This window comes from Streptomyces sp. NPDC086080, assembly GCF_044540255.1.
GTDB lineage: Bacteria > Actinomycetota > Actinomycetes > Streptomycetales > Streptomycetaceae > Streptomyces.
The window spans coordinates 147521-194307 of sequence record NZ_JBITRU010000014.1; the positions used below are offsets into that span (position 1 = coordinate 147521).

42 protein-coding genes and 1 tRNA gene (1 of these 43 cut by a window edge) are annotated in these 46787 nt (G+C 72.2%); 24 read left to right on the forward strand and 19 right to left on the reverse strand.

Going from position 1 to position 46787, the window contains the following annotated elements; all coding sequences use genetic code 11:
• From ACIF9R_RS18715 to ACIF9R_RS18735, 5 genes are all read left to right on the forward strand, one after another.
• On the forward strand, positions 1 to 560 hold the 3' end of the coding sequence (locus tag ACIF9R_RS18715) for a hypothetical protein (RefSeq protein WP_399981045.1). 778 nt of this gene lie to the left of the window's left edge; the window shows 560 of its 1338 coding nt (coding positions 779-1338); the start codon falls outside the window, past its left edge; its stop codon occupies positions 558 to 560.
• Between the two features lie 22 nt (positions 561 to 582).
• Complete coding sequence (locus tag ACIF9R_RS18720) at positions 583 to 3321, forward strand: tetratricopeptide repeat protein (RefSeq protein ID WP_399981048.1); 2739 nt, start codon at positions 583 to 585, stop codon at positions 3319 to 3321.
• A gap of 3 nt (positions 3322 to 3324) precedes the next feature.
• The gene (locus ACIF9R_RS18725) at positions 3325 to 4908 is read left to right on the forward strand and encodes a PP2C family serine/threonine-protein phosphatase (RefSeq protein WP_399981051.1); all 1584 of its coding nucleotides are present in this window, start codon (positions 3325 to 3327) and stop codon (positions 4906 to 4908) included.
• Between the two features lie 130 nt (positions 4909 to 5038).
• A complete protein-coding gene (locus ACIF9R_RS18730; protein WP_399981054.1) occupies positions 5039 to 6385 on the forward strand; it encodes a VWA domain-containing protein in 1347 nt (448 codons plus the stop codon).
• 81 nt (positions 6386 to 6466) lie between these two features.
• Positions 6467 to 7888: an FHA domain-containing protein gene (locus ACIF9R_RS18735; RefSeq protein ID WP_399981056.1), complete on the forward strand. Its 1422-nt coding sequence runs from the start codon at positions 6467 to 6469 to the stop codon at positions 7886 to 7888.
• A 90-nt stretch (positions 7889 to 7978) separates the two neighbouring features.
• Here the strand turns inward: ACIF9R_RS18735 and ACIF9R_RS18740 are convergent, their stop codons facing one another.
• Positions 7979 to 8965: a methyltransferase domain-containing protein gene (locus tag ACIF9R_RS18740; protein ID WP_399981059.1), complete on the reverse strand. Its 987-nt coding sequence runs from the start codon at positions 8963 to 8965 to the stop codon at positions 7979 to 7981.
• 49 nt (positions 8966 to 9014) lie between these two features.
• Here ACIF9R_RS18740 and ACIF9R_RS18745 point away from each other — a divergent pair, with 49 nt between their 5' ends.
• The gene (locus ACIF9R_RS18745) at positions 9015 to 9428 is read left to right on the forward strand and encodes a globin (RefSeq protein WP_399981062.1); all 414 of its coding nucleotides are present in this window, start codon (positions 9015 to 9017) and stop codon (positions 9426 to 9428) included.
• Between the two features lie 43 nt (positions 9429 to 9471).
• Here ACIF9R_RS18745 and ACIF9R_RS18750 read toward each other — a convergent pair whose 3' ends face one another.
• From ACIF9R_RS18750 to ettA, 3 genes are read right to left on the reverse strand one after another with little or no spacing between them, the layout of a single operon-like run.
• Complete coding sequence (locus ACIF9R_RS18750) at positions 9472 to 10137, reverse strand: hypothetical protein (RefSeq protein ID WP_399981065.1); 666 nt, start codon at positions 10135 to 10137, stop codon at positions 9472 to 9474.
• Positions 10134 to 10574, reverse strand: coding sequence for an acyl-CoA thioesterase (locus ACIF9R_RS18755; RefSeq protein WP_399981068.1), 441 nt, complete (start codon positions 10572 to 10574; stop codon positions 10134 to 10136). Before ACIF9R_RS18755 ends, ACIF9R_RS18750 begins: the two co-directional genes overlap by 4 nt.
• A 4-nt stretch (positions 10575 to 10578) precedes the next feature.
• A complete protein-coding gene (gene ettA, locus ACIF9R_RS18760; protein WP_399981071.1) occupies positions 10579 to 12243 on the reverse strand; it encodes an energy-dependent translational throttle protein EttA in 1665 nt (554 codons plus the stop codon).
• Between the two features lie 255 nt (positions 12244 to 12498).
• Between ettA and ACIF9R_RS18765 the strand changes: the two genes are divergently transcribed.
• A complete protein-coding gene (locus tag ACIF9R_RS18765; RefSeq protein WP_399981073.1) occupies positions 12499 to 12708 on the forward strand; it encodes a hypothetical protein in 210 nt (69 codons plus the stop codon).
• 193 nt (positions 12709 to 12901) lie between these two features.
• Here ACIF9R_RS18765 and ACIF9R_RS18770 read toward each other — a convergent pair whose 3' ends face one another.
• The 4 genes from ACIF9R_RS18770 to ACIF9R_RS18785 all read right to left on the reverse strand — a co-directional run bounded on the left by ACIF9R_RS18770 (position 12902) and on the right by ACIF9R_RS18785 (position 18843).
• Positions 12902 to 14314, reverse strand: coding sequence for a Cys-Gln thioester bond-forming surface protein (locus ACIF9R_RS18770; RefSeq protein ID WP_399981075.1), 1413 nt, complete (start codon positions 14312 to 14314; stop codon positions 12902 to 12904).
• Between the two features lie 269 nt (positions 14315 to 14583).
• Positions 14584 to 15063: a single-stranded DNA-binding protein gene (locus ACIF9R_RS18775; protein ID WP_399981077.1), complete on the reverse strand. Its 480-nt coding sequence runs from the start codon at positions 15061 to 15063 to the stop codon at positions 14584 to 14586.
• Between the two features lie 288 nt (positions 15064 to 15351).
• Positions 15352 to 17229: a GTP-binding protein gene (locus ACIF9R_RS18780; RefSeq protein ID WP_399981079.1), complete on the reverse strand. Its 1878-nt coding sequence runs from the start codon at positions 17227 to 17229 to the stop codon at positions 15352 to 15354.
• A gap of 3 nt (positions 17230 to 17232) precedes the next feature.
• A complete protein-coding gene (locus tag ACIF9R_RS18785) occupies positions 17233 to 18843 on the reverse strand; it encodes a dynamin family protein (protein WP_399981082.1) in 1611 nt (536 codons plus the stop codon).
• A 320-nt stretch (positions 18844 to 19163) separates the two neighbouring features.
• Here ACIF9R_RS18785 and ACIF9R_RS18790 point away from each other — a divergent pair.
• A tRNA-Arg gene (locus tag ACIF9R_RS18790) sits at positions 19164 to 19236 on the forward strand.
• 423 nt (positions 19237 to 19659) lie between these two features.
• Here ACIF9R_RS18790 and ACIF9R_RS18795 read toward each other — a convergent pair.
• Together ACIF9R_RS18795 and ACIF9R_RS18800 are read right to left on the reverse strand one after the other, a co-directional pair.
• Positions 19660 to 20058, reverse strand: coding sequence for a DUF5994 family protein (locus ACIF9R_RS18795; RefSeq protein WP_399981084.1), 399 nt, complete (start codon positions 20056 to 20058; stop codon positions 19660 to 19662).
• A gap of 41 nt (positions 20059 to 20099) precedes the next feature.
• The gene (locus ACIF9R_RS18800) at positions 20100 to 20843 is read right to left on the reverse strand and encodes an acyl-CoA desaturase (protein ID WP_399981086.1); all 744 of its coding nucleotides are present in this window, start codon (positions 20841 to 20843) and stop codon (positions 20100 to 20102) included.
• Positions 20844 to 21345: 502 nt separating this feature from the next.
• Between ACIF9R_RS18800 and ACIF9R_RS18805 the strand changes: the two genes are divergently transcribed.
• The 9 genes from ACIF9R_RS18805 to ACIF9R_RS18845 all read left to right on the forward strand — a co-directional run bounded on the left by ACIF9R_RS18805 (position 21346) and on the right by ACIF9R_RS18845 (position 27630).
• Positions 21346 to 21693, forward strand: a complete 348-nt coding sequence (locus tag ACIF9R_RS18805; protein ID WP_399981089.1) for a hypothetical protein — start codon at positions 21346 to 21348, stop codon at positions 21691 to 21693.
• 158 nt (positions 21694 to 21851) lie between these two features.
• Complete coding sequence (locus ACIF9R_RS18810) at positions 21852 to 22433, forward strand: DUF5994 family protein (protein WP_399981091.1); 582 nt, start codon at positions 21852 to 21854, stop codon at positions 22431 to 22433.
• A gap of 10 nt (positions 22434 to 22443) precedes the next feature.
• The gene (locus ACIF9R_RS18815; protein ID WP_399981094.1) at positions 22444 to 22713 is read left to right on the forward strand and encodes a hypothetical protein; all 270 of its coding nucleotides are present in this window, start codon (positions 22444 to 22446) and stop codon (positions 22711 to 22713) included.
• 63 nt (positions 22714 to 22776) lie between these two features.
• Positions 22777 to 23088, forward strand: a complete 312-nt coding sequence (locus ACIF9R_RS18820) for an STAS domain-containing protein (protein ID WP_399981097.1) — start codon at positions 22777 to 22779, stop codon at positions 23086 to 23088.
• Positions 23089 to 23383: 295 nt separating this feature from the next.
• On the forward strand, positions 23384 to 24625 hold the full coding sequence (locus ACIF9R_RS18825) for a PP2C family protein-serine/threonine phosphatase (protein WP_399981100.1): 1242 nt from the start codon (positions 23384 to 23386) through the stop codon (positions 24623 to 24625).
• A 365-nt stretch (positions 24626 to 24990) separates the two neighbouring features.
• Positions 24991 to 25416, forward strand: a complete 426-nt coding sequence (locus ACIF9R_RS18830) for an STAS domain-containing protein (RefSeq protein ID WP_399981160.1) — start codon at positions 24991 to 24993, stop codon at positions 25414 to 25416.
• 212 nt (positions 25417 to 25628) lie between these two features.
• A complete protein-coding gene (locus tag ACIF9R_RS18835) occupies positions 25629 to 26084 on the forward strand; it encodes a hypothetical protein (RefSeq protein ID WP_399981102.1) in 456 nt (151 codons plus the stop codon).
• A gap of 91 nt (positions 26085 to 26175) precedes the next feature.
• On the forward strand, positions 26176 to 26835 hold the full coding sequence (locus tag ACIF9R_RS18840) for a GAF and ANTAR domain-containing protein (RefSeq protein ID WP_399981104.1): 660 nt from the start codon (positions 26176 to 26178) through the stop codon (positions 26833 to 26835).
• A gap of 78 nt (positions 26836 to 26913) precedes the next feature.
• Entirely contained in the window at positions 26914 to 27630 is a 717-nt protein-coding gene (locus ACIF9R_RS18845) for an ANTAR domain-containing protein (RefSeq protein WP_399981106.1), read from the forward strand.
• 264 nt (positions 27631 to 27894) lie between these two features.
• On the opposite strand, the gene ACIF9R_RS18850 is transcribed toward ACIF9R_RS18845, so the two are convergent.
• The 4 genes from ACIF9R_RS18850 to ACIF9R_RS18865 form a co-directional block, all read right to left on the reverse strand.
• Positions 27895 to 29082 (reverse strand): MAB_1171c family putative transporter, encoded by a 1188-nt coding sequence (locus ACIF9R_RS18850; protein WP_399981108.1) that lies wholly within the window; start codon positions 29080 to 29082, stop codon positions 27895 to 27897.
• The gene (locus ACIF9R_RS18855; protein WP_399981110.1) at positions 29069 to 29809 is read right to left on the reverse strand and encodes a TetR/AcrR family transcriptional regulator; all 741 of its coding nucleotides are present in this window, start codon (positions 29807 to 29809) and stop codon (positions 29069 to 29071) included. Before ACIF9R_RS18855 ends, ACIF9R_RS18850 begins: the two co-directional genes overlap by 14 nt.
• Before the next feature lie 587 nt (positions 29810 to 30396).
• The gene (locus ACIF9R_RS18860) at positions 30397 to 33891 is read right to left on the reverse strand and encodes an aminotransferase class I/II-fold pyridoxal phosphate-dependent enzyme (protein ID WP_399981162.1); all 3495 of its coding nucleotides are present in this window, start codon (positions 33889 to 33891) and stop codon (positions 30397 to 30399) included.
• A 71-nt stretch (positions 33892 to 33962) separates the two neighbouring features.
• Positions 33963 to 34904: an NAD-dependent epimerase/dehydratase family protein gene (locus ACIF9R_RS18865; protein WP_399981113.1), complete on the reverse strand. Its 942-nt coding sequence runs from the start codon at positions 34902 to 34904 to the stop codon at positions 33963 to 33965.
• A 200-nt stretch (positions 34905 to 35104) separates the two neighbouring features.
• On the opposite strand from ACIF9R_RS18865, the gene ACIF9R_RS18870 reads away from it, so the two are divergent.
• On the forward strand, positions 35105 to 36094 hold the full coding sequence (locus ACIF9R_RS18870; protein ID WP_399981115.1) for an alpha/beta fold hydrolase: 990 nt from the start codon (positions 35105 to 35107) through the stop codon (positions 36092 to 36094).
• A 70-nt stretch (positions 36095 to 36164) separates the two neighbouring features.
• Here ACIF9R_RS18870 and ACIF9R_RS18875 read toward each other — a convergent pair whose 3' ends face one another.
• The 3 genes from ACIF9R_RS18875 to ACIF9R_RS18885 form a co-directional block, all read right to left on the reverse strand.
• Positions 36165 to 36440 carry a hypothetical protein gene (locus ACIF9R_RS18875; protein WP_399981118.1) on the reverse strand — a complete coding sequence of 92 codons (276 nt, stop codon included), beginning with the start codon at positions 36438 to 36440 and terminating at the stop codon, positions 36165 to 36167.
• A gap of 122 nt (positions 36441 to 36562) precedes the next feature.
• Positions 36563 to 36832 carry a hypothetical protein gene (locus ACIF9R_RS18880; RefSeq protein ID WP_399981120.1) on the reverse strand — a complete coding sequence of 90 codons (270 nt, stop codon included), beginning with the start codon at positions 36830 to 36832 and terminating at the stop codon, positions 36563 to 36565.
• A gap of 613 nt (positions 36833 to 37445) precedes the next feature.
• On the reverse strand, positions 37446 to 37718 hold the full coding sequence (locus ACIF9R_RS18885; protein WP_399981123.1) for a hypothetical protein: 273 nt from the start codon (positions 37716 to 37718) through the stop codon (positions 37446 to 37448).
• Between the two features lie 314 nt (positions 37719 to 38032).
• Between ACIF9R_RS18885 and ACIF9R_RS18890 the strand changes: the two genes are divergently transcribed.
• Entirely contained in the window at positions 38033 to 38272 is a 240-nt protein-coding gene (locus tag ACIF9R_RS18890) for a chaplin (protein ID WP_399981125.1), read from the forward strand.
• Positions 38273 to 38457: 185 nt separating this feature from the next.
• Here the strand turns inward: ACIF9R_RS18890 and ACIF9R_RS18895 are convergent, their stop codons facing one another.
• Both ACIF9R_RS18895 and ACIF9R_RS18900 read right to left on the reverse strand, forming a co-directional pair.
• Positions 38458 to 38730 carry a hypothetical protein gene (locus ACIF9R_RS18895; RefSeq protein ID WP_399981128.1) on the reverse strand — a complete coding sequence of 91 codons (273 nt, stop codon included), beginning with the start codon at positions 38728 to 38730 and terminating at the stop codon, positions 38458 to 38460.
• 158 nt (positions 38731 to 38888) lie between these two features.
• Positions 38889 to 39620, reverse strand: coding sequence for a hypothetical protein (locus ACIF9R_RS18900; protein ID WP_399981130.1), 732 nt, complete (start codon positions 39618 to 39620; stop codon positions 38889 to 38891).
• Between the two features lie 320 nt (positions 39621 to 39940).
• Between ACIF9R_RS18900 and ACIF9R_RS18905 the strand changes: the two genes are divergently transcribed.
• The 5 genes from ACIF9R_RS18905 to ACIF9R_RS18925 form a co-directional block, all read left to right on the forward strand.
• Positions 39941 to 41032 (forward strand): DUF3344 domain-containing protein, encoded by a 1092-nt coding sequence (locus ACIF9R_RS18905; RefSeq protein ID WP_399981133.1) that lies wholly within the window; start codon positions 39941 to 39943, stop codon positions 41030 to 41032.
• A gap of 44 nt (positions 41033 to 41076) precedes the next feature.
• A complete protein-coding gene (locus ACIF9R_RS18910; RefSeq protein ID WP_399981135.1) occupies positions 41077 to 42321 on the forward strand; it encodes a glycosyltransferase family 4 protein in 1245 nt (414 codons plus the stop codon).
• Positions 42318 to 43748 carry an exopolysaccharide biosynthesis polyprenyl glycosylphosphotransferase gene (locus ACIF9R_RS18915; RefSeq protein ID WP_399981137.1) on the forward strand — a complete coding sequence of 477 codons (1431 nt, stop codon included), beginning with the start codon at positions 42318 to 42320 and terminating at the stop codon, positions 43746 to 43748. Before ACIF9R_RS18910 ends, ACIF9R_RS18915 begins: the two co-directional genes overlap by 4 nt.
• A gap of 6 nt (positions 43749 to 43754) precedes the next feature.
• Positions 43755 to 45098 carry an O-antigen ligase family protein gene (locus ACIF9R_RS18920; RefSeq protein ID WP_399981140.1) on the forward strand — a complete coding sequence of 448 codons (1344 nt, stop codon included), beginning with the start codon at positions 43755 to 43757 and terminating at the stop codon, positions 45096 to 45098.
• A partial coding sequence (locus ACIF9R_RS18925) for a lipid II flippase MurJ (protein ID WP_399981142.1) occupies positions 45095 to 46787 on the forward strand: 1693 nt, incomplete at its 3' end. The genes ACIF9R_RS18920 and ACIF9R_RS18925, both read left to right, overlap by 4 nt.

Genomic DNA, 46787 nt, shown 5'->3' on the forward strand with positions numbered 1-46787 from the left:
TGATGGTCCGCCAGGACGCCGAGCAGCGCATCATCAGGCTGCGTGACGTGCTGTCCCGCGCCGACCGTACGCTCGCCGAGGCGCGCACCGCGCGGGGCGAGGTACTGGCGAAGATCGCCGCGACGGAGGTGCCGGTGGTCAGCGGGCCGCCGACGGTGCTGCAGGAGCAGTTGTCGACGGCCGCCGAATACCGCAGGCACGCCCAGTGGCACCGGCTGTCCCCGCTCCTGGAGTCCCTGGAGCAGAAGGCGGAGGACGAACTGCTGCGCGCCCGTGAGTCGTTGACGGCGGTCACGGCACCGCTGGCAATCCGCGCGGAGCTGCGCGGGCGGCTGGACGCCTACAAGGCGAAGGTGGCCCGGCACGGCCTCGCCGAGGATCCCGAGCTGGTGGAGCGGTACGAGAAGGCGCGCCGCATGCTGTGGAGCGCGCCCTGTGATCTGCGCGTCGCCGAACAGGCGGTGCTGCGCTACCAGCACGCGGCGACGGAACTGCTGAGCGGCACACCGCGGGTGCCGGGCCAGGGCGTGTCCGACGAACGGAGGGGGCCGGGCGCATGAGCGACCAGGAGGGGGCGGTGTCATGAGCGAGCCGGAGAGCCGGCCCGCCGCGGCCGGCCAGGCGCCGCACGCCTGTCAGCGCCCCGACTGCGACGGCGTGTACGAGGACGTCGGCGGCGGCGAGCTGTACTGCGACACCTGCGGCCTCGCCCCGGTCGTGTCACCCACGGGCCTGGTCGCCTCGCCCCCGACCGGCATCACGGCGGGCGGCCGTGCCTCACGCGGCTCGTCCGGCGGCGGACGGGCCGGCAGCGGACGGGCCGGCAGCGGACGGGCCGGCAGCGGACGGGCCGGCAGCGGACGGGCCGGCAGCGGACGGGCCGGCAGCGGACGGGCCGGCAGTGGACGGGCCGGCAGCGGACGGTCCCGCGACAGCCGGGCCGGCGGGCACAGCTCGCGTACGTCGTCCCAGTCGTCGAAGTCCCGGCGTTCGGTCTCCGGGCGGCTCTCGCGCGCGCTCTCCGGCCGGACCTCGGGCCGCTCGGTGTCGGTGCGCAGCTCCGGGACGGGCGCCGGTTCGTCCGGCCGGGGCCGCCTCGGTGCCGGGCTGGTCGAGGTGCCGCCGATCCCGCGTCCCGATCCGCGCGGGATGGTGCTGGACCACCCCGAGGTGCCCGAGCGGAAGCGGTTCTGCTCGCGCTCGGACTGCGGGGCGCCGGTGGGCCGGGCCCGCAACGGCCGGCCGGGGCGTACGGAGGGGTTCTGCACCAAGTGCGGACACCCGTACTCGTTCGTGCCGAAGTTGCGGTCCGGGGACGTGGTGCACGGCCAGTACGAGGTGGTCGGCTGTCTGGCACACGGCGGCCTCGGCTGGATCTATCTCGCCGTGGACCGGGCCGTCTCGGACCGCTGGGTGGTCCTCAAGGGCCTGCTGGACACGGGCGACCAGGACGCGATGGCGGCGGCGATCTCCGAGCGCCGCTTCCTCGCCGAGATCGAGCACGCCAACATCGTGCGGATCTACAACTTCGTGGAGCACCTGGACCAGCGCACCGGCTCGCTCGACGGCTACATCGTCATGGAGTACCTGGGCGGCAAATCGCTGAAGGAGATCGCCAACGCCCGTCGCACCGCGGAGGGCAGACGTGACCCGCTGCCGGTGGAGCAGGCGTGCGCGTACGGCATCGAGGCCCTGGAGGCGCTCGGGCATCTGCACAGCCGCAACCTGCTGTACTGCGACTTCAAGGTCGACAACGCGATCCAGACCGAGGACCAGCTGAAGCTGATCGACATGGGCGCGGTGCGCCGGATGGACGACGAGGAGTCGGCCATCTACGGCACGGTCGGCTACCAGGCGCCCGAGGTCGCCGAGGTGGGTCCTTCGGTGGCGTCCGACCTGTACACGGTGGCCCGTACGCTCGCCGTCCTCACGTTCGACTTCCAGGGGTACACGAGCGTCTTCGTGGACTCGCTGCCGGACCCGGACAACATCGAGGTCTTCCGGCAGTACGAGTCGTTCTACCGGCTGCTGGTGCGGGCCACCGACCCGGACCCGGCCCGCAGGTTCGCCTCCGCGCAGGAGATGACCGAGCAGTTGACGGGTGTGCTGCGCGAGGTGGTCTCCCTCCAGTCGGGCCGGGCCCGCCCCGCGCTGTCCACTCTGTTCGGCCCGGAACTGCGGGTGACGGACACGGAGTTGTTCCCGCCGCTGAACGGGGAGGTGTCCCGGCTGGGGGCCAGGACGCCGCGCTCCCGGACCCGGACCCGCAAGGGCCGCCCGGCCCTCCCTCCTGCGGGCGGCACCCCCACGGTCCCCACCGCCCCCGCCGCTTACGCCCCTTGGCCCACCACCCCTGCCGCTCCGCCCTCCGCCGCCCTCGTCAAACCCGTCGACTGCGCCCGCGCCGCGCTCGCGCTCCCCGTTCCGCATGTCCACCCCGCCGACCCCAACGCCGGCTTCCTCGCGGGTCTGCTCACGTCCGCGCCGGGTGAGCTGATCAACGCGCTGGCCGCGGCGCCCGCCCCGTCCACCGAAACCCGGCTGCGCGAGATGCGCGCCCGGCTGGAGACGGGCGAACTGGCCACGGCGCTCGGGACCCTGCGCGCTCTGGAGGACCAGGACCCCGACGACTGGCGGGTGGTCTGGTACCGGGGGGTGGCCGCGCTCGTCACCGGCGACCACGAGGGCGCCGCGCTCGCCTTCGACGCGATCTACGACGCCTTCCCGGGTGACATCGCGCCGAAGCTGGCGCTGGGTCTGTGCGCGGAGGTGCTGGGCCAGTTGGACAACGCGGCGGAGTACTACCGGCTGGTGTGGTCGACCGATCCGAGCTATGTGAGCGCCGCGTTCGGGCTGGCCCGTGTCCAGTTGGCGGCCGGTGACCGGCGCGGCGCCGTACGGACGCTGGAGTCGGTGCCGGAGTCCTCCATCCACTACACGGCCGCGCGGGTGGCGGCCGTCCGGGCGCGGCTGCGCGGACGCACGGCCGCCCCCGGTGACGTACCGTTTCTGGACGACCTGGCCGCCGCCGCGGGGCAGGTCGAGGCCCTGGAGGCGTACGGTCTGGATCCGGCACGGCGTGAGCTGTTGTCGGCCGAGGTCCTCGGCTGCGGGCTGGACTGGGTACTCTCCGGGGGCCAGGGTTCCGCTCCTGCGGCCGCCGGGGGACGGACGCTGCTCGGCAGCGGCCTGGACGAGCGGGGCCTGCGCTTCGGCCTGGAGCGTTCGTACCGCATGCTGGCCCGGCTGGCGCGCGGTGCCGAGGAGAGGATCGACCTGGTGGAACGTGCCAATCGTTACCGCCCCCGGACGTGGGTGTAGTTGATGTCGCAGATGCCCCAGCAGGCCGCGCTGTCGAAGTGCCCGAGCTGCGAGGAACCCCTCGAGTCGGGTGATCGTTTCTGCGGTGCGTGCGGATACGACCTGTCCGTGGTCCCCGCACGGCCGCAGGACGAGCCGACCATCGTCATGAACGGCTCGGTGCCGGCCCAGACGTCCGCCGACCGTGCCCACCCCGGGCCGCCGCCCTCGTCACCGCAGGCGGCACCGCAGGCCGCCCCGGCCTGGCCCGCGCCCGCCCCGGATGGCTCCGTCGACGCGCCCTCGACCCATCAGCCGGCGGACGTACCGGGCACGAACTCGGACGGCTCCCCGCCGTCCGGCGGGGCGGACGGACCGGCCGCCCCTGTTCCCCCCGCCGCTTCCCCCGCCGCCCCCGCTCCCCCCGTCCCCTCCGCTTCTCCCGCTCCCACCCCCGCCCCCGCCCGGACGCCGGCCGAGGGCGGCGCCGTACCCCCGCCGCCCGCTCCCCCGGCCCCGTCGTCGGGGGTGCGCTTCGACCGCCGCTCGCAGCCCGACGCGCCCCACGCGCCCGCCGGTCCCGTTCCGGAGGGGCAACCCGGCGGTGTTCCTCATCCCGCGCAGCCCGAGGAGTACCCGCTCCAGGCGCCCGACCCCCGGGTGGCCGCCGGGCCGGAGCGCCAGGCCCGCGGCGCGGTGTGCGTCGCCTGCCGTGCGGGCAGGGTGGACGACGACGGCTACTGCGAGAACTGCGGCCACGCCCAGCCGCGCGAACGGGACCACATGGAACAGGAGTGCGGCCCCCTCGCCGCGGTCAGCGACCGCGGACTGCGCCACCACCGCAACGAGGACGCCTTCGGTATCGGCACCACCGCGCTGTCCGACGGCTCGCCCGCCTCCGTGGCGATCGTCTGTGACGGCGTCTCCTCGGCAACCCGCCCCGACGAGGCGTCCATGGCCGCCTCCCGCGCGGCGACCGAGTCACTGCTCGCGGCCCTGCCGCGCGGCACCCACCCGCAGCAGGCGATGCACGACGCGATCATCGCCGCCTCCGAGGCGGTCAACGCGCTGGCCGACGAGCCCGAGGCCGCCGCCCGTGAGCACACCCCGCACCAGAACGCCCCGGCGTGCACGATCGTCGGCACGGTGGTGGCGGCCGGTCTGCTGGTCGTCGGCTGGGTCGGTGACAGCCGCGCCTACTGGATCCCGGTGGACCGCTCCGCCCCGGCGGCCCGTCTCACCGAGGACGACTCCTGGGCCGCGCAGATGGTCGCCGCGGGCCTGATGGGCGAGGCCGAGGCGTACGCGGACCACCGGGCCCACGCGATCACCGGCTGGCTCGGCGCGGACGCCTACGAACTGGAGCCGCACACCGCGTCCTTCAAGCCGGACCGGCCCGGAGTGATCGTGGTCTGCACCGACGGCCTGTGGAACTACGCGGAGTCGGCCGACGACCTGGCCGAGATCGTCCCCGCCGACGCCGCCGTGCGCCCCCTGCACAGCGCGCGGGTCCTGGTCGGTCACGCCCTCGACGGCGGGGGCCACGACAACGTAACAGTGGCCCTCGTGCCGTTCCCCGCCGTCCCCCAGGGGGCAGGATCGGCCTGAGGCCGCGTACGGGAAGCCTCCTACGGGGTCTTACGGAGTCCTACGGCAAACCGCGACGGACCGGAGGGGACCGGTCCGTCGTCCGTCGTCGCCCCGCGCCGTCGGGGCATCCCAGGGGGAGCGAACAGGCATGGCCATCTTGTCGAAATCGAACGTGCCGCAGTTCTCGGTGGACGTGTACCAGAACGAGTACCTGCCGGAAGGCGGCCGCGAGGTCAACGCCATCGTCACGGTGACGGCGACCGGCGGCGGCACCATCGGCAGCGCGGTGACGGCGCCCCACCTCTACTCGCCCGGTGAGGGGCCGTCGGCGGCCGTGGTCCTCATGGTCGACTGCTCGGGCTCGATGGACTACCCGCCGACCAAGATGCGCAACGCCCGGGACGCGACGGCCGCCGCGATCGACGCCCTGCGCGACGGCGTGCACTTCGCGGTGGTCGGCGGCACTCATGTGGCCAAGGAGGTGTACCCGGGGGGCGGCGCCACGGCGGTCGCCGACGCCTCCACCCGTGAGCAGGCCAAGCGGGAGCTGCGGAAGCTGAGCGCGGGCGGCGGTACGGCGATCGGCACCTGGCTGGGGCTGGCCGACCGCCTGCTGGCGTCCGCGGACGTCGCGATCCGGCACGGCATCCTGCTCACCGACGGCCGCAACGAGCACGAGTCGCCGGAGGATCTGAAGGCGGCCCTGGACGCCTGCGCCGGACGGTTCACCTGCGACGCCCGCGGTGTGGGCACCGACTGGGAAGTGAAAGAAGTCACAGGCATCGCCTCCGCGCTCCTCGGCAGCGCCGACATCGTCGCCGACCCGGCCGCTCTGGCCGCCGACTTCACACAGATGATGGAGACGGCGATGGGCAAGGAGGTCGCGGACGTCTCGCTGCGGCTGTGGACCCCGGCCGGTGCGACGGTGCGGTACGTCAAACAGGTCGCGCCGACGGTCGAGGAACTCACCGGCCGCCGCACCGAGTCGGGCCCGCGAACAGGCGACTACCCGCTCGGTTCCTGGGGCGACGAGTCCCGCGACTACCACGTCTGCGTCGAGGTGCCGCCCGCCGGCCTCGGCCAGGAGATGCTGGCGGCCCGGATGTCGCTGGTCGTTCCGCAGCCCGGAGGAGGCGTCCGGAACCTCGGCGCCCAGGGTCTGGTGCGGGCCGTGTGGACGGACGACATGGCCGCCTCGACGTCGATCAACCCGCAGGTCGCCCACTACACCGGGCAGGCCGAACTGGCGCATGTCATCCAACAGGGCCTGGACCTGCGCAAAGCGGGAGACATGGGTGGAGCAACGGCCAAACTGGGCCGTGCCGTTCAGCTCGCGAGTGCCTCCGGCAACGCGGATACTGCGAAACTGCTTGCGAAGGTGGTGGACGTCGTCGACGCCGCGACCGGTACTGTGCGACTGAAGGCGAAGGTGGAGGAGGCCGACGAGATGACGCTCGAGACTCGGTCGACCAAGACCGTTCGTGTGAAAAAGTGACCGGAAGTAATCGAGCCTGACCCCTCGGGGTTGGAGAAATCCGGCCGAACCGGCCGGACAAGGAGAGGGGGAAGCGCCGACATGCCGACCTGCCCGAACGGACACCAGTCGGGTTCCGACGACTGGTGCGAGGTGTGCGGTCACCGCATGGCGGGTGCCGTGCCCCCACCTCCGCCCCCACCGCCCCCGCCGCCCGGCGGCGGCTACGGATTCCCGCCGCCCGGCGGCCCCGCAGGCGGTCCCGGTGGCCCGGGAGGCCCGGGAGGCCCTGGTGGTTACGGCGGCCCCGGTGGTCCCGGTGGCCGGACCGAGCTGTGCCCGCAGTGCCGTACGCCGCGCGAGGGGTCCGCACCGTTCTGCGAGGAGTGCCGGTGGAACTTCCTCACGAACACGGCGACCTCGTACACCCCGGCCGCCCCGCGTCCGCCGGCCCCGGGCCCCGGTCCGGGCGGGCCCTTCCAGCAGCAGCCGCCCGGCCCGTCGTACGGCGGCGGTGACTCCTACGACTACCAGGGCTCGCGTCCCTCGCAGATGAACCGGCCCGCCGAGCCGATCCCGCCGGGCCCGCCCGGCTTCGGCGGCGACCCCTCACGACCGGTACCGCCGTCACCCGGACCGGGTGGTCACGGTGGTCCTGGTGGCCCTGGTGGCCCTGGTGGTCCCGGTGGTCCCGGTGGTCAGGGTCGTCCCGGTGGTCACGGTGGTCCGAACGGCCCGGGTGGTCCTGGTGGGCCCGGTGGCCAGGGTGGTCACGGCAATCCGAACGGCCCCGGTGGTCACGGCAATCCGAACGGCCCGGGTGGTCACGGTGGTCCACAGGCCTTCCAGCCCGGTCCGCAGGCCCCGCCCGGATACCCGCAGGAGACCGGCCACCCGCAGCCGGGCGGGCCGTCCTTCGGCGGCGCCGACGACGACTGGTTGATCCCCCCGCCGAACGGCGGACCGGGTGGCCCTGGTGGTCCCGGTGGCCCTGGTGGCCCTGGTGGCCCGAACGGGCCCGGTCAGCGTGGCGATTACGGCTATCCGCAGCCCGGCGCCACCCAGGCGCCGCCCGGACCCGGTGGCTACCAGCAGCAGCCCCGCCAGCCGCAGGGCCCGGTCACCTGGACCGCCACCATCGGTCCGGACCGCGAGTACTTCATGGCGATGATGCACCGCTCCGGCCCCGAGGCCGCAGGGCTGAACCTGCCCGCGTACTCGCCCGAACAGCAGCGGCGGCTCACCGGCAACCAGATCACCATCGGGCGCCGCCGTCACTCCACCGGCGACACCCCCGACATCGATCTGTCCACGCCACCGGAGGACCCGGGCGTCTCGCACCAGCACGCGGTGCTGGTCCAGCAGCCCGACGGCACCTGGGCGGTCGTCGACCAGAACTCGACCAACGGCACGACGGTCAACGGCTCGGACGAGCCGATCCAGCCGTTCGTCCCGGTCCCGCTCCAGGACGGCGACCGCGTCCACGTGGGCGCCTGGACGACGATCACCATCCGCCGGGACTGAACGAGGCTCCAGGACGTCCCCGGCGGCCCCGCGAAGACGGTCGGCCCGCCGGGGGTCCGCCGAGACCCTTCGAGCCCCGCCGAGGTCGTCCTAGCCGGCCGGCACCGGCCAGGCGTGCGGCCCCCCGGGGTCGTCCAGCCAGGCCCGGTCGGTCTCGGCGTCGATGGTCAGGCCGTAGCGTTCGCGCTGCGGCCTGCCCTCGTCCTCCCACAGGTCGTACGCCCGTCGCGGGTCGAGGGCCCCGGCGGTCAGCGCCAGCAGGAACCGGAACACATCGCTGCCCCTGGCCGCTCCCGGCAGCCCCTCCAGGTCCGGCGGTTCCGGCCCCGGCCGGCCCGTGCCGCGCAACGGCACGAAATACGCCGGCGTGTGCAGAAAGCGTCCCTCGGCGTGCCCGGCGTCGCGCACGGTGAGCGCGACCAGGCCGGTGGCGAACGGGGTGAGGATGCGGCCGCCCGGGCGGCACTGGGCGAGCCAGGCGCGCGGGACGGACGGCACGGCGCAGGTCGCGATGATCCGGTCGTAGGGAGCGTGTGCGGGCACTCCGCGGGCGCCGTCGCCGGTGACGACGGCCGGCCGGTGTCCCGCGGCGTCGAGGTGCCGCCGGGCCGATTCGGTGATGTCCGGGTCGAGGTCGACGGTGGTGACCAGGCCGTCGTCGCCGAGCCGGTGGGCCAGCAGGGCGGCGTTGTAGCCGCTGCCGGTGCCGATCTCCAGGACCCGCTGTCCGTCCCGTACGTCCAGGCCGGCCAGCATCAGCGCCATCAGGGAGGGCTGGCTGCTGGAGGAGAGCAGCTCGCCGTCGCGCAGCCGGATCGCCAGCGGCGTGTCCTCGTACGCTCCCCGCAGCCACCGCTCCCGTGCGCCGGGGGCGGGGTCCTCGCCCCACCGGCGTTCGTAACCGCCGACGACGACGGCGTAGTAGGACGGCACGAAGAGGTGCCGTGGTACGGCGGCGAACGCCTCCCGCCACGACGGGTCGGCGTCGAAGGCCCCGCTCGCGCCGATCTCCCGCACGAGCCCCGCCCGCGCCGCCTCGGCGAGCCCGTCGTCCACCTCACGGTCCTGGCCGCCCATGTCTCCACAGTACGTAGGCCTTGAGTCCTACGTCCTGCCGTCTGAGACCATGGACGACGTGACAGAGATTCGGCGCGGCACGCTGCAGGAGCAGACGTTCTACGAGCAGGTGGGCGGGGAGAAGACCTTCCGCCGGCTCGTTCACCGTTTCTACGAGGGGGTGGCCCAGGACCCACTGCTGCGGCCCATGTACCCCGAGGAGGACCTGGGCCCGGCCGAGGAGCGGCTGGTCCTGTTCCTCATGCAGTACTGGGGCGGCCCGACCACCTACAGCGAGAACCGCGGGCACCCGCGGCTGCGGATGCGCCACGTGCCGTTCAAGGTCGACCGCGCGGCCCACGACGCCTGGCTGAAGCACATGCGGGACGCCCTGGACGATCTCGGCCTGTCCGAGGAGCACGAGCAGACCATATGGAAGTACCTGACGTACGCGGCGGCCTCGATGATCAACTCACCGGACTGAACCGGCGGCCGTCCGGCCGGCACCGCACGCCTCAGCACACGCCTCAGCGCACGCTGAGGCCCAGCGCCCCGGTGCCCGCCCGGCGCACGGCGACCGACCCGTAGGGCGTACGCAGCCGGAGCCACGCCCCCGAGGAGAGCAGGGTCTGCTCGGCGCCCCGCAGGAACCCCAGCGACTGGGCGGCGTGCACGGCTCGCACCGGGAGGCCGGTCTCCGCGACCGTGCGGGACCAGATCTCCCGCCCGACACGGTCGAGTTCGGCACGGGTACGCAGCTCGGGCGCCAGTTCCTCCGTACGGGAACGGAACTCGGCGACCGACGCGGCCACGAGCCCGCGCAGTGCGCCGGGCGCCGGCAGCCCGGGCTCGGTCCGCCAGCCACCGCGTGGCGGCAGCACGCCGGCCCACGGCGGTCCGGTCACCGCACCGGGTACGAGGGCCGTGGCGGCGGACTCGTCCACCGATTCCAGCAGCTCACCCGCGGACACGGTCACGTCCAGACCGACGTCCAGCCCGTTCTCGTACGGCTTCGCCAGCCGTACGGCGCGGACGGCGAGCACCTCGAAGGACGGCGGCCGGCCGAAGACGGCGAGCGCCGTGCCGGCCGCCTGCAACCGCACCGCGGCGGAACGGTCGTAGTGCAGCAGCCGGGAGAGGAAGGCCGCGAGATCCGCGGCCTCCCCCTCGTCGTCGAGATGGAGCACCATCATGCGGCGACGGCCTCCTCCTTCTCGTCGGCGGTGTCGTCCACGTCGTCCGTGTCGTCCGTGTATTCCTCGAGGAACTCGCGCTCCTCCGCGGTGATACGGCGCGGCCGCTGCGCCTCGAAGTCGAACGGCACTATCACCGTCGACGCGCGGACGTAGACGACATCGCCGTCCTTCACCTCGTACGTGAGGGTGAAGGAGGCGGCCCTGATCTGCGTGACCCACAGCTCGATGTCGACCGGGTGGTGCCGGTGGACGAGCTGCCGCTTGTAGTCGATCTCATGGCGCGCCACCACGGACCCCTGCTTGAAGTCCTTCTCCGGGCGGAACAGGAAGTCGATCCGGGCTTCCTCCAGGTAGCGGAGGAACACCACGTTGTTGACGTGGCCGTACGCGTCCATGTCCGCCCAGCGCAGCGGGCAGCGGTAGATGTGCCGCAAGAGATCAGCCCCGGGTCAGCTTCTTGTAGGTGGCACGGTGCGGACGCGCCGCGTCCGGGCCGAGCCGCTCGATCTTGTTCTTCTCGTACGACTCGAAGTTGCCCTCGAACCAGAACCACTTGGAGTCACCCTCGTAGGCGAGGATGTGCGTGGCGACGCGGTCGAGGAACCAGCGGTCGTGGGAGACGACCACGGCGCAGCCGGGGAACTCCAGGAGCGCGTTCTCGAGGCTGCCGAGCGTCTCGACGTCGAGGTCGTTGGTCGGCTCGTCGAGGAGCAGCAGGTTGCCGCCCTGCTTGAGGGTGAGCGCGAGGTTCAGCCGGTTGCGCTCACCGCCGGAGAGCACGCCCGCGGGCTTCTGCTGGTCCGGCCCCTTGAACCCGAACGCGGAGACATACGCCCGCGAGGGCATCTCGACCTGCCCGACGTTGATGTAGTCGAGCTCGTCGGAGACGACCGCCCACAGCGTCTTCTTGGGGTCGATGTTCTCGCGGCTCTGGTCGACGTAGGAGATCTTGACGGTCTCGCCGACCTTGATGGACCCGGAGTCGGGCTCCTCGATCCCCTGGATCATCTTGAACAGCGTGGTCTTGCCCGCGCCGTTCGGTCCGATGACCCCGACGATGCCGTTGCGCGGCAGCGTGAACGAGAGGTCATCGATCAGAACCTTCTCACCGAAGCCCTTGCTGAGGTTGTTGACCTCCACGACGACGCTGCCCAGGCGCGGGCCCGGCGGGATCTGGATCTCCTCGAAGTCCAGCTTCCGCATCTTGTCGGCCTCGGCGGCCATCTCCTCGTAGCGGGCCAGACGCGCCTTGGACTTGGCCTGCCGGCCCTTGGCGTTGGACCGCACCCACTCGAGTTCGTCCTTGAGGCGCTTCTGCCGCTTCGCGTCCTTGGCGCCCTCGACCTTGAGACGGGTGGCCTTGGTCTCCAGGTACTTGGAGTAGTTGCCCTCGTAGCCGTGCAGCCGGCCGCGGTCGACCTCGCAGATCCATCCCGCGACGTTGTCCAGGAAGTACCGGTCGTGGGTCACGGCGACGACGGTGCCCTCGTACTTGGCGAGGTGCTGCTCCAGCCAGTTCACCGACTCGGCGTCGAGGTGGTTGGTGGGCTCGTCGAGCAGCAGCAGGTCGGGCGCCTCGAGCAGCAGCTTGCACAGCGCCACACGGCGCTTCTCGCCACCGGAGAGGTTGGCGACCGGCCAGTCCCCGGGCGGGCAGCCCAGGGCGTCCATGGCCTGCTCCAGCTGCGCGTCGAGGTCCCAGGCGTTGGCGTGGTCGAGCTGCTCCTGCAGCTTGCCCATCTCGTCCATCAGCGCGTCGGTGTACTCGGTCGCCATCTGCTCGGCGATCTCGTTGAACCGGTCGAGCTTGCCCTTGACCTCGGCGACGCCCTCCTGGACGTTCTCCAGGACCGTCTTGTCCTCGTTCAGCGGGGGCTCCTGGAGCAGGATGCCCACGGTGTAACCGGGAGTGAGGAACGCGTCACCGTTCGACGGCTGCTCGAGCCCCGCCATGATCTTCAGGACCGTCGACTTACCAGCGCCGTTCGGACCGACGACGCCGATCTTCGCCCCGGGCAGGAAGCTCAGGGTGACGTCATCGAGGATCACCTTGTCGCCGTGCGCTTTGCGCGCCTTGCGCATGGTGTAAATGTACTCAGCCAAGAGAAACCGTCCGGCAGCTTGAAATCTGGCAGTGGTCAGATACACCCCATCTTGCCGTACCGCCACCCCTGGGACGAAACGCGTCGCCCCAGGTGCCCCTGACCTGTCGCTTTGCGACCGGCGCAGCCGACCGCCTGCCACGGTGCCACCGTCGGCCGGGCTCCGGCGCCACGAGGCACTCCTGGTGTCGGCCCTCGGGTTCCGCGCGACGCGCTTTCGCCCGCGGTGACCGAATGGACGCGCTTTACTGACGCCATGGAGATTCTGGAGGGGCCGGTCGAGTGGTGCCCGGACCTGCATGCCGAGGGCACCCAGTCCCGGATGCGGCGGTGCGCGTGGGCATCTCCCTGTCCGCGCGACGCCCGCTGGAGTGTGCGGGTCAAGGACAAGGGCGGCGAGAGCTGGTGGGCCGTCTGCGAGGAACACCGTGCTTCATCGGCGGTCCTGAACACGGGTTCTCCGTGAGAGGACCGCACAGCCACGACTGATCACCGGTGGCCGTGAGCCGCCGTCGCCGGATCGATCGACGTCCGGGCCCGCTGTTGAGCTGTCGGCACTGGTCGGCGTTGGTCATCACTGAGCGCCTTCCACGGCCCGGGACGGCCTGGGACGGCCTGGGACGGCCTGGGGACGATCCCGGGGACGGCCCCGGGGATGCTCAGTCGCCGGACGGGATCTGGCGCTGGCGGGTGATGACCAGGGCCGCTCCGCCCAGGACGACCAGGGCTATCGCGCTGCCCGTGATCCACGGGGTGGCACTGGAGGCGCCGGTGGCGGCGAGGTTGGTGTCGGTGGGGGTGTCCACCAGGGGTGTGGCGCTGGGGGCGGTGAGGGTCTGGGTGGTGGCGCCCACCTCGGCGGCCCGGGTGCGGCAGTCGAGCATGCCGGTGAAGCGTTCCTGGAAGCCGGGCGGGCCCTGGACCGTGAAGTCGTACGGCTGGTCCTCGTTCAGCGGGACCGTCACCGTGCCGGACCCGCCGACCGCGACGGTGTGCTCCGCGCCCGCGAGTGCGAAGGTGAACGGCTCGTCGCCCCGGTTGGTGACCGTGAGGTCCACGCCGCCCTTGACGCAGTTCTCACGGGCCGACAGGGCGGGTATCGCGCCCTTCTCCGCCCAGGTGGCACTCGCCGTCGCCGAGACGGTCGACTCACTGGATCCGGCCAGGATCTGTGTCTGGCTGCGGCTCTCGGAGACGAAGGCACGGCCGACCGGCACCGTCGTGGAGGCCTGCGCGGTCAGCTCCACCGTGTCCGCCGCCTCGTCCTCGGGCACGTCGAAGAAGATCCTGCTGCCGTCGACGGCCGTCGTGACGGGCTCGCCCTTCTCGTCCACGATCCGCACTCCGCCCGTCGCGGCGTCCGCCGGCGGGGAGACCGTCACACTGTGGGCGTCGGTGCGGACCGTCACCGGGCCGACGCGCTCCCCCGGACGGCCGGAGACAGCCGGGGGGTCCAGGGTCAGCGATGCCGCGGGCTCCGGCCGGTTGCGGGCCTTTTCGTGGAGATAGTCGGCGAGTTGCTCGGCCTGCGGGTCGACGGCGTCCACGTCCAGGTCGTCGGAGTACCGCCAGATGGCCACCTGGGTGCCGGCCGCCGCGTCCTGCTCGGTGAGCCGGCCGCGGACGCCCGCCTTCTTCGCCAGCGCCGCGAGGTCGTTCACCTGCGGGTAGGAGTTCTGCAGGATCCAGTGGATCCGGCCGGCGTCCTCGTTGATGCCCAGCGAGGTGCCGCTCCAGGCGGTCTCGTGGTACTTGGCGTCCTTCTGGGTGGGCGTGTGGATGTCGACGCAGTAGGTCTGCAGCGTGCCGCCACCCTCGACCGACATCTCGAACAGACCGGCGGAGACCTGGGTGTCCCCAGCGGCGCCGCGTATGACAGCGGCGCCGTATGTCTTGAGTCCGCCTATGGTCGCCGCGGCTCCGCCGCGTCCCGGCGCCGTCCCGTCGTCGGCGGCCGCCGTCCCGGCGCCGGCCAGCACGGTGGTGGCGACCAGTCCGGACACCAGAGCTCCCGCGGCGAGACGGGCCGACCCACGTCCGCGCGCGGTCCACGCGGAGAACGAAACAGACACCTAATTCCCTTCCGAGCAGGACCCGTTGGCGCGGGGGGATGGCCCCACCAGCAGAGTCTCCGGCCCCCAGGAGCCGTCCCGGCATCCTAAGGAGGCGGCGGACAGCGCTTGCCGATGATCGTGCCGGAGGAGTGATCCGATCCGGAATCGTTATCGCCGGAGCCTCCACGGGCGCGACTTGTCGACAAATCAACCGGGATAATTTCGGCACGCACCCGCTGATAAGCCCCAGTTCGGCCCGGTGCCGGGCCGATTACGATGAGCTGACGTCATGTCACGGAAACTTTTTTCGCCCGGGGTTGTGAGGTCACCTCATCCGCGGGCGATGAAGTCTCCGGCGGAGTCTCCCAGTTGGGTTCCGGCCTGTCCGGGGCGGCGGACGGCTCCGGCCTGGGCGCGCGACGGAAGGCGGCAGTCCCCCGGGAGAGGTCGTGGCCGATCGCCACCGCGTCGATGTCCGCCGACATCCAGCCCTGCTGCCCCTCCCGCGGCTCCGTACGTACCTTCAGCCGGCCCTGGACGATCACCGGTTCGCCCACCGACAGGGACGCCGCGGTGTTGGTGGCGAGCTGGCGGTTGGCCCACACGGTGAAGAAGTTGGTGTGTCCGTCCGCCCAGGCGCTCTTCTCCCGGTCCCAGTACCGGGAGGTGACCGCCACCCGGAACCTCGCCGCCGGACCGGACACCGTCTCCCGGTACACCGGCCGTGTCGCCACGTTCCCCACCACGCACACCATCGTCTCGTTCATCGCGTCTGCCTCCCTGGCCCCGTCCGTCGGCGTCACGCCGACGCCGGGCCGAAACGCGTACGGGCCCGTCCCGTACAGCCGCCGTCTGGCGCGGCGACCGCGGACCGTCCCGCGATCGCCGTGGAGCCAGACTGCCGCCGCCGGGCCGGGCCCGCCGAGCGCTGTGGACGACCTCCGGCCTGTGGATATCTCCGCCACCCGAACGGGCCTCCGCCACGAAAGGCCGGGGGCTCGGTCACGGAAGGCTGGGAGGCCCGGTGGGGGCTCGGTCGCGGAAGGCCGAAGGGCTCAGCTTCTTCCGGCCCCCACCCCCACCACCTGCCCGTACCGTTCCCGGACCTCCCGGTACCGCAGGAGCTCCGCCGCCACCGGGTCCAGGACGCGGGCCCGCCCGCAGCCCGAGGCCGCCTCCCGAAGCCGTCTCTCCGCCTCCAGCCCGTACCGCCGCGCGGGCCCCCTGGCGGCCATGCGGCAGCTCCATTCGATGAGCGGACCGCCGACGATGCCGATCACCATCAGCAGCACCGGCACTCCCAGGTTCGGCGGCACGACCCCGATGATCTGCGCCAGCAGCCACAGCCCGCCCACGAACTGCAGGGCCGTCATCGACACCTGAGCCAGTACGGCCACTGGCCACCACCCCGGCCGCGGTGGCCTGCCCGGGGGCAGTCCCGCGCGTACGGCCAGTTCGTCCAGCGCCTCCGGCAGCCCCTGGGAGCCACGTACGGCCGCCTCACGCACCGCCTGCGCCCACGGTGCCGGCAGTCCGGCCGAGGCACGGTCGGCCACCGTCCGCACCGCCTGCTCCACCCGCTGCCGGGCGGTGATCTCCTCGTCGGGGTGCCCACGCAGCGTGACCCGGCCGGTGGACGGCTCGCTCCGCTGCCGGCACCAGCGCCACAACCGCAACCAGGGCGTGCCGCACGCGCGGTTCGCGTTGCGCAGCCAGGCCCGTTCGGCCGCCTCTCCCGCCGCGGTGGCGCCCACGGCGTCCGCGAGCCGGTCGGAGAACTCCTCGCGTGCCTCCTCGCTCAGTCCGGTGCGGCGGCGGGTGGCGTACACGGGCCACAGCCGGGCCGCCGCGATGTCGATGTCCGCGGAGATCCGGCGGGCCGGCGCCCCGCGTTCGGCCACGAACCGGCCGAGCGCGTCCCGCAGGTCCCCGACCCCTTCGCCGGTGAGCGCGGACAGCGCCAGCACGGTCGTGCCGGGTTCGCCGTACTCGCCGAGGGCGATGCCGTCCTCGTCGAGCAGCCGCCGCAGATCGTCCAGGACCTGCTCGGCAGCCTCCCCGGGCAGCCGGTCGACCTGGTTGAGGACGACGAACATGACCTCCGCGTGGGCCGCCATGGGCCGCAGATAGCGCTCGTGCAGCATGGCGTCGGCGTACTTCTCGGGGTCGACGACCCAGATGACCGCGTCGACCAGCCCCAGCACGCGGTCCACCTGCTCCCGGTGCTGCACGGCCGCGGAGTCGTGGTCGGGCAGGTCGACCAGGACGAGCCCGCGCAGCCGTTCGTCCACCTCCGTCGCCGACTGCAGGGGACGGCGTCTGAGCCGGGGCGGGATGCCCAGTCGCTCGATGAGGCTCGCCGCTCCGTCGCTCCAGCTGCACGCGATGGGCGCCGCGGTGGTCGGCCGCCGTACGCCGGTCTCGGAGATGGGCACTCCGGCCAGCGCGTTGAACAGCTGCGACTTGCCGCTGCCGGTGGCGCCCGCGAGGGCGACGACCGTGTGCTGTCCGGAGAGTCCGCGCCGCGCGGCGGCCTCGTCGAGGACCCGGCCCGCCTGGGCGAGGGTGCGGTTGTCCAGCCGGGTGCGGGAAAGCCCGACGAGCTCACGCAGCGCGTCGAGCCGCGACCCCAGCTGCGGGCCGTACTCCAGCGGAGTCACCTTCTGCGGTGCGGACGCCCTCGGCTCCGTCACCCGGCACTGCTCCTCACCGGCGCTCCCGTTCACGCGCCGCGCGATCAGCCCGTCGTCCCAGGGGTCCGCGGCATCCGGGGGAGAGCCGTCGGCGTCGTCGGCGGAGAGGCCGGAGTGCTCGGAGTGCTCGGAGTGCTCCAGGTGGTCGGAGCGCTCGGTGTGGTCGGAGTGCTCCAGGCGCTCGGAGTGCTCGCGGTGGTCGGGGTGCTCGGTGTGGTCCTGGTCAGTGACGGCGGTCACCGGTCACCTCTCCTTCTGCAGTACGGACAACGCGGCGATGAGCTCGGGCTGGGGTTCCGCGTGCACTTCGAGCGCGTCCAGCGGGGTGAGCCGGCGTTCGCGTTCTTCGTGCATCACCCGGTCCACGTACGCGACGAGCAGCCGTCCGGCGCGGTCGCGCAGCCTCAGCGCGCCGTGCGCGCCGATCCGCTCGGCGAGTCCCTCTCCGGCGGTCCGGGCCCGGCGGCCGCCCAGCACGACGGTGGCGACCAGCGCGGCGACCGTCTCGGGGTCGGGAGCGAGGCCGCGGTCCAGCTCCCTCACCTCGTCCTCGGCGCATTCCTCGAGCTCGCGCCGCCAGCGCCGTACGGCCAGCCCGATCCGGTGTTCGGCGCTCTCCGGGCCGCGGTCGCGGTCGGCGAGTTCGGGGGCGTCCGCGGCGGGTTCGCGCCGCCAGGCGTCCTCGACGCGCTCGTCGGCGGCGGCGACGGCGCACAGCAGCAGCGCGCCGAGGCTCTCCACCAGGGTGTCGAGAAGTTCGCCCGGGGTGCAGTCGAGGGGGAAGGCGCGCCACCGTTTGAGCGCGTCCCCGGCGAGTACGGCTCCGGCCTGCAACCGGCCACGCACGCGGGAGTGCTCACTGTCGTACGCGCCCTCGATGGCGGCGGTGAGCCGCAGCGCGGCGGCGTACTGGGCGGCGGCCGCCCCGGCGAGCTGGGGCAGCCGGGAACCCAGGGAGTCGAGGACGCCGTACGCGGTGCGGGCCACGACGTGCTGCCGGGCGGCGGGGTCCAGCGTCTGGTGGACGAGCCAGGTGCGCAGCGCCGCCACGGCGGTCGCGGGCAGCAGTCCGCCGCCCCACGCCGACTCGGGCAGTTCGGGGACGGTGAAGCGGGGGACGTGACCGAGTCCGGCCTTGGTGAGCAGCGCGCCGTACTGCCGTGACACCTCGGAGACGACCTGGTGGGGCACCCGGTCCAGCACGGTCACCAGGCTGACGTCGTACTCCTTGGCGGTGCGCAGCATGTGCCAGGGGACGGCGTCGGCGTAGCGGGCGGCGGTGGTGACCATGATCCAGATGTCCGCGGCGCTGATGAGCTCGGCGGCGAGGACACGGTTGTCGGACACCAGGGAATCGATGTCGGGGGCGTCGAGGAGGGCGAGGCCAGGGGGCAGGGTGTCGGCGCTCTCGACGCGCAGCACGCGCGCGGGGTTCTCGCCGGGCAGCAGCAGATCGTCCGCCGGGTCCTGATGGTGGGGCACCCATACACGCGTCAGGTCGGGCAGCACCCGCATTCCGCTGAACCAGTGGTGATCCTCCGGATGGCAGACGAGCACGGGTGTGCGTGTCGTCGGCCGCAGCACGCCCGCCTCGCTGACGCGCCGACCGACGAGGGAGTTCACCAGGGTGGACTTTCCGGCCCCGGTGGATCCTCCGACGACGGCCAGCAGAGGCGCTTCGGGATCTCTCAGCCGGGGCACCAGATAGTCGTCGAGCTGGGCGAGCAGTTCGTCGCGGTCGGCACGCGCGCGTGCGGCCCCGGCCAGGGGCAGCGGGAAGCGTGCGGCGGCGACACGGTCGCGCAGGGCGGAGAGTGCGTCGAGCAGCTGAGGCCGTACGTCCAAGGTCACCACATGCGAAGAATGCCCAATTTTAGGGGAATTCTGAAGCATATGAGCATGTCTGCGTGCCGACGGACCACAAGGGGCGGAGGAGGCGGCTGGGGCTCGGACACAGTTCAGGCATAACGAGTGCACAACACCCGATGCGCGAGAGGCCAAAATCGGTGCACGATTCGCACCTTCCTGCGATTATCAGGACCGCTTCACCTGACCTCCACATCGAGCCACGGAGGCGAGGCGACAGGGACAAGGATGCGGGAGCCCTATCCTTGTCTCCGGCAACGTCAGGAACGGCCCCGACCAGGGCACCATGACGCCAGGCCGTCACACCGGCCCCCGTAGCTCAGTGGATAGAGCAGGCGCCTTCTAAGCGCTTGGCCGCAGGTTCGAGTCCTGCCGGGGGCGCAAGTCTCCGCCCTCCTTCGGGAGGGCGTTTTTGCCGGCCGGAGGGCGTTCATCGGGCTCGGCGGAGCACCTTCGGGGGTGCGGGTGGGCCCTCGGGCGGAGTCGGCTGGTTCACGTCGGAGCAGGATCCGCGCAAGATCCTGCTGCTGTCCTGCGCCGCGGGCCGCTGGGACCTTCTGGTGGTCCCCCGGAGGCGTGCGCCCTCTCGGCCGCCCGCCTGATGGCCGCCGCGATCGCGGACACCGGCCCGCCGACGACGGCGACGGCGACGGCCACCGTGGCGGCGGAACAGGCCGGCGATTCCTCCTCGCGAGGCCACCACCGGCCGACCCGGCCGGCTGGTGATGGGGATGTGACGGTCCTCGTCGCCGGACCTGGTCGTCGGTGCCCTGATGATTCCCGGGCGGTCCGTGGTGGGCCGGATCAGTCGTGGCCACTTGCCGCGGCCGCCATGAGCAGTTCCGCGGCTTCCTCGGTCGTATCCGGAGGCACGACCAGCAGGTCCCAGCGCCCCCGGCCGGGGGCGAGCAGGAGGATCGTGTGCGGGGCGGACGCCGCCACGGTCCTGCGCAGTCGTACGACCTGGTTGGAGACGAGCATCCGGCCGGGACCCGCGGGCCATGTCGCCCCGTTGACGGTGACGCTGGTGATGTGGCCCCACGTGCGCGGCAACCCGGCGAGCAGCCGGGGGAGTTCCGCGAGCAGGTCGTACGAACGGGGCCACCACGCTCCGTCGATGGTCCGGGGCATGCCACGGCGGGATGCGAGACGCAGCCGGAGGACGGGGTGGGAGGGAGGCGGGGACTGCAGTGCGGTGGTCATGAGGCTCCTGCCAACTGCCGTAAAGGGCTCAATGGTCGACGTCAGGCGCGGCGGGCCTCGACCCGCTCCGCCGTCGGCCGGCGCACGTCGTACACCCAGCCGAGACGTTCGAGGAGTCGGATGGCGGCGGCGGAGGGGTCGAGCTGACCGCGGTCGACGCCGTGGCGCGCGCTGGTGGGGTCGGCGTGGTGGAGGTTGTGCCGGCTCTCGCCGAAGGAGAGCAGGGCCGGCGGCCACAGGTGGGTGGCCCGGTCGTGGCGGCGGGTGCGGAAGGGGCGCTCCCCGATCAGGTGGCACAGGGAGTTCACGCTCCAGGTGACGTGATGGAGCAGCGCGATGCGAACAAGTCCCGCCCACAGCAGCGCGGTTACGCCGTACACCCAGGTACCGCCGATGGCCCAGCCCACCGCGAACGGCAGCGCGAGCGTGAGGACACACAGCGCCGGGAAGGCGCGGGCGACGGCACGGATGTCGCGGTCGGCCAGCAGGTCGGGGGCATAGCGCTCCGGCGGCGTACGGTCGTTGCGGAACAGCCGGCCGACATGCGCGTGCAGCAGCCCGCGCGACTGGCCGCGCAGATGCGTGCCGTGCCGGCCGGCGAGACCGATCGCCACGAACGGCAGGACGACGATCACCGCGGTCACCGTGACGTACAGCCGGTCGCTGCCGCTGCGCGCGGGCGCCGGGCCGTCGGGCTGGAACGGGGACGTCCCGTCACAGCCCTGGGGCGGCGGGGCGGGGTCCGACGGTGTGACCGCCGGGGACGTGGTGGGACTGCGTGGCATACGTGACTCCTCGGCCTGGATGCGGATGCGCGGCCGGGGTCACGGGCTGCCCATGTGAGGGGAGGCGCGAGGGCGGAGCCGGTTCGGACACCGGCGTACGAAGAGTCCTCGCCTCTCCCACCGTACTCCCGCACGCTCCAAGACGGGGCGGGCCGGATCGCATGGGCCCCGCGTTGACACGGACCGTGGCCGGACGTTGACTGGCAGCACGGTGCAGGGCCATGCCACCCCGGACCACACGGCGAAGCATTCCGCTCTCCCGCTCGCCCAGCCCTCGCGGGGGACCCACCTACCGGACAACAGTGAGGCCGGCCATGACCGTTTCACGGACCATCAGGAACCAGGCGCAGACGACGAAGGGCAGGTTCACGGAAGAGCTCGGCCGGGTCACGCGCCACAGGCCATCGCAGCGCCGAGGCAGGGCCGGCGGGGTTTCCGGAAGCCTGAAGCAGGCCGCGGAGAAGGCCAAGGGCGCCTTCAGGCGGAACGGAGGCGGCCCCCGATGATGTACGACCAGACACGCGCCCAGCAGCCCGCGGGCCAGGGCCGGGGCCCCACCGAGCGCCGTACCCCGGGCCCGGAGCCGCTGCTCCCGTCGGGCGAACAGGACAGGATCGTCCAACGCCTCCGGCACGCCTTCAACACCTTCGCCGACACCCCGCACGAGGCGCTGGAAGAGGCCGAGAGTGCCTATGACGAAGCCACCGCCCAGCTCGTGAACGCCCTGGCGGAGCGGCGGCGCCTCCTTCGCGCCGGCTGGCAGGACCGGGACCCCGAGACACAGTCCGACGCACTCCGGCTCGCGCTGAGGCAGTACCGGGAGATCACCCAGCGGCTGCTCCACATCTAGGCAGCCACTACTCCGCGCCCCGGCGGAGCGCGGAGTAGTGTGGACCGTACCGAGGGCATTTCGCACACCGGTGCCATACCGGGTCGTTCTTGGCGAAAGATGAAACCCGGCCCGCCGCAGAGGCGGCCCGGAGACGGGTCCGCATCATGTCGGCGACCTTGCTTTCCACCCTGCCGCACCCCGAGGTCGCGGCCCCGGCCGCGCGTCTGGCTCTGAAGACCGACGGCACCTCCCGGGGGTTCCTGGACGGGGCCTGGTGGCCACGCTCCCGGGATCTGCTGATCGAACTGCCCGCACTGACCGATGTGTTGGACCCCTTGTGGGGCCGCATCACCCGCATCGCGGTCAACCCGGAGCACTGGCCGGTCATCCCCCGCAAGGTTCCCGTCGACGGCCACATCGTCAAGGTCGGCTGGTTCGCCCCGGAGATCGACCCGCACAAGCTGCTGCTGCTCCTCTACGGCACAGGGCGCCGGGACCTGCTGATCATCCCGCCGGAGACCGGCGCGGAGTCGGCGGCCCGTCTGATGGCTGCCGCGTCCGGCCACGACGGTCCGCCGCTGACCGCGAGCGCGCTCATCGCCGCGGACGAGGCCCGGCACGGCGTCCTGGCGCCCGCCGGGCCACTGGACCCGGACGAGGCATGGGAGTACGAGGGCGGCGCCTCCGCGGGGTCCGCGGCGGTTCCGGAACAGACCGGTCCGCCCGGTCGGGCCAGCCGCCTGATCATCGGGATGTGAGGTGGCCGCCATGAACGCCTTCATGACGGCCGCCGCCTTCGTGGTTCTCATCGCAGGGGCGGCATACGTGATCCACCGGCTCAACATCCAGCATGCCGGGAGAATCGCCGTGCACCGGTACAGCAGCCCCCTGCCCGGCCGCCGCGGCACTCCGCAGCCCCCGGTGGGACCGGGCCGGTCCGAGTCGCCGGCCATCGGCGAACGGCGGGACCACCGCGACGGGGGCCGCGGCCGATTCCCGCCGCGCCGCCGCCGCAGCCGTACCACTCACCACAGGTAACCAGCCGGTCGCCGGGCCATCGACTGTGCGAGGAGCGGCCGGGTCCCCCATGAACGAGGCGTCATGACTCTTCCGCAGCTGAACATCTACCGGCACGACCGGGGCAGGCGAGCACTGATCACCCTGGCCGGCGAGATCGACGCGGTCACCGCGCCCCAGGTGCGGACCGCTCTGGAGCGGTGCCTGCTGGACGGCATCACCACCATCGACGTGGATCTGACCACCGTCGGCCTCTGCGACAGCAGCGGCCTGAGCGTCTTCCTCGATGCGTCGCGGCACGCCGCCGAGAGCCACGCGTCCCTGCGTCTGCACCACCCGTCCCCGCAGACCGCGCGGCTCCTGACGGACAACGGCTCCGATCTTCTGCTCCGGTGAGGGCTCCGGGTGAGATGCGGTGCACCACGGGACCCAGAGCCCTCTGTTCCGCTCGTATGTGACATGCCGCCTCTGGCGTAATGGGCTGTTCGACGTGGCCCGCCGCGTCACTCTGTGCGGGTTGATCGCGGTCGGGTCAGGAGCCCATGTGTGCAGATCACGTGAGCGGGTCGAGCGCATCCGCTGCGACCGCAGGACGGACCGCACGGGTCGGTGCGGGCGCTGGACTCGCGGCACGAGGTGAGCATGGACATGATGGCCGAAGCTTCGACGACGCCGGTGCGGGAGCGCGGTTATGGCGGAAGGTGAGCACCGCCCCGACGAGGGCGTGCGGGACCGGTCGGAAGGGTTCGGTGAGCGGCTGCTGGGGTTGCTGCTGGACCGGGCGCACGAGATGCCGCCGCAGCTGATCGCCCCGCTGATCGCGGAAGAGGTGGCCAGGGTCGGTGGCCGCGACGTCTCGATCCTGTTGCAGGACTACGGCCAGCTGATGCTGGTGCCCCTGCCCGGCCGGCGGCTGATGGTCGGCGACCCCGAGCCGATCGACGACTCTCCCGCCGGCACGGCCTTTCTGCAAGCGACCGCTGTCGAGGTGCCGCAGTCCGACGGCGTCCGGATGTACCTGCCGTTGCTGGACGGCAGCGACCAGGTGGGCGTGATGGCCCTCACCATGGACACCGTCGATGACGACGAGCGGCGGTTGCTGCGCAGGCTCGCCGGCCTGGTCGCCGACATGCTGGTCACCAAGCACAGCTACACCGATGAGTTCTTCCGCGCCCGGCGCCGCGAACCGATGAGCGTGGCCGCGGAGATCCAGTGGTCCCTGCTGCCGCCACTGACGATGGCCGTACCGCAGGTCGCGGTGGTCGGCATCCTGGAACCCGCCTACGACGTCGCGGGCGACAGCTTCGACTACGCCCTCAATGAGGACGTCCTGCACGTGGCCATGATCGATGCGATGGGTCACGGCCTGGACGCCGCCACGATGGCGACCGTCGCCGTCGGGGCCTACCGGCACGCCAGACGTGCCGACATCGGCCTGTCCGAGATCTATGCGTTCATGGACCGGGCCATCGCCGAGCAGTTCGGGCCCGACCACTTCGTCACCGCCCAGATGATGCGCCTGAACGTCACGACGGGCCACCTGCAGTGGGTCAACGCGGGCCACCCCGCACCGCTGCTGATCCGCGACCGCCGGGTCGTCCGGCAACTCACGGGCCCGACCACCTTGCCCGTCGGCTTCGGCGGTGAACAGCCCCGGATCAGTGGGCAGATGCTCCAACGCGGCGACCGGGTGCTGTGCTTCACCGACGGCCTCATCGAGGAGCACGAAGCCGGCGAGGAACAATTCGGCGAAGAACAACTCATCCACTGGGTCAACCGCATCGAACACACGGGGAAGGGAGTACGAGCGGTGGTGCGCTCACTCTCCCACGCCCTGAAGCGGGAACGGGGCGGCCGCACCACCGACGACGCGACCCTCTTCCTGATCGAATGGCGAGGGGGCGCCGCCGACCACCTCGTGCTCCCGGAGTGAGCCGACAACCGCACGACCGGCTCCGTCATGCGAGCCACCGCGCGTGGTGCACCGTCCATATCCTGGGATGAGGCTGCTTCGGACCGTCCGTCAACACGACGCAGGGACTAGTGTGTTGTGCAGACGTCCCAGACCCCGGCGGCATGCTGTTGCTGACCACAGATGGCTTCGGGGTGCGGACTCCTCGTCCGTCACCCGGCGCTTGCCTGGAGGCAATCGGGTGGGTCCTCCGTCCTGCTGCGCGGGCTCCCGGACCGGCCGTTGCTCTGCCTCCGCCGAAAGTACGCCCCTGCCGGGAGCACGCCCGGGGGCCGGGACTCCGGCTCACCGTGCCGCTGCCGGATCGTCTTCCGAACCGAGGCGTCATGCCCCTCTCACAGCTCACCGTCCACCGCCATGACCAAGGCAAACAGGCACTGATCACCCTGTCCGGTGAAATCGACCTCGAATCCGCGCCGCTGGTGCGCGAGTCCCTGGAGCGGTGCCTGCGGGACGGTATCCGCACCATCGACGTCGACCTCACCCCCGTCACCTTCTGCGACTGCAGCGGACTCAACGCATTCCTCCACGCCGCGCAGCAGACCACCGTGGTTGGTGGGACCCTGCGACTGCACCGTCCGCCGACGACACTGGCTCGGATTCTCGACCTGGCCGGCTGCGGGTTCCTGCTCCTCGGCCTTTCGTTCGGCCACCTGTCACCTCCTCTCGTCGACGCCCCGGCCCCGCCCCGTTCAGCATCACCGCTCCGGTCCGTCCCGCTTGCGCCTGTTCTCTCGGGTGATGCGCGATGACGGCCGGACCCGGGCGGGGGCAGTCACGGAAGCCGGGGGACGGCGAGCCGTCCGCCGTGGCTCCGGCGCGGTTGCGTCGGCTGAGCCGTTGGCCGGCGGAGAGCCTGCGTGACGATCTGGTGGCTCTGCATATGGAGTCCCGCTCTACGCCGCCGGGTGATCCGTACCGCCGTCCCAGCCGACAGAACTTCCTGAACCGTCTCACCGCGGACATGCGCCGACCGGGATTCGCCATGGTGATCGCCGAGACGCACAGCCTGATGGGATGCGCCTTCGGATTCCCGGTACTCGGCGACGGTTCCTGGTGGCTCGGCTTCGAAGGAACATTGCCGCGCAGCGTCGGGCAACTGACGGTGTGCGGAGGCGTCTTCACATTCGCCGACATCATGATCCGGCCGCACCCGCAGGACCAGGAACTCGCCCGTCGTGTGCAGGAACGACTGCTGACCGACCACCAGGCTTCACTCGGCGCCACCTTGGTGGACCAGGCCGATCGCCCGACCCTCGCCACGCTCCGCTCCTGGGGATGGCTGGACATCGGAGAGCTTCGCAGGCCACTGGGCGCCACCACGTTCCGCGCGCTGGTCCTTCCCCTCGAGGGACGCACCACGGCGAGGCTGGAGGGCCTTGTCACGATGCCTGGAGACGGTGGCCCCCGTGGGACCTGACGGGCGGTCGGCCCGTATTCGGATGTTGGTGGCCGAGCAGGCGGCCCGACGAGGTGCCCGGCCGAGTGTGGTGGACGTATGCACCGCGGCAGTGGCCGCGCTGCCGGTCGGCGGGGCCGGGCTGTCGGCGATGTCCGAGGCCGCGGCGAGCCATCCGTTGTGCAGCACCGACGACATCAGCGAGCGGCTGGAAGAGCTCCAGCTCACGCTGGGTGAGGGGCCCTGCGTGGACGCCTTTGAACGCGGCTCGGCCGTCCTGACACCCGATCTGCTCAGGACTGCATCTCAGGATCGCTGGGCCGTGTTCGCCGATGCGGCCCTGGAAGCCGGAGCCCGCGCGGTGTTCTCGCTTCCCCTGCACAAGGGGGCGATCAGCACGGGAGTTCTGGACCTCTATGCCAACATTCCGACCGTACTGGACGCGGAGGAACTGGCCGACGCACTGGCGTTCGCCGATCTCGCGACGCTGCTCCTGCTGGACACACGGATCGACGAGGCGGGCGCACCGACCGGCGGGCCTCCGCCGGACCACAGCATCGAGGACCTGGGCGGATACCGGGCAGAGATCGACCAGGCCAGCGGAATGCTCACTGCTCAGCTCGGAGTCGGCATCGAAGAAGCCTTCGTCCGGCTCCGCGCCCATGCCTATGCGCAGGGACGCCGGCTCGCGGACGTGGCCGCCGACGTGGTGGCCCGACGGCTCCGATTTTCCCCGGACGCGGAGCCGGATCAGGCCGAGGAGGAATCCTGACGTTCGGTGCCGGTCGAGGAACGTGCCGTACTTCCCGCCGCTTCGGGCGGGGACTGGTCTCAATCAAGGGTGCCCACGATGGATCAACAGCTTCTGGCCAAGACGTTCGTTGAGCTGGCCGACAATCTGGTGGCCGACTTCGACCTCATCGACTTCCTGCGCCTGCTGACCGACCGCTGCGTCGGCATGCTCGATGCGAGCGCCGCCGGGGTGCTGCTCGCCGACCGGGACGGCAGACTCCGCGTGATGGCCGCCTCCGACGAACAGGTGCGCCTGCTGGAGCTCTTCCAGCTCCAGAACGACGAAGGCCCCTGCCTTGAATGCTTCCGCACCGGCATACCGGTGATCGTCCCCGATCTCGGCACGACGACCGCCCGCTGGCCGCGCTTCACAGTGGCGGCCCGGCGCAGCGGGTTCGGGGCGGTCCAGGCCCTGCCCATGCGCCTGCGGGACGAGATCGTCGGCGCCCTGAACCTCTTCCACACCACCCCCGGCCCTTTCGACCCGGCCGCCACACCCGTCGCCCAGGCCCTGGCCGACGTCGCCACCATCAGCCTGCTGCAGCAACGCACCGCTCAGCGCAGCACGGTGCTCAACGAACAACTGCAGACGGCGCTGAACAGCCGGGTACTGATCGAACAGGCCAAGGGGAAGCTCGCCGAACGCCAGGGCATCGACATGGAGCAGGCGTTCACCGCGCTGCGCGGCTACGCCCGCTCCCACAACCAGCGCCTGGCCGACGTGGCCCGCGCCCTCATCGACAGTTCCGAACCCCTCACCGGCCTGGGTTCATGACGGCGGTCCGGCGCCGCCCGTGGGGCAACCACGGCTGCCTGCAGGCGCTGCGGAGCGGACAACGTCCATGCCTCGTGCCCTGGTCGATGTGAAGTTCGACGGTCCCATGCCGGGGAGGGCGAGGGGTGGTTGCGCCGGACGTGGATCCGCTTCCCGCGGCGGACGGTTCGGCCCGCGGGCGGTGACCCCGCTCAACGGCAGCCGGTGGCCCTCACCCCTGACGTCCCCCGGCCGTACCGCCCGTCCGGCCCGTTGCGTGCCGGGTCACAGGGGGCTCGTGGAGCTCTTGCCGAGTTTCTTGTAGGCGGCCGCGACCTTGGTGAGCCAGGTGACCTCGGCGGTGAAGTTGTCCGTGTCCCGGTCCTCGAAGTCGGTGGTGTCCTTGTTGTCGTCGGGGATGGTGCCGGTGCGCTTGGCGTGCAGCGCCTGTCTGATCTGGGCGGCCTCGGCGAAGGCCTGCCGGTGCTCCTCGCTCGCCTGCACACCGGCGCCGACGGCGGTCCCGGCGCCGATGCCGCCGGGCGCGGCGCGGTCGATGTGGGGCCGCAGGTCCCGCCAGCCGTCCCGGATCTCGATGACCCGGCGGTGGAGCCGGTAGTCGAGGTCGGAGACGGCGGCCCCGGGCGGTTCGAGAACGATGTCCGGCGAGGCCTCGTACAGGTCCCGCCAGAGCGGGTAGAGGGCCCGGTACGACCGGTAGTTGCGCACCCACTCCAGCAGCCCCGCGAGCGGGGCCTCCCAGGCGGAGACGGTCAGGCTGAGCGAGACGGTGACGATGCCGGCCGCGCTGAACATGGAAGCCGCCGCCTGCCAGGCGCCGATGTCGATGCCGGAGGCCGCGGTGACGATGTTCACCGTGCGGGCGACGCAGTAGAGGAACAGGATCACCGCGGCCGCGGACAGCAGCCGCAGGGCCTGGCGCAGCGACGTCCTGCCGGCCATCCGGGCATACGGGCGGCACTGGCGGTAGATGGTCACACAGGGCACCGCCTGCGAAACGATGAAGGCCAGGAGGTAGGTGAGCACCAGCGGTTGGCCGCTGCCACTGTTGAAGTCGGCGGGGTCGAGGCGGGGGCCGTCGGCGATGAAGAACAGCGCGGCCAGGAAGACGTCGAGGGCGATGCCGGCCGTCACCCAGTAGCGGACCCTGCGGACGGCCGCGTCCTCGGTCGAGCCCGCCCACAGCAGGAGGATGATCTGCGCGCTGACGCAGAAGGCGACCGCCGACAGATGCATCAGCAGGATGGCGAGGTTGCCGACGCCCAGGAAGCTGTCGCTTCCGGACGCGATGCCTCCCATCGTGAACGTGAGGCACTGAAGCCCCAGCGTGACCAGCAGGGCACGGTAGGAGGGGTCCCGCCAGCTGCGTCTCATCTGGCTCAGCCGGTAGACCAGTGCGACGTACGACGAGAGCGCCGTGATGACGAAGCAGACGATCCTAGTCGTGTTCACGGCCTGAATCACCGACCAGGGGCACGACGAGTCCTATGCCTTCGGCGGCCACGGCGACGGCGTAGTCGAAGAACGCCGGCTCGTCCCGGACGCTGTCGTGGGTGCGGCTGTGGACCTGGAACACCAGGAGCCCGATCAGACTGCTCCACAGCACGATGCCGCGTTCGATGATGTCCGAGAATGGCGCCTCGGGCACGCCGCCGAAGAGTTGCACGGCGTCGGGCAGGAGCAGCGGCGGTCCGGGCACCGTCCGGCGGGGCGGTGTGAGGTCGCCGGCCTCCAGCGCGGCACGTACGATCCCGGCCAGCACGGCGGGGGTCCGTGAGGCGGGCGGAACCGTGTCCTGCGGGGCGTGGTAGCCGGGTACGGGCGAGCCGTAGATCAGGGTGAAGTCGGCTGTGTTGGCGAAGGACCACTCCCGCAGGGCGCGCGTCACCGCGAGGAGCCGCGCGCCCGCGTGTGCGCCGGTGCCGCGGGCGGCCAGGTCGGCCTGTTCCATCGCGGCGCCGGAGGCGTTGTAGGCGTCGACGACCAGTGCCGTCAGCAGGTCGTCCCGGTGCGGGAAGAGGGCCTCGACATCGGCGGTGGGCAGGCCCGCTTCCCGGGCGACGGCGTCCGGGGACAGCGCTGTGGCGCCCGATCCCGCCAGGAGTCGGCGTGCGGCGCCCTTGATGGTTTCGGACAGTACGGCGTCCTCATCGGTCACACCCGTTCCGGAAAGATCCATGGACCGAACCGTACCGGTCGGCTACGCGGCGCACGGCTGCGGAAGGCATCCTTCCCCCGCCGTGCGCAACGATCCGGCCACCCCAGTTTTCCGCCAATTCAGCCGTTCTCCGCGGAGACGTGGAGGCGTGGGGCGTGGGGCGTGAGGCGTGGAGGCGTGGAGGCGTGGAGGCGGCGTGGAGATGCGGTGCGACTCCGTACTGTTCGAGCCGTGGTGTGTCGCTGTCGGGGATGAGCCGCCGCCGAACACCGCCTCGTCACCGCCCTCTTCCTGCCGGTGCGGGGCCAATCCCCCCGCGGGTCCGCCCTTCCGTCAGGAACACCGCATCCTCGCGCGGCCGGTCCGGCCCCCGTTCGTTCCGGGACCGGACCGGCCGCGCGAAGCCCGGCAACCGACTCGGCCACCCCCGCGAGCCAAGTCGGTTGCCGGCTGTCGCTGGGCCCCACGTTGACGGAGACTCACCTGGTTGTCAACTGTCAGCTAGTCTGGGAAACTTACGCTTAGCTAGCGGCAATGCGCACCGGGGAGGCGGGAGGAGGAGACGCACCGTGCCGGATGGAACGCACCCCGATCCGATGGCAGCCGATCTATCCCCCGGCCGCCGTCACCTCCTCCGCCAGGACCGACACCGCCCGCCGGATGTCGTCCTCACCGTGCTCGCTGGTGACGAAGAACCGCAGCCTCGCGAGCCCTTCCTCCACAGCGGGGTGGAAGATCGGGTCGACGATGACCCCCCGCTCGAACAGCCGGTCCGCGACACGCAGCGTCCGCGCCGAGTCACCGAGGACACACGGCACGATCGGGGTGTCGGCGCCGGGCCCCGTCGGCAGCCCGGCCGAGGCGGCCAGCGCGCGGAAGAGCGTCGCGTTCCGCCGCAGTTCCCGCACCCGGTGCGGTTCGGCGACGATCAGCCCGGTGGCGGCCAGGGCCGCGGCGGCGTTGGCCGGGGTGAGGCCGACGCTGTAGACGAAACCCGGCAGCGTGTGCCGCAGCCACCGCACCATGCGGGCCGAGCCGCCGAGGTAACCACCGCAGCTGGCGAAGGCCTTGGAGAGGGTGCCCATCCACAGGTCCACGTCGGTCCGGTCGACGCCGAAGAACTCGCCGATGCCCCGGCCGCTGTCGCCCACGGTTCCGATGCTGTGCGCCTCGTCGACCATCAGCAGGGCCCCGTACCGCTTCTTCAGCTCGATCACGGCGGGCAGCTCGGCCAGGTCGCCGTCCATGCTGTAGGCGCCCTCGACGACGATCAGCACCCGCCGGAACCGGGACCGGTTGTGGCGCAGTATCTCCTCCAGCCGCCCCATGTCGTTGTGCGGGAACGGCCGTCGCGTCGCCCCCGACAGCACACAGCCCTGGATGATGCTGTCGTGGGCGAGCGCGTCGTGCACCACGAGGTCCTGCGCGCCCAGGAGGTGCCCGATCGCGGTGACGTTGGTGGCGTGGCCGCTCACCAGGGCCAGACAGTCGCCGACACCGAGGAAGTCGGTGAGCGCCCGCTCGAGCCGCACCGTCAGGTCCCGTTCCCCGGAGAGCATCCGGCTGGCCGACACCGAGGACCCGTACCGCTCCACCGCCTGGTGCACGGCCTCGTTGACCACCGGATGGCCGGAGAGCCCCAGATAGTTGTAGCTGCCGAAGGACAGGTACCGCCGGCCGCCGACCAGGGTCGTGTCACGGATGTTGCCCTGGTGGACCCGGAAGTACGGGAAGTCCGCGCCGCTGCCGGTGACGGCACTCAACCGCTCCTCGAACTGCCGCACCTCCGGGAAGTCGTCCACCCGCTCGGTACCGGCCTGCCAGTCGGCCCGGGTCTGCCGGGGCAGGGCCGCACCGGGCTGCGGCGGCCGGGTGACGTGGGGGTCGACCAGCGTGATCAGCCGTCCGACGGTGAGGTCGGGCGAGAACATCTCCTCCGTGGTGAAGCCACCGACCCGCTTGCCTATGCCGGCCTCCAGCTCCTGCAGCATCAGGGAGTCGAAGCCGAGTTCGGTCACCAGGGCGGTTCGCTCCTTCAGCTCCGAGACGGGGAAGACACCGACCCGCGACACCTCTTCGAGCACGACGGAAGCGGCGGAGTCGGTGAAACCGGAGAAGGCGGTGGAGACGGTCGTGTCCGTGAAGCCCGTCGTGTCCACGGAGTCGGGGGCACCACCCGGCACAGCGGGCACGGCGGGCACGGCGGACGCCGCCCGAGGCTGGTCCGAGGGCAGCGCGGACGCCGGCCGGGGCGACTCCGGCGGCTCCTCCCCCACCAACTCCCGGGCCGACTCGTCCACCACCCAGTGGTGGCGCGGGGCGAGCGGACTCGGCGGCAGCGTGCACGGAGGTACGCGTTCCGTCACCGGACGGATCCCCGAACCGGTGACGACACGCTCCGCGAGCTCGGTCAGCACCGCCCTGCGCCCCGCGGCATCCAGCGAGCCGGGCGACGGAACGGCCGCCTGCGGCGACTCACCGGGCGGGAGCGAACCGGCCAGCTGCCCCGGCCCGAGCTCCCCGGTACGGCCCGCCGTCAGCGCCGCCGCGGCCGTGGCCAGCTTTCCGGCGGCGTCGGCGGCGTCCTCCACCACCAGGGCGAGGCGTTCCGCCAGCGGTGCGCGGCGGGCCAGGGTGTCCGCCACGGCCGCCAGGGGCAGCCGGTCGCCGGTGATGACGTCCGCCAGCTCCCGGGCGTGCCGGGCCAGCCCGGACCGGTCCCGCGCGCTCAGCACCAGCAGCTGCGGCTCCTCGTCCGTCACCGGGCGGTCCGGTGCCGTGGCGCACTCCTCCACCACCATGTGCACACCGGTGCCGCCGAACCCGAAGGCGCTCACCCCGGCCCGGCGCGGCTGCCCTGCGGCGTCCCACGGGACCGGAGCCGTCGGGACGGTCAGCCCCGCGGCGTCGAGCCCGGACGGATCGGCCGGCTCGAACTCCGGCTGCGGCGGTACGACTCCCCGGTGCACGGCCAGGACGGACTTGATGAGCCCGGCCATTCCGGCGGCCCCGAGCGAGTGCCCTATCACCGCCTTCACCGCGCCGAGGAACGCGGGCGCGCCCCGCTCACCGCGGAGTTCGCGCAGGGCGGCCACCTCGACCGGGTCACCGACCGTGGTCGCGGTGCCGTGCGCCTCCAGATAGCCCACCGAGTCCGGGCTCACCTCCGCGTCCCGGTAGGCCCGGCGCAACACCCGCACCTGGCCCGCCGGCTGGGGCTGCATGCCGCCCGGCACGGTGCCGTCGTTGCCCGTGCCCACCCCCCGGATCACGGCGTACACCCGGTCGCCGGCCGCCAGTGCGTCGGCCAGCGGCCGCAGTACCAGGACGCCGGCGCCCTCGCCCAGGACGAATCCGTCGGCCCCGGTCCCGAACGGCCGGCACGTGCCGCTGCGCGAGATGGCGCCGATCCGGCACAGCCCGATCAACAGGTCCGGGGCGAGGATCAGCTGTGCCCCGCCGGCGATCGCGACACGGCAGCGGCCGGCGCGCAGCGCGAACACGGCGTTGGCCACGGCCATCAGCCCGCCGGAGCAGGCGGCGTCCAGGGCGTAGCTCTCCCCGTGCAGGTCGAACACGGAACTGATCGTGTTCGGACCCATGTTGAGCAGGATGCCGGCCACGGACGAGCCGTGCAGCCCGTCGACCGCGCGCACGGTCTCGGACAGCCGGGGATCGGTCGACGGAGTCCCGAACTCCCCGCCCGCCAGCTGACGCGCGCGGATGCGCATGGTGGTGAGTTCCCGGTAGCCGCTCTCGCTGAGCGAGGTGATCACCGAGGTCTCCTCGCGGTCGAACCCCTCGGTCTCCCACCCCGTGTCCTGGATCGCCTCACGGGCGAGGTCGATCAGCAGCCGGTGCTGCGGATCCATCGCTCTGGCCCGCCGGGGCGGGATGCCGTAGTGCATCGCGTCGAAGTGCCCCACGTCCGGCAGCATGGCCATGGTGTCCGTGTAGGCCGAGGTCGTGTCGCGGGCGCTGTGGCCGAGAAACCCAGCGGAGCGCCACCGCGTGTCCGGAACAGTGGAGAACTGGGCCTGAGGGTTCGCCAGGAGTCGCCAGTACTCGTTCACGTTCCGTGCCCCCGGAAACCGGCAGGCCATTCCCACTATGGCGACGTCGTCGCGTCGCGCCCCCGTCGTATCCACCTGTGATTCCTCCGCTGTCTCGGATGTCACGCTGCCGTCGCGAGGCGGTCCCGCCACCAGTCCACCGTCGCGGCCACCTGCTCGTCGACGGGCGTGGGCCGAAGCGCGAACGCGGCCTCGCAGGCGCTGGAATCGACCACGAACGGCCGGTCGAACTGGTACCGGATGTCGCGCAGTTCCCGGATCATCGGGGAGAAGACCGAGGCGGCCGCCAGGACGGCCGGCGGCACCCTGCGCACGGCGACCGGTCCCGCGCCCGCCCGGGCCGCGAGCAGGCCCACCATCTCCCGGCTGGACAGCGCCGGTTGGGTGGGGACGTGCCACGCCCGCCCCCAGGCCCGTTCCTGGCCCGCGACCTCGACCAGGGCCCTGGCCACATCGGGGAGATAGGTCCAGCTGTGCGGGGCGTCCGGATCCCCGAGCACGGAGACCGGCTTGCCGCGCAGCAGCCGTGGCACCACCCTCGCGGCCAGATGCCCGCCATCGGTCACGCCGGGGCCGAAGAAGTCGGAGGCACGTACCTCGACCGCCCGGATACGGCCCTGTTCGTGCAGGTGCCGCGCCTGTTCCCAGACCGCGGCGCGTACCCGCCCCTTGGTGTCGGTCGCCGCGAGCGGCAGGTCCTCGGTCAGGGGACCGTCCACGGGGCCGTAGCCGTAGAGGTTTCCCAGCATCACCAGGACCGCCCCGGACGCCTCGGCCGCCGCGCAGAGGGCCGATGCCAGCGGCGGCCAGTCGCTCGCCCAGCGGGTGTAGGGCGGTGCGGCACAGCTGTAGATCGCGGTCGCGCCCTTCGTGGCGGCGATCAGCGCCTCGCTGTCCGTCGCGTCCAGCGCGAGGTGTTCGATGCCGGATTCACGGTTCCGGTCCGATCTGGCGACGGTTCGGACGGAGTGGCCCTTCTCGTCCAGCAGCCGTGCGGTGGCCGCCCCGGCGGGCCCTAAACCTACGACGACAGAATGAGTCATCCTCGCACACTAGCGCGAGAACACCAGGATTCACTCGGGCCTCAGAAGTGCGTCCGACTATGCCTCTGCCACCGGGCTCCGCCCCTTTTTGGAGGACTATATTCACCGCATCGCCCATAATGGAGTGATTGCACCCTAAATAGGCAATTCCTGGTAATCATGGAGCGGTTCCCGTCGTTGCGCCATTCCCGGAGCCGCTCATGCGCACTGCCGTCATCGCCGCCCAGGACCCGCCCCGTACGGGGCTCTTCGGGTCCCTCCCCCCAGCACCGGGGCGGGTCACCCCGGCGCCGGGTCAGGTGGAGGAGCGGAGGCTCTCCTTCGGAGGGTTCGCCTACACGTGCCGGATCGTCCACCAGCGCGCCCCGCGCACGGCCCCGCTGCTGCTGCTCGGGGGCTCGTCGCAGAACCGGTACTCCTGGCAGAGCCACGAGAGGTGGCTGGCCCCGCTGTGCACGCTGATCACCGTGGACCTTCCGGGTTATGGCGGTTCGGACTTCCTCCCGGCCGAGTACGACATCGACTTCCTCGCCGACGCGGTCCAGCACATGCTGACGGACATCGGTGTGCCTCGGGTGAATCTGTTCGGCGGCTGCTTCGGTGAGGTCGTCGGCCTCCGCTTCGCGCAGCGCCACCCGGGGTCGATCAGGCGCATCGTCTTCGGCGCCGCGGCGATCCGGCTTCCCGAGCTCTACCGGGAGGCCGTGCCGCGGCTGTCGCAGACCCTGGAGCGCGGCGACATCGAGCAGGCCGCCGAAGGGCTGGTGCGGCTGTTCATGTCCCACCCGGAGGCCGGCAGGGTCCGCAGGCACGCGGCCGTGGCACGGCTGCTCCAGCACCAGTTCATGAACCAGACGCCGGACGACATCCACAAGGCGGTCGAGCACAACACCAGGCTGGTGACACACGGTTGCTACCGGCCCCTGCCGGTGCCCGCCGTGCCGTCCCTGGTGTTCACCGGGGAGTACGACACCCTGTGCACGCCGCCGATGGGCCGCGAACTCGCCGCGACGATGCCGGGCGCGCTGTTCACGACCGTCAAGGAGGCGGACCACTTGGTCACGGTCGAGCGCAGGGAGGAGTCGGCGGACCTGATCGCCCGCTTCTGCACCGACCGCCCCGTCGACGACCTGCCGTACTGCACGCCCGTCGAGGTTCCGTGCGCCGCGAACGCTCCGGCGGCGGTCTGACGCAACGCCACGGGGAGGGGCCGGGAACCCGATGTCGGGTTCCCGGCCCCTCCCCGTGGCCGCGGAGGCGTCAGGATTTCTCGCCGGGGACGGTCAGGCTCGACACGCACGACATCCCGTGGGACCCGGTGCAGTTCTGCGTCGACTCGTTGTTGACGCGAAGCTTTCCGTAATCGTCCGTGGTGACCCGGTACTCGTGGTGCACGCAGCGAACGTTGCCCTGGCCGTCGTCGGCGCACCGGGGCGCCATCTCGGCGCCCGTGGACTGAACGGCCCCGGCACCGATCAGGGCAAAGCTTCCCAGGATCCCGACGGCCGCCGCCACGATCTTCTTCGACTTGATCATTTACCTTATTCCCTCACGGTCGACCCCGCGGTGGGCGAAGTCGCGTTGCTTCCGAACAGAGCAGATCCGGGGCCCGGGCACATCAGCCGGGACCCCGGACCTGCCGCGTCACCCGGAGTTGGTCACTCGCCGCCGAGCGCGAGGCCGTTGGCGCAGTGCACGGCGTCGGTGTCGGAGTCCTCGATGTTGTTGAGACCCAGGATGGCCAGCGCGAGGTTGAGGTTGTCGATGTTGATGAGACCCTGGGTCGTGTTCTTCTGCGTGCAGGCGTTGGCCTGCTTGTTGTTGAGTTCAGCGCTCGGCTCGTCGCCGGCGTGGCTGATGCCGGCGCCGAGGAAGCTGACGCTGCCGAGCATGGCCATCACGACGGCGGCCTTCTGGTACTTGCGCATTACCTCTCCATTTCTCGCGTTGACACAGTCCACAATGGACCGGCCCCTGACATTCACCAAGAATAGGCGAATCAACTGCGACAATCAGTAGGTGAAACGCCGAATTCGGGAATTACCCCGAATAGGCTCGTGTGGCGCAATAAAGCGCCCATTCGGCAATCCTAATAACCGACGAACCGAGGACGGGATGTCGATTCCTTATGGGTCGTGCTCACGTCATTGGTGCACGAAATCCTGCCGGCCGAAGTGGAGCACGCCGGCTGGGAACCACGGGTGGAGCGGCGGACCGTCCCGTCCTTTCCGACCGTGAGCCGTTCCTCACTCACCTGCACGCAGCGGACCGTGCCCCTGCCGTCGTCGACGCACCCACCGGGCTCCTCGGCGCCGTGGGCCTGGACGGCGCCGGCACCGATCAGCGCAAGGCCCCCGAGGACCCCCGCGGCCACGGCCACGGCACTTCTCGACCTGATCATTTACCTTCTCCCAACGATCGCTTCCGGCACCTGGACGGCGCGCCGGTCCCGGACGTGTGAACCAGTCGTGGAGCCGGACAGGCCCGGGGCCCGGACAGTCTGGTCCGGGCCCCGGGACAAGCCAGTTCACCTGGCAGTGATCAGTTGCCGCCGATCGAGAGACCGTTGGCGCAGTTCACGGCGTTGGTGGTGGAGTCCTCGACGTTGTTGAGGCCCAGGAGCGCGGCGATCGGGACGTTGACGTCGGTGACGTTGACGAGCCCCTGGATCGTGTTCTCCTGCGAGCAGGCGTTGGCCTGCTTGTTGTTGAGCTCGAACTCCGGGCCCTCGCCCGCGAAGCTCGCGCCGGCGCCGAGGAAGCTGACGCTGCCGAGCATGGCCATGACGACAGCAGCCTTCTGGTACTTGCGCATTACCTCTCCGTTTCTCGAGTGGACACAGTCCGTAATGGACCGGTCACTGACGATGGCTAACGTAAGCGACCTTTGCGACTTTTGACAGCCAAAACTCCCAAATGCGTATGTTTCTTGTGAAGATGCAGGTCATGGACCTGAACGGTCGCATCGGACGGGCGAACGGCAACGGCACATCGGGGCCGCCACCTCCGCAAACATGGATCAAAGAGTGATCCCTGGACATACCCCGTGACCCGGACCGGCCTCCCGCGTTGAGCGGGGAGTGCGGCCGCTCATGCTGCCGCGTTTAACAGACCAGTAAGGAGAACGTGATGTCTCGCATCGCGAAGGTGGCGACCCTGGCTCTCGGCACGGGCGCCGTGGTGCTCAGCGGCGCCGGAATGGCCTCGGCTCACTCCGGCGCCGAGGGTGCGGCGGTCCACTCGCCCGGCGTCGCTTCCGGCAATGTGGTCCAGATTCCGGTCCACGCGCCCGTCAATGTGTGCGGCAACACCGTGAACGCGGTCGGCTTCCTCAACCCGGCGGCCGGCAACGTCTGCGTGAACAAGTAACGCACTACAGGGATTTACGACTGCGGACGTCCGTCGTAGTACCCCCCGAGAGCCCCGGCCGCCCCGCGCGCCGGGGCTCTCGCCGTTTCCGGGGAACGGTCGCGCCAAAGAAGAATGGGAACGGTCACACACAGCGATACGGCCCCCGGAAAAGTCCGGGGGCCGTATGCCGCGGGGCCTGGTTCTCAGGCGCGCAGACCCACGTCGCCGTGCACCGGCTTGGCCTCGTTCACGACGGCCGCCGCTTCCTTCGTGGTGCCGAGCACCGAGTCCTCCTTGGAGTCGACGAGCGAGTCCGAGTCGTACAGCGGCATGAGCTCGAAGGGGACCGCGGTGCGCAGGCCGGTGTCGAGGCCGGTGGACGCCAGGTCGGTGGAGTCCGCGGCGTGTGCGGGAGCGGCGACACCGGCGGCGATCAGGGACCCGGCAAGGACGGCGGCAGCCTTCAGGGACTTCATCGTGTTCCTTTCTTCGGCAACGCGGGGCGCCGGAGGGGAATTCTGTCGCCGTGCTCAACGATCCCCGGCGCGAGCGGAAACCGGGAGGCCGAAGATTGCCAAGTCCTCATATGAAATCTATGAACGACTGATGGGGTGCATGCCGCCTCGAACGAACGTCACGACGTCGGCAGGAGGAGCGAGATGAGCGCCGGGAGCGTGGCCGGCGTGGTGGACTCCGGCGTCGTCGCCCCGGCCGGTGCGGGCAGCGTGGACACCTCGGCGTCCGCGCCGGTCAGCGCCTCGATGAGATCGTCCAGGCGGTCATTCAGGTCGTCGGCCGCGGTCGTCTCCTGATCGTCCTTCTGATCGGCGGCCGCGCTGTCGTCCATGGACAGCAGTTCCAGGAGGCCGTCGAGGGCCTCGCGCACGGCGTCCAGCGCGTCGCCCGTCGGGTCGGCGGCGGTGTCGGCCGCCGGCAGGAGCACCCCGGGGGCCGTGATCGCCTGCGCGGTCGTCGCGGGCGGGACGAGGGCCGGGGTCGTCGTGAACGTGCTCGTACTGGACGTGGCCGTGGTGGTGGTCACCGTCGTGCTGATCACGGTCGCCGGGTCGTCGTCGTCCGCCTCGGCCACGGCGGCGCGCGCGGCGTCACCCAGTCGCGCGGCCCGGTCGGGGGGCAGTTGGCCGCCGTCCGCCTCGAGCACGGCCCTCACCAGGTCCACGACCGGGGCGAGGTCACCCCTGGGCGCGTCGGCCGTGCCGGCCCGAGTGAGCAGCTCGGCGGACGACGCCGCCCGGTCGCGTCCGGGGGCGGAGTCGGCCGCCATGGCGGCGGGGCCGGTGGCTCCGGCCAGAAGGGCGGCGCACAGTGCGCCGCATGCGATACGCCGTGCCGGCAGAGCGCGCATGAAGGTTCCTTTCGCGGGGTTCCGGATCTCGGACCCACCGTGAGAGGGCCTCCGGCCTCCCGCAACCGGGCGTACGCCTTTCGGTTCCCCGCCCTCTCACCCTTCTGCGCGTTCCCGCAGCCGAGACGGTGTGCGGGACCCTTCGCGGCGCAAACCTGGCTTCACGATTCCAACACACTTGCCACCCTTCACCGTATTTCGGTGAATTTGTCCGTTTGGTGACTAGAGTTGCGATCCTCCGAAGCACGCTCATGGGCGGACGCATCGCACTCGTCCCCGCTGCCTGCCGCCGCCACCCGCTCCGAAAGGCTCCGACGGTCATGCGCCAAACCCTGGGTCAGCTGCTTCGCCATGCGACGGCGGGCGTCCTCACCCTTGCCGCGCTGTGTGCACCCTGCGGCCCCGCCGCCGCCGCGCCGGTCGCGCCCGCGCCCGAGGCCGAGCACCTCGCCTTCGGCGAGCGGTACCGGGTCCTCCAGCACGGCAACATCGTCCGCGCGGCCAACTCCTCCGCCACCTGCCGTATCCCGGCGTCCTCCTGCCGGAGGGTGCAGGCGGGCGACGCCCACGGCGTGAACGGCGACTTCGACATGGGGTACATCGACGTCGACAGCGACCCGAACACCTACAACTCCTCCCGCGCGGAGGTGGAACTGCCCGCCGGCTCCCGGGTGACGTACGCGCGCCTGTACTGGGGGGGCAATCTGCTGGTGGGCGAGCAGAAGCCGGCCGCGGACAACGAGCGGGTGCTGATCGCCGAGCCCGGCGGCGACTACAAGGAGCTGCTCGCGGATTCGGTCGTGGGCCACCGCGTGGCGGACGGCGCGGACGCCTTCCAGGCCTCGGCGGACGTGACCCGGCTGGTGCGCGACAGCGCGCCGGGCCTGTACACGGTGGCGCAGCTCAACGTGGCCGGCGGCAGGTCGGCGGCCGGCGCCTGGGGCGGCTGGACCCTGGTGGTGGCGTACGAGAACCCGGCGGAACCGCTGCGGCACCTCTCCGTCTGGGACGGCTTCGCACCGCTCGGCTCCGGCTCGGGCGCGGAATTCCCGCTGCGCGACCTGCCGTTCGCCGCGGACGCCGGAGGCCGGGTGGGCATGGTGGCCTACAACGGCGACCGCGGCACCGCCGGCGACTCCCTCGTCCTCACCGCGGGCGACGCCCCGGCCACCGCGCTCGGCGACGGGGCCAATCCGCTCGACGACGTCCTGAACTCCACCATCTCCGACCCCTCGGGCACGGCCCCGGCGCGGGTACCGGCGTACGCCAACACCCTCGGCTACGACTCCGACGTGTTCGACCTCGGGCGGGTCCTGCCGCGCGCCGGTGACCGGGCGACCTTCCGGCTCACGTCCCAGCGGGACACCGCGTGGGCGGGCGTGCTCTTCGCCGCCGTCGACGCCCGTCGGTGAGCGCGTCGCCGCCCGTTCCGGACACCTGCGGGAGTGAGGACACCGTGCTCGCGGACCTGTCGGTGCCCGGCCGCCGGCCGCGGGTCGTGCACCTCACCCAGCCGGTGGACGGCGGGGTCGCCCGTGTCGTGACGGACCTGGTCCGGGCCCAGCTGGCGGACGGCCTGGACGTCACCGTGATCTGTCCGGACAGCGCACTCAGCGGCCGACTGCGGTCGCTGGGCGCGCGGGTGCGGCACTGGGGGGCGACCCGGTCGCCGGGGCCCTCGCTCGCCCGGGAGGTACGGCAGCTGACCCGGCTGCTCGGCGAGGTGCGCCCCGATCTGGTGCACGCGCACAGCGCGAAGGCCGGACTGGCCGGACGGCTCGCGGTGCGCGGGCGGATCCCCACCGTGTTCCAGCCGCACGCCTGGTCGTTCGAGGCAGTGGACGGCTCCACCGCGGCGCTCGCGCTGCGGTGGGAACGGTGGGCGGCCCGCTGGGCCGCCCGGGTGCTGTGTGTGAGCGAGGCGGAACGCGCCACCGGTGTGCACGCCGGGATCACCGGCCGGTGGGCGGTCGTACCCAACGGCATCGACCCCGAGCACTTCCGCCCGGCCCCCGCCGACACCGTACGGGCCGGGCTGGCACCGCTGGCGGGGCTCGGCGCGCGGGCACCGCTCGCCGTCTGTGTGGGCCGGCTCTGCCGTCAGAAGGGTCAGGACGTCCTGCTGCGTGCCTGGGACGCCGTGCTGCGCCAGGTGCCCGACGCCCGTCTCGTCCTGGTCGGCGACGGGCCGGACCGCGACCGGCTGCGCGCGGCCGCCCCCGCGTCCGTGCTGTTCGCGGGGGCCGTCGCGGACGTCTCGCCCTGGTACCAGGCCGCCGATCTGGTCGTCCTGCCGTCCCGCTGGGAGGGCATGGCACTGGCCCCGCTGGAGGCCATGGCCTGCGGGCGGCCCGTGGTGGTCACCGATGTCGACGGCGCCCGGGAAAGCCTGCCGCGTTCCTTCGCCGGCCCGTGTCTGGTGCCGCCGGAGGACCCCCGGGCCCTGGCGCGGGCGGTCGGAGCGCTGCTGCTCGACCCGCCGCTGCGTACGTCCCTCGGCGACCGGGGCCGCCGCCATGTGCTGTCCCTCCACGACGTGCGGCACACCGCGAGGGCAGTCGCCGACGTCTACCGCGATCTGCTCGACACCTCGCCCGCCGGGGCACAGTCGTGCCGGCACCGGACGGGCGGGAGCGCCGAGGCCGACCGGACGACACCGCGCGTCGAGCCCACCGAGCACAGGGAGTCCATCCACTCGTGACCGCCGAACGTACCGTGCCCTCCCCCGGCGCACCGCCACGGGAGCACGCATCCTCGCCCGTCTCCGTCCTGCCGCCGCGCGGCACCGACAGCGGCCGTCGGCTGCCCGCCTCGCGGCCACCGGACCGGCCCGCGGTCTCACCCCTCCCGCTGCTCGCAGCGGACGGCGCCGCCATCCTGCTGGCCGCGGGGGTGCTCGCCACCGCGCGGTCGCACCCGTCGCTCCTCGCCCTGCTGATCACGGCGTCCCTGCTGCTGCGACCGCGCACCGCGCGGCCTGCGGTGCCGGGGCTGCTGGACGAGGTGCCCGCCGTCCTCGGCCGTGCCGCGGTCGCCTGGCTGGCGACCGCGGCGCTGTGGGCGGCGTACCGGCCGGAGCAGGCACTGTCCGCCGGCACCGTGCTGACCGGCCTCGCCACCCAGGTGACGGCGGGCTGCGTCCTGCGCGCGGTGGTGCACGGACGGCGGCGCGCGGCGCTGCGCCGGCATCCGCACACCGCGCTCGTCGTCGGGCCGGTGGCGACCGCGCAGCGCGTGGCCGCCGCCGTGCTGCGCCATCCGCGGTGCGGGGTACGGCCGGTGGGGATCGTCGCCGCGCAGGCCGAAGGCGGCGAGGGCGTGCCGGTGCTGCGCACGGATGAGGAGGTCGAGCGGGCCGTCATCCAGAACGGGGTACGGGCGGTGCTCACCGTCCACCCCTCGGTACGTGCCGAACAGGGGTCGCTGCTGCGGATGTTGGCCGACGCGGGGTGCGTGGTGTGGGAGGTCGACGCGGACACGGCGCCGTACCCGGCGCGGGAGCGGCTGGCCGGGTTCTCCTGCCGGCGGCTGGACCTCGCCCCCGCGCGCGGGGGCGGCTTCGGCAAGCGGATGCTCGACATCGCGGTGTCGGCAACGCTGTTGCTGCTGGTCAGCCCGCTGCTGCTGGTGTGCGCCGTGGCGCTGCGGATCTGGGACGGGCCGGGCGTGGTGTTCCGGCAGGAGCGCATCGGCCGCGACGGCAAGCCGTTCACGCTGCTGAAGTTCCGCACCCACCGCCCGGTCGACGAGCACGAGTCGGCGACCCGGTGGAGCGTGGCCGACGAGAACGAGATGCGCCGGTTCTGCCGGATGCTGCGACGCACCTCGCTGGACGAGCTGCTCCAGCTGTGGAACGTGCTCCGCGGCGACATGAGCCTGGTCGGCCCGCGTCCCGAACGTCCCTACTTCGTCGCTCAGTTCAGCCAGACCTACCCCGGTTACGCGGCCCGGCACCGGATGCGTACCGGCATCACCGGGCTCGCTCAGATCCACGGGCTGCGCGGCGACACCTCCATCGAGGACCGCTGCCGGTTCGACAACGCCTACATCGACGACTGGTCGTTGTGGCAGGACGTCTGCATCCTGCTGCGCACCGCGGCCACGCTGGTCCGTCCGACGGGGAGCTGACGACACGTGAGCCACGTCCTCCTCCCGCTGCCGCGCCGCGCCGCCGCGCTCGGGCCGGTGCTGCCGCTGGTGGCGGTGGTCGCGCTGCCGGCCCTGCCGCCGACGGGGGACGGCGCGGGGCCGGCCGACGTGGTGTCCGCGCTGGTGGTGGGGTACTGCCTGATCCGTCTGCTGCGCGAACGGCGACGCCCGCTGTCGCCCCGTGCGGCGGTGGTGCTGGGGCTGCCGGTCGTGGGGCTGGCGCTCGCCGCCATGGGGGCGGGCTCGCCGGCGGCGGGGCTCGGCGGCATGGGCCGCTATCTGCAGGTCTTCGTGCTGGTCCCGGTGGCCGTGCTGGTGCTGCTCCGGGGGCGGGCCGACTTCCGGGTGCTGGCCTGGTCGTTCGTGGGGCTCGCGTTGTGGCAGGGGGCCGTGGGCGTGCATCAGTACGTCACCGGGACCGGCGCCTCCTACCAGGGCGAGACGGTCCGGGCGGTCGGCACCTTCGGGGCGCAGGACGTGATGGGCATGGCCACGGCGGTGTCGCTGGGCCTGGTGTGCGCGGTGGGTCTCGCGCTGGGGCGGGCGCCGCTGTGGCAGCGGGCGGCCGCGGCCGGGTGCGCGGTGCTGCTCGTGCTGCCGCTGGCGCTGTCCTTCAGCCGGGGCGCCTGGATCGCGACCGCGCTGACGTGCGGCGTGCAGCTGGCCCTGGCGGGGCTGCGGCGGGCGCTGAAGGTGGGGGCGGTGGTGGTCGCCTCCGCGGTGATCCTGATGGGCGGGTTCGGGGTCGGTACGGTGATGCTGCAGGAGCGGATCGACAGCATCACCCAGGTCGCCGACGCCCCGGACCAGTCGGTGGTCGACCGGTACACCCTGTGGGCGGCGGCCACCGGCATGTGGCGCGAACACCCGCTGACCGGCGTGGGGCTGAAGGGCTTCCCGGAGTACCGCGACGGACACGCGACGCTGGCGCTGTCCTCGGGCAGCGACATCGAGGGCGCGGGCGAGACGTACCACAAGCAGGCGCTGCTCTCGCCGCACAGCATGTATCTGCTGGTGCTGAGCGAGCAGGGCCTGATCGGGCTGACGGCACTCACCGGGAGCTGGCTGGCGCTGCTGGTGTGCGCGGTGCGCGGACTGCTGCGGGTCCGCCGTCGCGGCCCCGGCCTCGACTGTGCCCTGATCGCCTGCGGCCTGCTGCTCTGGCAGCTGACCGACTTCGTGTACGGCGACATCGGCGGCCCCTCGACGGTTCTGACCGGCATGGCCCTGGGCCTGACGGCGTGGTGGGCCCTCCCCCGTGACGAACGCCCGGACACCGCCCGCCGGGACGCGGTTCCCGGGCGGCTCGAGGAGGCCGTGGCGCGATGACGGCACTGCCCTCCCAGCCGGCCGGCCCGGGCCCCGGTGCCCCGGAGCCCGGCGGCCTCATGACGGACGGACGCCCACCGGGCGCGCCCGGTGCCGACCTGGTCCTCCGCCCCGCGACGGGCGGGCGTACGGCCGGTGGACCGGGGTCGCGCCCGGCCGGGGCGGGCGACGGCGAGGAGCCGGGAGGCACGGCGTCCCGGGGGTTCCTCGCCCGGGCCGCTCTGGTCACCGCGGCGTTGTCCATCGCCGGCTCGGTGCTCGGGCTGGTGCGGGACCAGTCGCTGGCGCGGCTGTTCGGGGCCGGCAGCGACACGGACGCCTTCCTCGTCGCGTGGACCGTGCCGGAGATCGCCGCCACGCTGCTGATCGAGGACGGTCTTGCGATCGCGCTGATCCCCGCGTTCAGTGTGGCGCTGGCCGGGCGCGCCCGGGGCGTGCCCGGCGACCCGGTGCGCGATCTGGTCCGGGCGACCCTGCCCCGGCTGTGCCTGGCCTTCGCCGCGGTGGCCGCGCTGGCCGCCGCCGGGGCTCCGTACCTGGTCCGGGTACTGGCGCCGGGCCTGCCCGATCCGCGTCTCGCCGTCGACTGCACCCGGCTCACCGCGATCAGCCTGCTGGCGTTCGGGCTGGCCGGGTACTGCAGCGCCGCGCTCCGGGCGCACCGCCGGTTCCTCGCGCCGGCGGCGATCTACGTCGCCTACAACACGGGCATCGTCGCGATGATGTTCCTGCTGGGTGGGGAGTGGGGGGTGCGTTCCGCCGCGGTCGGGGTCGCGGTGGGCGGCTGCCTGATGGTCGCAGTCCAACTGCCTTCGTTTTGGCGGCAGTTGGTCTCACGCACGGCACAGCCCACCGCCACCGCACCGGCCGACGAGGTGGCGCGGCCGGTGCGGTTCGCCCTGATCGCCGCCGTGCTGCTGTTCGCGCTGTGCCGTCAGTCGCAGGTCCTCGTCGAACGCTTCCTGGCGTCCTCTCTGCCCGCCGGGGCCATCTCGCACCTGAACTACGCGCAGAAGGTCGCCCAGATCCCGATGACGCTGTCGCTGATGGTGTGCACCGTCACCTTTCCGGTGGTGGCCCGTGCCCTCGCGGACGGCGACACCGGGCGGGCCCGCGCCCGCGTGGAGCGGGACCTGGTCCTGGCCTCCTGTGTGGTGCTGCTGGGCATGTGCGCGGTGATCGCCTGTGCCCCTCAGATGATCGGACTGCTCTTCCAGCGGGGCGCGTTCACCGCCGCCGACACCGCCGCGACGGCGGACGTCATGCGCGTGTACGCCCTCGGTCTGCTCGGCCAGACCCTCGTGGGGGCCTTCGTCCGCTGCTACTTCTCGGCGGGCCGCCCCAGCTGGTACCCCGTCGGCGTGATGGCGGCCGGCATCGCCGTGACGTCGCTGACCGGCGCCGTGACCGTGGGCCACTGGGGCGTAGCGGGGATCGCCGCCGCCAACGCCCTCGGTATCACCGTCACGGCCGTCCTGCTGCTGGCGGGCCTGCGCGCCGACCGCCGGGAACCCGCCACCGGCGTCTCTGACGGGAGCCCGGCCGGCGTCCCGGCCGGCGCCCCGGCCCGGGGCTCGGACGAGGGCCCAGTCAGCGCCCCGGGCAGCGGCCCGGCCCACGTCTCGGTCCGACGGGCCGGGCTCCCGACCACGGCCCCGACCGAGAACCCAGCCGACAACCCGGCCAGAA

Excerpts from the sequence above, each read along its gene's own strand:
- ACIF9R_RS18905 (WP_399981133.1), top strand. The coding sequence starts at position 39,941 with ATGCGCCAAACCCTGGGTCAGCTGCTTCGCCATGCGACGGCGGGCGTC.
- ACIF9R_RS18735 (WP_399981056.1), top strand. The coding sequence starts at position 6,467 with ATGCCGACCTGCCCGAACGGACACCAGTCGGGTTCCGACGACTGGTGC.
- ACIF9R_RS18870 (WP_399981115.1), top strand. The coding sequence starts at position 35,105 with ATGCGCACTGCCGTCATCGCCGCCCAGGACCCGCCCCGTACGGGGCTC.
- ACIF9R_RS18900 (WP_399981130.1), bottom strand. The coding sequence starts at position 39,620 with ATGCGCGCTCTGCCGGCACGGCGTATCGCATGCGGCGCACTGTGCGCC.
- ACIF9R_RS18720 (WP_399981048.1), top strand. The coding sequence starts at position 583 with ATGAGCGAGCCGGAGAGCCGGCCCGCCGCGGCCGGCCAGGCGCCGCAC.
- ACIF9R_RS18765 (WP_399981073.1), top strand. The coding sequence starts at position 12,499 with ATGGAGATTCTGGAGGGGCCGGTCGAGTGGTGCCCGGACCTGCATGCC.
- ACIF9R_RS18800 (WP_399981086.1), bottom strand. The coding sequence starts at position 20,843 with ATGCCACGCAGTCCCACCACGTCCCCGGCGGTCACACCGTCGGACCCC.
- ACIF9R_RS18875 (WP_399981118.1), bottom strand. The coding sequence starts at position 36,440 with ATGATCAAGTCGAAGAAGATCGTGGCGGCGGCCGTCGGGATCCTGGGA.
- ACIF9R_RS18795 (WP_399981084.1), bottom strand. The coding sequence starts at position 20,058 with ATGACCACCGCACTGCAGTCCCCGCCTCCCTCCCACCCCGTCCTCCGG.
- ACIF9R_RS18750 (WP_399981065.1), bottom strand. The coding sequence starts at position 10,137 with ATGATGGTGCTCCATCTCGACGACGAGGGGGAGGCCGCGGATCTCGCG.
- ACIF9R_RS18890 (WP_399981125.1), top strand. The coding sequence starts at position 38,033 with ATGTCTCGCATCGCGAAGGTGGCGACCCTGGCTCTCGGCACGGGCGCC.
- ACIF9R_RS18725 (WP_399981051.1), top strand. The coding sequence starts at position 3,325 with ATGTCGCAGATGCCCCAGCAGGCCGCGCTGTCGAAGTGCCCGAGCTGC.
- ACIF9R_RS18830 (WP_399981160.1), top strand. The coding sequence starts at position 24,991 with ATGCCCCTCTCACAGCTCACCGTCCACCGCCATGACCAAGGCAAACAG.
- ACIF9R_RS18880 (WP_399981120.1), bottom strand. The coding sequence starts at position 36,832 with ATGCGCAAGTACCAGAAGGCCGCCGTCGTGATGGCCATGCTCGGCAGC.
- ACIF9R_RS18805 (WP_399981089.1), top strand. The coding sequence starts at position 21,346 with ATGATGTACGACCAGACACGCGCCCAGCAGCCCGCGGGCCAGGGCCGG.
- ACIF9R_RS18895 (WP_399981128.1), bottom strand. The coding sequence starts at position 38,730 with ATGAAGTCCCTGAAGGCTGCCGCCGTCCTTGCCGGGTCCCTGATCGCC.
- ACIF9R_RS18730 (WP_399981054.1), top strand. The coding sequence starts at position 5,039 with ATGGCCATCTTGTCGAAATCGAACGTGCCGCAGTTCTCGGTGGACGTG.
- ACIF9R_RS18740 (WP_399981059.1), bottom strand. The coding sequence starts at position 8,965 with ATGGGCGGCCAGGACCGTGAGGTGGACGACGGGCTCGCCGAGGCGGCG.
- ACIF9R_RS18745 (WP_399981062.1), top strand. The coding sequence starts at position 9,015 with ATGGACGACGTGACAGAGATTCGGCGCGGCACGCTGCAGGAGCAGACG.
- ACIF9R_RS18775 (WP_399981077.1), bottom strand. The coding sequence starts at position 15,063 with ATGAACGAGACGATGGTGTGCGTGGTGGGGAACGTGGCGACACGGCCG.
- ACIF9R_RS18860 (WP_399981162.1), bottom strand. The coding sequence starts at position 33,891 with ATGGCCTGCCGGTTTCCGGGGGCACGGAACGTGAACGAGTACTGGCGA.
- ACIF9R_RS18845 (WP_399981106.1), top strand. The coding sequence starts at position 26,914 with ATGGATCAACAGCTTCTGGCCAAGACGTTCGTTGAGCTGGCCGACAAT.
- ACIF9R_RS18865 (WP_399981113.1), bottom strand. The coding sequence starts at position 34,904 with ATGACTCATTCTGTCGTCGTAGGTTTAGGGCCCGCCGGGGCGGCCACC.
- ACIF9R_RS18825 (WP_399981100.1), top strand. The coding sequence starts at position 23,384 with ATGGCGGAAGGTGAGCACCGCCCCGACGAGGGCGTGCGGGACCGGTCG.
- ACIF9R_RS18820 (WP_399981097.1), top strand. The coding sequence starts at position 22,777 with ATGACTCTTCCGCAGCTGAACATCTACCGGCACGACCGGGGCAGGCGA.
- ACIF9R_RS18855 (WP_399981110.1), bottom strand. The coding sequence starts at position 29,809 with ATGGATCTTTCCGGAACGGGTGTGACCGATGAGGACGCCGTACTGTCC.
- ACIF9R_RS18835 (WP_399981102.1), top strand. The coding sequence starts at position 25,629 with ATGCGCCGACCGGGATTCGCCATGGTGATCGCCGAGACGCACAGCCTG.
- ACIF9R_RS18815 (WP_399981094.1), top strand. The coding sequence starts at position 22,444 with ATGAACGCCTTCATGACGGCCGCCGCCTTCGTGGTTCTCATCGCAGGG.
- ACIF9R_RS18885 (WP_399981123.1), bottom strand. The coding sequence starts at position 37,718 with ATGCGCAAGTACCAGAAGGCTGCTGTCGTCATGGCCATGCTCGGCAGC.